54 protein-coding genes and 1 other annotated feature (2 of these 55 running past the window's edge) are annotated in these 57,671 nt (G+C 48.5%); of the genes, 39 read left to right on the forward strand and 15 right to left on the reverse strand.

The window, feature by feature from the left end:
- The 9 genes from KJS69_RS01560 to KJS69_RS01600 form a co-directional block, all read left to right on the forward strand.
- Positions 1-548: the 3' portion of a carbohydrate ABC transporter permease gene (locus tag KJS69_RS01560; protein ID WP_213581253.1), read on the forward strand. It extends 322 nt beyond the left edge of the window; 548 of the gene's 870 nt are visible here — the last part of the coding sequence; its start codon lies off the left edge, out of view; it ends in the stop codon at positions 546-548.
- Between the two features lie 94 nt (positions 549-642).
- A complete protein-coding gene (locus KJS69_RS01565; protein ID WP_249730297.1) occupies positions 643-2,241 on the forward strand; it encodes an extracellular solute-binding protein in 1,599 nt (532 codons plus the stop codon).
- 146 nt (positions 2,242-2,387) lie between these two features.
- Positions 2,388-3,164 carry a gluconate 2-dehydrogenase subunit 3 family protein gene (locus tag KJS69_RS01570; protein ID WP_249730298.1) on the forward strand — a complete coding sequence of 259 codons (777 nt, stop codon included), beginning with the start codon at positions 2,388-2,390 and terminating at the stop codon, positions 3,162-3,164.
- Positions 3,165-3,185: 21 nt separating this feature from the next.
- Positions 3,186-4,907, forward strand: coding sequence for a GMC family oxidoreductase (locus KJS69_RS01575; RefSeq protein WP_213581255.1), 1,722 nt, complete (start codon positions 3,186-3,188; stop codon positions 4,905-4,907).
- Between the two features lie 33 nt (positions 4,908-4,940).
- Positions 4,941-5,675: a twin-arginine translocase subunit TatC gene (tatC, locus tag KJS69_RS01580; RefSeq protein ID WP_213581256.1), complete on the forward strand. Its 735-nt coding sequence runs from the start codon at positions 4,941-4,943 to the stop codon at positions 5,673-5,675.
- Positions 5,676-5,689: 14 nt separating this feature from the next.
- Positions 5,690-5,890 carry a twin-arginine translocase TatA/TatE family subunit gene (tatA, locus tag KJS69_RS01585; protein WP_213581257.1) on the forward strand — a complete coding sequence of 67 codons (201 nt, stop codon included), beginning with the start codon at positions 5,690-5,692 and terminating at the stop codon, positions 5,888-5,890.
- A gap of 182 nt (positions 5,891-6,072) precedes the next feature.
- A complete protein-coding gene (locus KJS69_RS01590; protein ID WP_213581258.1) occupies positions 6,073-7,197 on the forward strand; it encodes a glycosyltransferase family 4 protein in 1,125 nt (374 codons plus the stop codon).
- A gap of 24 nt (positions 7,198-7,221) precedes the next feature.
- Positions 7,222-7,974, forward strand: coding sequence for a YheC/YheD family protein (locus KJS69_RS01595; protein WP_249730299.1), 753 nt, complete (start codon positions 7,222-7,224; stop codon positions 7,972-7,974).
- 98 nt (positions 7,975-8,072) lie between these two features.
- Positions 8,073-8,795, forward strand: a complete 723-nt coding sequence (locus KJS69_RS01600; RefSeq protein WP_213581259.1) for an MtnX-like HAD-IB family phosphatase — start codon at positions 8,073-8,075, stop codon at positions 8,793-8,795.
- 130 nt (positions 8,796-8,925) lie between these two features.
- On the opposite strand, the gene sspI is transcribed toward KJS69_RS01600, so the two are convergent.
- Positions 8,926-9,132 (reverse strand): small acid-soluble spore protein SspI, encoded by a 207-nt coding sequence (sspI, locus tag KJS69_RS01605; protein ID WP_213581260.1) that lies wholly within the window; start codon positions 9,130-9,132, stop codon positions 8,926-8,928.
- A 132-nt stretch (positions 9,133-9,264) separates the two neighbouring features.
- Between sspI and KJS69_RS01610 the strand changes: the two genes are divergently transcribed.
- From KJS69_RS01610 to KJS69_RS01640, 7 genes are all read left to right on the forward strand, one after another.
- Entirely contained in the window at positions 9,265-9,924 is a 660-nt protein-coding gene (locus KJS69_RS01610) for a potassium channel family protein (RefSeq protein WP_213581261.1), read from the forward strand.
- Positions 9,925-9,934: 10 nt separating this feature from the next.
- Positions 9,935-10,726 (forward strand): TrmH family RNA methyltransferase, encoded by a 792-nt coding sequence (locus tag KJS69_RS01615; RefSeq protein WP_213581262.1) that lies wholly within the window; start codon positions 9,935-9,937, stop codon positions 10,724-10,726.
- Between the two features lie 905 nt (positions 10,727-11,631).
- Positions 11,632-12,633 (forward strand): LacI family DNA-binding transcriptional regulator, encoded by a 1,002-nt coding sequence (locus KJS69_RS01620; protein ID WP_213581263.1) that lies wholly within the window; start codon positions 11,632-11,634, stop codon positions 12,631-12,633.
- 164 nt (positions 12,634-12,797) lie between these two features.
- Positions 12,798-14,420, forward strand: coding sequence for a type 2 periplasmic-binding domain-containing protein (locus tag KJS69_RS01625; protein ID WP_213581264.1), 1,623 nt, complete (start codon positions 12,798-12,800; stop codon positions 14,418-14,420).
- A 62-nt stretch (positions 14,421-14,482) separates the two neighbouring features.
- Positions 14,483-15,448, forward strand: coding sequence for an ABC transporter permease (locus KJS69_RS01630; RefSeq protein ID WP_213581265.1), 966 nt, complete (start codon positions 14,483-14,485; stop codon positions 15,446-15,448).
- 14 nt (positions 15,449-15,462) lie between these two features.
- Positions 15,463-16,356 carry a carbohydrate ABC transporter permease gene (locus KJS69_RS01635; protein ID WP_213581266.1) on the forward strand — a complete coding sequence of 298 codons (894 nt, stop codon included), beginning with the start codon at positions 15,463-15,465 and terminating at the stop codon, positions 16,354-16,356.
- A gap of 15 nt (positions 16,357-16,371) precedes the next feature.
- A complete protein-coding gene (locus tag KJS69_RS01640) occupies positions 16,372-19,416 on the forward strand; it encodes a heparinase II/III domain-containing protein (protein WP_213581267.1) in 3,045 nt (1,014 codons plus the stop codon).
- Between the two features lie 31 nt (positions 19,417-19,447).
- On the opposite strand, the gene KJS69_RS01645 is transcribed toward KJS69_RS01640, so the two are convergent.
- Entirely contained in the window at positions 19,448-20,776 is a 1,329-nt protein-coding gene (locus KJS69_RS01645) for an MFS transporter (protein WP_213581268.1), read from the reverse strand.
- Between the two features lie 82 nt (positions 20,777-20,858).
- Here KJS69_RS01645 and yunB point away from each other — a divergent pair, with 82 nt between their 5' ends.
- Complete coding sequence (gene yunB / locus KJS69_RS01650) at positions 20,859-21,638, forward strand: sporulation protein YunB (protein ID WP_213581269.1); 780 nt, start codon at positions 20,859-20,861, stop codon at positions 21,636-21,638.
- 79 nt (positions 21,639-21,717) lie between these two features.
- Here yunB and KJS69_RS01655 read toward each other — a convergent pair whose 3' ends face one another.
- Positions 21,718-22,758, reverse strand: coding sequence for a M23 family metallopeptidase (locus KJS69_RS01655; RefSeq protein ID WP_213581270.1), 1,041 nt, complete (start codon positions 22,756-22,758; stop codon positions 21,718-21,720).
- 304 nt (positions 22,759-23,062) lie between these two features.
- Between KJS69_RS01655 and larC2 the strand changes: the two genes are divergently transcribed.
- The 3 genes from larC2 (at position 23,063) to KJS69_RS01670 (ending at position 28,328) form a co-directional block, all read left to right on the forward strand.
- Entirely contained in the window at positions 23,063-23,539 is a 477-nt protein-coding gene (gene larC2 / locus KJS69_RS01660) for a nickel pincer cofactor biosynthesis protein LarC2 (protein ID WP_213581271.1), read from the forward strand.
- 279 nt (positions 23,540-23,818) lie between these two features.
- Entirely contained in the window at positions 23,819-27,067 is a 3,249-nt protein-coding gene (locus KJS69_RS01665; protein WP_213581272.1) for a GNAT family N-acetyltransferase, read from the forward strand.
- Positions 27,068-27,455: 388 nt separating this feature from the next.
- Positions 27,456-28,328, forward strand: a complete 873-nt coding sequence (locus KJS69_RS01670; RefSeq protein WP_213581273.1) for an amidohydrolase family protein — start codon at positions 27,456-27,458, stop codon at positions 28,326-28,328.
- Positions 28,329-29,066: 738 nt separating this feature from the next.
- Here KJS69_RS01670 and larC read toward each other — a convergent pair.
- Genes larC through larE form a run of 3 tightly spaced genes read right to left on the reverse strand, consistent with a single transcriptional unit; the run spans position 29,067 to position 31,858 of the window.
- Positions 29,067-30,236 (reverse strand): nickel pincer cofactor biosynthesis protein LarC, encoded by a 1,170-nt coding sequence (gene larC / locus KJS69_RS01675; protein WP_213581274.1) that lies wholly within the window; start codon positions 30,234-30,236, stop codon positions 29,067-29,069.
- A gap of 6 nt (positions 30,237-30,242) precedes the next feature.
- Complete coding sequence (gene larB, locus KJS69_RS01680; protein ID WP_213581275.1) at positions 30,243-31,013, reverse strand: nickel pincer cofactor biosynthesis protein LarB; 771 nt, start codon at positions 31,011-31,013, stop codon at positions 30,243-30,245.
- The gene (gene larE / locus KJS69_RS01685) at positions 31,010-31,858 is read right to left on the reverse strand and encodes an ATP-dependent sacrificial sulfur transferase LarE (RefSeq protein WP_213581276.1); all 849 of its coding nucleotides are present in this window, start codon (positions 31,856-31,858) and stop codon (positions 31,010-31,012) included. The genes larB and larE overlap by 4 nt, the downstream gene beginning before the upstream one ends.
- A 457-nt stretch (positions 31,859-32,315) precedes the next feature.
- On the opposite strand from larE, the gene ssuE reads away from it, so the two are divergent.
- The 4 genes from ssuE (at position 32,316) to KJS69_RS01700 (ending at position 34,430) form a co-directional block, all read left to right on the forward strand.
- The gene (gene ssuE, locus KJS69_RS01690; RefSeq protein WP_213581277.1) at positions 32,316-32,882 is read left to right on the forward strand and encodes an NADPH-dependent FMN reductase; all 567 of its coding nucleotides are present in this window, start codon (positions 32,316-32,318) and stop codon (positions 32,880-32,882) included.
- Between the two features lie 71 nt (positions 32,883-32,953).
- The gene (locus KJS69_RS29905) at positions 32,954-33,085 is read left to right on the forward strand and encodes a hypothetical protein (RefSeq protein WP_283777430.1); all 132 of its coding nucleotides are present in this window, start codon (positions 32,954-32,956) and stop codon (positions 33,083-33,085) included.
- A 42-nt stretch (positions 33,086-33,127) separates the two neighbouring features.
- Entirely contained in the window at positions 33,128-34,006 is an 879-nt protein-coding gene (lipA, locus tag KJS69_RS01695) for a lipoyl synthase (RefSeq protein ID WP_213581278.1), read from the forward strand.
- A 112-nt stretch (positions 34,007-34,118) separates the two neighbouring features.
- Positions 34,119-34,430, forward strand: a complete 312-nt coding sequence (locus KJS69_RS01700; protein WP_213581279.1) for a YutD family protein — start codon at positions 34,119-34,121, stop codon at positions 34,428-34,430.
- A 111-nt stretch (positions 34,431-34,541) separates the two neighbouring features.
- On the opposite strand, the gene KJS69_RS01705 is transcribed toward KJS69_RS01700, so the two are convergent.
- Positions 34,542-35,432 (reverse strand): LysR family transcriptional regulator, encoded by an 891-nt coding sequence (locus KJS69_RS01705; RefSeq protein WP_213581280.1) that lies wholly within the window; start codon positions 35,430-35,432, stop codon positions 34,542-34,544.
- A 211-nt stretch (positions 35,433-35,643) separates the two neighbouring features.
- On the opposite strand from KJS69_RS01705, the gene KJS69_RS01710 reads away from it, so the two are divergent.
- From KJS69_RS01710 to KJS69_RS01750, 9 genes are read left to right on the forward strand one after another with little or no spacing between them, the layout of a single operon-like run.
- Positions 35,644-37,014: an ABC transporter substrate-binding protein gene (locus KJS69_RS01710; RefSeq protein ID WP_213581281.1), complete on the forward strand. Its 1,371-nt coding sequence runs from the start codon at positions 35,644-35,646 to the stop codon at positions 37,012-37,014.
- Positions 37,011-37,898, forward strand: a complete 888-nt coding sequence (locus KJS69_RS01715; RefSeq protein ID WP_213581282.1) for a carbohydrate ABC transporter permease — start codon at positions 37,011-37,013, stop codon at positions 37,896-37,898. Before KJS69_RS01710 ends, KJS69_RS01715 begins: the two co-directional genes overlap by 4 nt.
- A gap of 1 nt (position 37,899) precedes the next feature.
- Entirely contained in the window at positions 37,900-38,715 is an 816-nt protein-coding gene (locus tag KJS69_RS01720; protein WP_213581283.1) for a carbohydrate ABC transporter permease, read from the forward strand.
- A 40-nt stretch (positions 38,716-38,755) separates the two neighbouring features.
- A complete protein-coding gene (locus tag KJS69_RS01725; RefSeq protein WP_213581284.1) occupies positions 38,756-39,757 on the forward strand; it encodes an alcohol dehydrogenase catalytic domain-containing protein in 1,002 nt (333 codons plus the stop codon).
- Complete coding sequence (locus KJS69_RS01730; RefSeq protein ID WP_213581285.1) at positions 39,757-40,776, forward strand: zinc-dependent alcohol dehydrogenase family protein; 1,020 nt, start codon at positions 39,757-39,759, stop codon at positions 40,774-40,776. Before KJS69_RS01725 ends, KJS69_RS01730 begins: the two co-directional genes overlap by 1 nt.
- A 41-nt stretch (positions 40,777-40,817) precedes the next feature.
- A complete protein-coding gene (locus tag KJS69_RS01735; protein WP_213581286.1) occupies positions 40,818-42,290 on the forward strand; it encodes an FGGY-family carbohydrate kinase in 1,473 nt (490 codons plus the stop codon).
- A gap of 17 nt (positions 42,291-42,307) precedes the next feature.
- On the forward strand, positions 42,308-43,144 hold the full coding sequence (locus KJS69_RS01740) for a class II fructose-bisphosphate aldolase (RefSeq protein WP_213581287.1): 837 nt from the start codon (positions 42,308-42,310) through the stop codon (positions 43,142-43,144).
- 14 nt (positions 43,145-43,158) lie between these two features.
- Positions 43,159-44,598, forward strand: a complete 1,440-nt coding sequence (locus tag KJS69_RS01745) for an NAD-dependent succinate-semialdehyde dehydrogenase (RefSeq protein ID WP_213581288.1) — start codon at positions 43,159-43,161, stop codon at positions 44,596-44,598.
- Positions 44,599-44,615: 17 nt separating this feature from the next.
- Positions 44,616-45,701 (forward strand): mandelate racemase/muconate lactonizing enzyme family protein, encoded by a 1,086-nt coding sequence (locus KJS69_RS01750; protein ID WP_213581289.1) that lies wholly within the window; start codon positions 44,616-44,618, stop codon positions 45,699-45,701.
- A 206-nt stretch (positions 45,702-45,907) separates the two neighbouring features.
- Here KJS69_RS01750 and KJS69_RS01755 read toward each other — a convergent pair whose 3' ends face one another.
- Complete coding sequence (locus KJS69_RS01755) at positions 45,908-46,720, reverse strand: NAD kinase (protein ID WP_213581290.1); 813 nt, start codon at positions 46,718-46,720, stop codon at positions 45,908-45,910.
- Positions 46,721-46,839: 119 nt separating this feature from the next.
- Positions 46,840-48,069, reverse strand: a complete 1,230-nt coding sequence (gene ylbJ, locus KJS69_RS01760) for a sporulation integral membrane protein YlbJ (protein WP_213581291.1) — start codon at positions 48,067-48,069, stop codon at positions 46,840-46,842.
- A gap of 288 nt (positions 48,070-48,357) precedes the next feature.
- On the opposite strand from ylbJ, the gene KJS69_RS01765 reads away from it, so the two are divergent.
- Positions 48,358-48,741, forward strand: a complete 384-nt coding sequence (locus tag KJS69_RS01765; protein WP_213581292.1) for a globin domain-containing protein — start codon at positions 48,358-48,360, stop codon at positions 48,739-48,741.
- 69 nt (positions 48,742-48,810) lie between these two features.
- On the opposite strand, the gene KJS69_RS01770 is transcribed toward KJS69_RS01765, so the two are convergent.
- The 3 genes from KJS69_RS01770 to KJS69_RS01780 form a co-directional block, all read right to left on the reverse strand.
- Positions 48,811-49,914 carry a diguanylate cyclase gene (locus KJS69_RS01770; protein ID WP_213581293.1) on the reverse strand — a complete coding sequence of 368 codons (1,104 nt, stop codon included), beginning with the start codon at positions 49,912-49,914 and terminating at the stop codon, positions 48,811-48,813.
- A gap of 110 nt (positions 49,915-50,024) precedes the next feature.
- Positions 50,025-50,273, reverse strand: a complete 249-nt coding sequence (locus KJS69_RS01775) for a hypothetical protein (RefSeq protein ID WP_213581294.1) — start codon at positions 50,271-50,273, stop codon at positions 50,025-50,027.
- A complete protein-coding gene (locus KJS69_RS01780; RefSeq protein ID WP_213581295.1) occupies positions 50,270-50,473 on the reverse strand; it encodes a YycC family protein in 204 nt (67 codons plus the stop codon). Before KJS69_RS01780 ends, KJS69_RS01775 begins: the two co-directional genes overlap by 4 nt.
- Positions 50,474-50,636: 163 nt before the next feature.
- Here KJS69_RS01780 and KJS69_RS01785 point away from each other — a divergent pair, with 163 nt between their 5' ends.
- The 3 genes from KJS69_RS01785 to KJS69_RS01795 all read left to right on the forward strand — a co-directional run bounded on the left by KJS69_RS01785 (position 50,637) and on the right by KJS69_RS01795 (position 53,418).
- Entirely contained in the window at positions 50,637-52,424 is a 1,788-nt protein-coding gene (locus tag KJS69_RS01785; RefSeq protein WP_374706597.1) for a M3 family oligoendopeptidase, read from the forward strand.
- Positions 52,425-52,473: 49 nt separating this feature from the next.
- Positions 52,474-52,863 (forward strand): VOC family protein, encoded by a 390-nt coding sequence (locus KJS69_RS01790; protein ID WP_213581297.1) that lies wholly within the window; start codon positions 52,474-52,476, stop codon positions 52,861-52,863.
- Between the two features lie 162 nt (positions 52,864-53,025).
- Positions 53,026-53,418 carry an O-methyltransferase gene (locus KJS69_RS01795; RefSeq protein WP_213581298.1) on the forward strand — a complete coding sequence of 131 codons (393 nt, stop codon included), beginning with the start codon at positions 53,026-53,028 and terminating at the stop codon, positions 53,416-53,418.
- A gap of 107 nt (positions 53,419-53,525) precedes the next feature.
- Here KJS69_RS01795 and KJS69_RS01800 read toward each other — a convergent pair whose 3' ends face one another.
- The gene (locus KJS69_RS01800; protein WP_213581299.1) at positions 53,526-53,753 is read right to left on the reverse strand and encodes an alpha/beta-type small acid-soluble spore protein; all 228 of its coding nucleotides are present in this window, start codon (positions 53,751-53,753) and stop codon (positions 53,526-53,528) included.
- Between the two features lie 169 nt (positions 53,754-53,922).
- Positions 53,923-54,876, reverse strand: coding sequence for an aldose 1-epimerase (locus tag KJS69_RS01805; protein WP_213581300.1), 954 nt, complete (start codon positions 54,874-54,876; stop codon positions 53,923-53,925).
- Positions 54,877-55,170: 294 nt separating this feature from the next.
- Positions 55,171-55,411: a binding site (T-box leader), on the forward strand.
- Between the two features lie 141 nt (positions 55,412-55,552).
- Here KJS69_RS01805 and trpS point away from each other — a divergent pair.
- Positions 55,553-56,539 carry a tryptophan--tRNA ligase gene (gene trpS, locus KJS69_RS01810; RefSeq protein WP_213581301.1) on the forward strand — a complete coding sequence of 329 codons (987 nt, stop codon included), beginning with the start codon at positions 55,553-55,555 and terminating at the stop codon, positions 56,537-56,539.
- Between the two features lie 74 nt (positions 56,540-56,613).
- Here the strand turns inward: trpS and KJS69_RS01815 are convergent, their stop codons facing one another.
- Positions 56,614-56,793 carry a DUF5325 family protein gene (locus KJS69_RS01815; RefSeq protein ID WP_213581302.1) on the reverse strand — a complete coding sequence of 60 codons (180 nt, stop codon included), beginning with the start codon at positions 56,791-56,793 and terminating at the stop codon, positions 56,614-56,616.
- A 331-nt stretch (positions 56,794-57,124) separates the two neighbouring features.
- Between KJS69_RS01815 and murQ the strand changes: the two genes are divergently transcribed.
- Positions 57,125-57,671: the 5' portion of an N-acetylmuramic acid 6-phosphate etherase gene (gene murQ / locus KJS69_RS01820; protein ID WP_213581303.1), read on the forward strand. The gene runs 374 nt beyond the window's last position; 547 of the gene's 921 nt are visible here — the first part of the coding sequence; the start codon lies at positions 57,125-57,127; its stop codon lies off the right edge, out of view.

The raw sequence follows: 57,671 nt of genomic DNA on the forward strand, positions 1-57,671 counted from the left end.
CGATTCTTTTTATGGTGCTGTTTACATTTCTGTTCGGAGCGGGCATTATTCCGACCTATCTCGTCGTTAAAGCGACCGGTTTGTTGGATTCCATCTGGGCACTCATTATACCGGTGCTGATCAGTCCGTGGAATCTGATTGTCATTCGCCAGTTTTTTCGCAACATTCCCGAGGAATTGCACGAAGCGGCCATTATGGACGGGGCCAATCCGTTCACGATATTCGGCACCATCATTCTGCCGCTTTCCAAGCCGGCCCTGGCCACCTTTGGCTTATTCTATGCGGTCAGCCACTGGAACTCCTATTTTACCGGATTGATCTACTTAAGCGATCCGGCCAAGTGGCCCATTCAAGTGCTGCTTCGCCAAATTGTCGTCGTCAATGATAATACGTCATTGATGGAGCAGCAGACACTGGTTCAGCCGCCTCCTGCGGAAACGATTCAGATGGCCGCTATTCTGTTGGCCACCGTTCCCATCCTGATCATTTATCCGTTTCTGCAGAGGCATTTTGCCAAGGGGGTGATGCTGGGCTCGGTGAAAGGCTGACAGCACACTCGTAGGTGTTGATGGAAATCAGTAACTTTATACGGTGGCGGGGTGTCTTGAGGAATCTGCAATTCTACACGGAGGTGGATGAAAGATGAGAACAACGAAATGGATGGCCGCAAGCTCTTTCATAATCGCTCTGGCTCTGACCGCTTCAGCTTGTTCAGGCGGTAATGCCGGAAGCGGGAAGGAAGCACCGAAACAGCCGGAGAGCGAGGGTAAAAAGACAGACGATAATAAAATGCAAGAAATCAGCTTTATGAACTTTGCTTATACGATCTTCCCGGCAGCGGAGGGCGCCGGAGTCGATGCCATCAAGGAGAAATTCAACGCTCATATCAAATCTCAGTTTATTCTGCAATCGGATTTCAATGCCAAGCTTTCGGTCGTCATGGCTTCGGGGGATATGCCGGACGTTGTGGCGATCAAGGATCTCGATTCGAACTATTATAAATGGGCCAGACAGGGAGCGTTCCTGCCGCTGGACGATTACATCGATCAATATGAATCGTTCCGGATGGTTCCCGATTCCGTGTGGGATCAGTTCCGGGTAGACGGCAAAATCTACAGCATTCCAATGTATGCTCCAACCTATGTTTTCAGCAACGTCATTCGTCAGGATTGGCTGGACAATCTCGGTTTGTCGATGCCGACAAACTACGAGGAATTACTGGAAGTGGCGATTGCCTTTACGAAGAATGACCCGGACGGCAATGGGAAGGATGATACGTACGGCTTTGCCCTGGGAGAGGATATATCACCCGAATATATGGCTGGCGCTTATTGGTCGGGCGGATGGTATCACAAGAATGAGAACGGCGACTATATTCCCGGGATTATCGGACCCGGACGCAAGGAAGTGATAGAAACCCTGGCCGCAGCCTACAAGGAAGGAGCGGTGACCAAAGACTTTGCCGTGTTGAATTGGGCTCAAGCCAATAAAGAGTTCTATTCAGGCAAGGCGGGGATTTTCATTGGCACCCCTACCGGGATGGTGGAGGAGTACTTCACGGGACTGCTGGAGGTGAATCCGGAGGCCAGGCTCGCCTCGATTCCACACTTTGAAGCGCCGGATGGCTCGCAAGGAAGATTATTGGGACAAGGATATTTTGGCTTGTCGACGCTTTCCTCCAAACTGAAGAACGACCCGGACAAGGTTAAGAAAATTTTGGAGATTATGGATTACGGCCGACAGTTCGTTCCGGTTGAGGAAAGAACGCCGGATAACGAAGTGTTTGATTGGCTGATGGGTCATGTTGGCAAGGGCTACGAAATGGCGGACGGCAAAGCGGTGCTCAAGCCCGGATCGGAAAGCATAACGCCGATTCAATATATGCTGCAGCGTCATGAATTCTGGAAGCCTTGGGCGCCGAACGACGAAGCGAACCAATATTCCATTGCTTCTTATAATGACCCGAGAATGCAGCAGTTTATTAAAGAAATTGAGGAAATGGAAGCAAAGTACAACAAAACTCCCTATGCCGATCCAAGTCGCGGAATTTTTTCGGAAACGGAATCGAGTAAGGGGGCCGATCTGAAGAAATACATTATTGGAGAACAGACGAAGATGATTTCCGGCCAACGTCCTCTGACCGATTGGAATAAAATGGTCGAAGAATGGATGGGGCGCGGTGGAGCGGACATTATTAAAGAAGTGAATGATGGAATTAAAGCAAGAGGTTCTTCCAAATAAGCAAACCCGCTATAACCTATGAATCCGGGGCTTTCCAAGCCTCGGATTTTTGCATGTACGGAATTTGGCATAAAAATGCTCGTTATGGTGAAACTACCATTACTTATTGAGATTAATTAACAGAACGATGGATGGAGGTGTCAGGGGTGGCAGATGACAAGCATCAGGGCGGTGCCCCGCGCGACGAGTCCAGACGCCAGTTTCTCAAATATTCGGGCGCGGCGCTTGGCGGAGTAGTGGCTGGCGGAGTTATCGGAGGGGTCATTGGGAGATCCATGACCGGAGGACCTGCGATTAAGCCGCCTGGACAGCGGGATCAGCCGGAAAAGCAGACGAAGGATTATAATCAGGCGCTTATGTTCCTGAATACGGAGCAATTTCTAATGACCCAGGCGGCGGCGGAACGCATTTATCCGAAGGACGAGCTCGGTCCAGGCGCTATTGAATTGGGTGTCGCGTATTATATCGATCACCAATTGGCCGGCCCGTGGGGGATGAACGCCAGAGATTATATGATGGGGCCCTTTTATAAAGCGGAGGCTACACAAGGGTATCAATCGGGCTTCAAGCGTAACGAAATTATTACCTTGGGGCTGCAGGCGCTTAAAGACTACTCTGAGGGGAAGCACGGCAAAGCTTTCACCGATTTGGATGAAGCTCAGCAGGATGAAGTGCTGACGGTGTTCGAAAAAGGAGAAGAGGTTCAGCTGCATGGAATTTCGAGTAAGCTTTTCTTTAATTTGCTGCGTTCTCTAACTATTGAGGGAGCGTATTCCGACCCGTTGTACGGAGGCAACAAAAATATGGACGGATGGAGAATGCGTAATTATCCCGGCAACCAGATGAGTTATTTAGATGTGATTGACAAAGAGGAATTTATTAAGATGGAGCCTGCCAGCCTCCACGATCATATGAGTCACTAACTAGATAAGGGGACATGCCAGTTGGCTACTACATTACCAAAAGTACCGATAGTCGTTGTAGGTTTAGGTTGGATGGGGGGCATCATTGCCGCGGAATTGACCAAAGCGGGGCATAAAGTGGTCGCTTTAGAACGGGGAAAGCCGCGCAAAACGGAAGACTACTTCATGGTGCATGACGAGCTTCGCTATGCCCAGCGATACGAATTGATGCAGGATCTGTCGAAGGAGACGGTCACATTCCGGAATACGGAAAAAGTAAAGGCGCTGCCCATGCGAAGTTACGGTTCGTTCCTGATGGGGGATGGCATCGGGGGAGCGGGGGTTCATTGGAACGGACAGAACTACCGTTTCCTGCCCTATGATTTTGAGATTTATTCCAAAACAGTGGAGCGTTACGGAAAAAACAAGATTCCCGAAGGAATGATCCTTCAGGATTGGGGCATTACGTACGACGAGCTTGAGCCGTATTTCGACAAGTATGAGAAAATGGCGGGAATCAGCGGCGAACCCGAGCAAAACCCGATGGTCGGCCAGCGCTCCAGTCCATTCGCCACTCCTCCAATGAAAAAAACTCCGGCGATGAAAATGTTCGAGGAAGCGGCCAAAGCTCTCGGGTATCACCCTTATGTCATTCCTTCGGCTAACTTGTCTGAAACTTATACCAATCCGGATGGCATTACCCGGGCGGCTTGCCAATATTGCGCTTTCTGTGAACGGTTTGGTTGCGAATATGGTGCTAAAGCGGACCCGATCGTTACCGTCATCCCGGTAGCCCAGAATACAGGGAATTTGGAGATTCGTACGTATTCTAACGTCACCCGCATCGTCCATGACGGCAAACGCGCAAGCGGTGTTGTCTATATTAACACTTTAACAGGCGAAGAGTACGAGCAGCCCGCGGATCTCGTCATCCTGGCCAGCTACGTATTCTCGAATGTCCGCTTGCTCCTGAACTCCAAGCTCGGAAAGCCGTATGATCCGGCAACTGGAACCGGGGTGATCGGGAGAAACTATGCTTATCAGATTACAGGAGGCAATGCATACGGCTTTTATGATGACAGGGAATTTAATCTGTACATGGGAGCGGGTGCATTGGGAACCAGCTTCGATGATTTCAATGGAGATAACTTTGATCACACGGATCTGAATTTTATTCACGGGGCGAATATCCGTTTTACGCAAACCGGCTTGAGGCCGATCTCCAGCAATCCGACCCCGAGCGGTACGCCGAAATGGGGCAAGGAATTTAAGAAGGCGTCCATCCATTACGCTAATCGAATGCTCGTCGTCAGCATTCAAGGGGCCAACATGCCTTGGAAACATCATTATATGGATTTGGACCCGACCTATAAGGATGTGTATGGTATTCCGCTGCTTCGATTGACTTATGATTTCGAGGACCAGGACCGGGAGCTTGTCAAATTTGTGTCGACCAAGACAGAAGCGGTCATGAAAGAAATGAAGCCGAGCAAGCTGGAAGTGTCCAAAGCAATCAGCAACTACGACATCGTCCCTTATCAGTCTACGCACAATACGGGAGGCGTCGTTATGGGGGCCGATCCAGGCACTTCCGCAGTCAATTCCTATCTGCAGATGTGGGATGCGGAGAACGTGTTCGTCGTCGGGGCCTCAGCTTTTCCGCACAACGGCGGATATAATCCAACGGGCACAATCGGTGCGCTCGCTTATCGGGCTGCGGAAGGCATCCTGAAATATTTGCAGCAAGGCGGATCTCTCGTATAGAGTCTCACCTTGATGAAGGGTTGGGGAATAAGCATGAGTTCGAATAACGATCTGGTCTTGCATTTAACAGAGCTTCGCAAAAGACTGATAGTCGTTGCCTCGGTTTTTATAATTGCGCTATGTGCGGGATTGTCCATAGCCCCCATGCTGTTACGATACATCCAATCGAGGCCGGATGCGGCGGGCATTGATTGGAATGTGTTCTCGTTAACGGACGGCTTGTTCATCTATATGAGATGCGCCTTTCTGGTTGCCGTCCTGCTTACCTTGCCTGTCCTGCTTTACCAACTATGGGCTTTTGTCAGACCGGGATTGACGGACGCGGAGGCGAAGGGGACTTTGGCTTATGTTCCAGCATCGTTCATGCTGTTCCTAATGGGGGCCAGCTTCGGTTATTACGTTGTTTTTCCGATGATGGTCCGGTTTATGCAAACGATGAATGCATCCATTGGAGCAATAGAAACATATGGAATCGACCGCTACTTCACCTTTATGTTCAATGTCGTGTTTCCGCTGGCTGTTTCTTTTGAAATGCCTGTTGTCGTCTTGTTTATGACGCGTCTCGGTCTATTGACACCGGCAAGGCTTAAAACCACCAGAAAATATGCTTATGTCGGATTGGCTATAGTCGGGGCGCTGATTTCTCCGCCGGATTTTGTCTCGCACCTGTCGGTCACGATTCCATTAATTGCGCTGTTTGAAATCAGCGCCTATCTGGCCGGGCATTATTATAAGAGGATGACTCCTTTATCGACCAATACACAATAATGGGAGGTAATGATATGTTTAACAATGTAGGGGTTTCAGGGCTGCTCATCATCCTGGCGATTGCGCTGATTGTCTTTGGACCGGCCAAGCTGCCGCAGCTCGGAAGAGCTTTTGGAGATACGCTGCGCGAATTCCGCAATTCTACTAAAGGGATAGTGGATGAGACCGAGGAGGCCAGCTTGCCTGAACCCGAGGAACGTAAAAAGCTGAATTAACGAGTCTATTTATAAGAGACAGAGCCGCTTTAGATCCGCATTATAGATCGGGCGGCTAGTTTCATTCCCTGAGATGTCAGATAACCATAACATTGCCTGAAGCCTCTACATATGATATTGGAGTGAAAATAGCAGTATCTTTGCTGGCTCGTTACTATGACCTTTAAGGATGTGCGTATCCCATGCACCTGCTCATTATCGCTCCAGAACAAATTCCGGTTCCCCCCATTAAAGGGGGCTCCGTAGAAATATCCATCTATCATATAGCCAAAGAATTGGCCGCGAGCCATCAAGTCACTATTATAAGCCGCACCCATTCCAGCTACCCTTCTCTAACCAGGGAAGGTAATTTAACGATCATCCGCGTTCCAGGGGGAACTCCGGGCCGCTATCTGACCAATGTTCTTGTACGATTGTCGGGACAGACCTTCGATTGGATCCAAGTAGACAACCGTCCACTGTTTGTACCCCGAGTGAAGCAGCGGTATCCCAATACTCCGGTTTCCCTGTTTCTTCATTCGCTTACCTTCATTTCTCCATCAAGGATTGCTCATGCGCGTGCCACCCGCTGTCTGTCCCAAGCTGATTTAATTGTAGCCAACAGCTTGTCCTTGCAGGGAGTGTTGAAGGAACGCTATCCCCAACTGAATACGAAAATAAAGAAAATCTGGCTGGGGGCGGATCTCCACCGATTTCGACCCCCTGTATTGCAAGAGAGAAAGAAATTAAGGAGTCGTTATAGGCTTAATGAATCCTTTGTCGTCGCTTTTGCAGGACGCCTGATACCGCGTAAAGGGCTGCCGTTATTAATTCGAGCCATTCGCCTGGCAAGGAAGGAGGTTCCTGCGATCCGGTTAGTTGTTGCCGGAAAGAGTCAGAATGCGAAATACGGGGCGAGAGTAAGGAAATATGCCCGTCAATGCCGCGTTCCAGCCATTTTTATGGGGCAATTATCCCACCGGAATATGAACAAGCTTTATTGGATGGCCGATTGCTTTGTCTGCCCGTCCCAGAAGCATGAAGCCTTTGGATTGGTCAATGTGGAAGCTATGGCTACCGGTTTGCCCTGCATTGCCTCGAATGTCGGAGGGATCGGAGAAATTGTCCGGGACCGGCACAATGGACTGCTAATCGATAATTACAGAAACTACAGATCCTTTGCCCGTTCGATCGTCCAGCTCGCCCGTAACCGGGAATGGGGACAACGGTTAGGCAAACAAGCGAGAGAGGATGTCATTCAGCGGTTTGATTGGAAAACAACCGCTGCCAATTTGGTTAAATTGTATGACCATCATAAAATAAATTGATAAATCAAAGGTGGAGGAAGCACGGTGAGGCTGACAGCAAATAAGTGGCTTAAAACCAGCATTCTGATGCAGAATGACAAAATTCGCCCAGCCATTCCGGAGACGCTGTGGATGACCAAGAGCAGTCTGCAGGAAATGCTGAACAAGTACAATATGGTTTATGTCAAACCGAATTTCGGAACATTCGGCATTGGTGTCATGAAGGTCGAGAAAGAAGAGAACGGGGAGCAGACCTGGTACCATTATCAAAAAGGAACTCAAAAAAGAAAATTTCCTTCTTATTCGGAGATGTATGCTGATTTAAGCAGGCATACTCATAAAAAGCGTTACCTGGTACAGAAAGGAATCCGTCTGTTAAAATGCGACCAGAGGCCTTTCGATATTCGGGTGATGGTTCAGATGAATCCCTCCAGAAAATGGGAGGCCACCGGAATTATCGGCAGGGTGGCCCATCCCCGCAAAGCGGTAACGAATTATCATAACGGGGGCACCTTGAGGACGGTGGATCAACTTCTCGGTAATTATATGAATCCGTCTGAACGTAATAAATATATGGGCAAGCTTGCCAAATTAGGCGTCGATGCGGCCGAGCAGCTGCATGGCAAATTCCGCGGCTTAAAGCAGATTGGTGTAGATATCGCGATTGGAAAAGAACTCCATCCGTGGATATTGGAAGTGAATTTCCGGCCGGATCCTTATATTTTTAGAAAACTGGGCAATCCGAAAGCCTACAATAAAATTTTGAGATATGCCAGGGCTTACAAAAAGGTTAAGTAGATAGCACGTTAATGGAGCATTTGACGGACATCGCGCCTGTTGTTAAGATAGGGACAACTTAACGTTGTTCAAAATAGATGAAGCAGGTGGAGAATAGGATGTCTCAATTAACGGTGGTCACAGATTTTGACGGCACATTAATGGAGCAGGATGTCGGAGATTTACTGATGAAAACGGCTGGAGTCGTGAATGAAGCGGCAGCTAAAGAGGCGTACCGGAGTTTTGAAGCGGGTGAGATTGGTTCCATGGAAGTGGCGAGAACCAGCTATTCTTTTTTGGCCAACCGCAAATCGGTTGTAGACGAAGTGATTCGGCAGGTCAGCCCGCGAGAGGGCGCTGTCGAATTTCTTGAGTTTTGCCATAGAAATGGCGTGCCCGTTACCGTATTAAGCGATGGAATGGAGTATTATATTAAACAAATTATCCATCAAATGAATTTAAAAGTAGACCAGGTTATCTCCAACCCGATTTATTATACAGAGGAGGGGGGATACCGTCTCGGTTTTCAAAACCCGAATGAAGCTTGTCAATGGTGCGGCTGCTGTAAAGCGGAAGTTGTGAGGAATATCAAGCGGCAAGGGAGCCGGGTGCTATACATTGGAGACGGGACGAGTGATTACTATGGTTCGGGATTTGCCGACTGGATTTTTGCAAGAGCCAGGCTCGCCCGTTATTTGGATGAGGCCGAGGAGGTCTATTTTCCGTTTACTACCTTCCATGATGTGCTGAATGTTCTGGAACCGAACCTGGATCAGTTCCGATCTGGAGAGGCTCTAGGGAAAAGGAAGGTTCCCAATACGTTTTGCCGTTTTAATGATTAAAAGAGTGGGGTTATTTTACAACAGGCCGAGGTAGAAACACCACCGGCCTTTATTTTTTTGGGACGAGCCTGGAATTTGATAATCAATTTATGCTGTTTAGCAGGGCTATAGTGAATCTTTCCCGAACGTTCTAATGGGGGAGATGATCTTTAAGCGTTTGGACAAGCGTAGAGTGGATGGCATCATCCGTATTTTCCCATATAATTTCGAACAGCACTCCCAGTCCGGGAAGAGCCTGATCGGTCCCTCCGACGGAATCCTGGATGACTTCGGTCAGTTCTTCGGTCGATTTGCCCTGCACACGTTGCACGATTGCCTGTCGTAAGTTAATATTCATTCTGAGAAAACCCTCCGTTGTCGTGTAGAGTTTTGTCCACCTATTTCCTTAATATGTGTCTAAACCTCCTCTTTTATGTATGATCTTGCGAGGTGTGATATAATCTAGTCAGAATTTAAAGGGGCGGTATAGATGAAAAAACAGTTTGCTGTTATTGGAATGGGCCGCTTCGGATCGAGCGTGGCCAAATCTTTGTGCACGTTCGGATACGACGTGCTGGTGGTCGATTCCAACGGACAGAGAGTTCAGGATTTAAGCACTTGCGTCACGCAAGCGGTCCAAGCCGATTCGACGGATGAAGAAGCGTTAAAGGCGCTGGGTATTCATCACTTCGATATTGTAGTTGTCGCCATTGGGCAGGATATTCAATCGAGTATTTTGACGACGCTGATTCTTAAAGACCTTGGAGTGAAGACGATTATTGTCAAAGCTCAGAATGATTTGCATGGAAACGTCTTGAAGAAGATCGGCGCGGACAAAGTGATTTTTCCGGAAAGAGATATGGGCAACCGGCTGGCGCATCATTTAATATCGCCGAATATACTAGATTTCATAGAATTATCTGATGATTATAGTATTGTAGAAATTCAGGCAACTCCCCAGATGGTTGGAAAAAGCTTGCTCGATCTCGATATCCGGGCCAAATATCATTGTAATGTAATGGCGATCAAAACCGGAAACCGAATGAATATTGCCCCGCATGCGGAAGATAGAATTAAAGCAACGGATGTGCTCGTAGTCGTCGGTAAGAACGAAGATTTGGCGAAATTTGAAAAAACTTTCGCAAAATGATGGAGGCTATATGACCAACGAAATAACATCGGCTAACAATTCCCGGGTTAAACAGTGGGCCCAACTGTTAAGCAAAAAGGGAAGAGACGAACAGAACAAATATGTGATTGAAGGGACTCATCTGGTGCAAGAGGCGCTCCATTCGGACGAGCCTGTCGAGACCATTCTGTATTCGCTGGATCGGGAGCTTCCTACGGAGCTGCAGGAGTGGCATGGCGCTGGAAGTACCGAATGGATAGCGGTTACGGAGGCAGTGCTGTCCAAGGTGACCGACACTCGAACTCCACAAGGAATCGCCGCCATTGTCAGCAAGAAGGAATTAGGGGCAGAGCCGCTGTTATCGCAGCCGGATGGCTTAGTCGTGGTCGTCGACGGGATTCAGGACCCGGGCAATCTCGGGACCATTATCCGGGTGGCCGATGCGGCGGGGGCGACGGGAGTCGTGCTCGGACGAGGAACGGTCGATTTATATAACCCGAAGACGGTTAGAGCGACTATGGGCTCGCTTTTTCACCTTCCCGTCGTTCATGCCGAGCTGGTGCCGTTTCTCCGCGCGGCCGGAGAGCAGGGCATCCAATTGCTCAATACGTCCCTGGATGCCCAGGAAAGCTGTTACGAAACCGACTTCAAGCAAGCGACGTGGATCATCGTTGGTAATGAGGGAGCCGGTGTTTCGGACGAAGTGAGCCGCTTGGCGAACCGCAACGTCCTTATTCCGATGAGGGGTCGGGCAGAATCGTTAAATGTCGCTATGGCGACCACGGTGCTGCTGTACGAAGCGCTCCGTCAACGGTCTTGTTAATTTACATAAGGTTCGTGCCTCTCGCTTGTAACCGTGGTAACATATACTTATGAAGGGACAGGCATTGATTTTTTTGGCGCGAGCGATGCCCTTGTAACGGATAAAGAGATCTATGTCTTAATAACGGCAACAATACTTTATCCAAACTTCAATGGTATCCGCGAAAAGTAGAAACGGTTATTTCCTTGATTAACGTTCATTACGACAGTATCCGATCGTATGAGGGGAAATTTTAATTAACCGATGGGGCCAGCATCTATGAATTAACTACCGAGGGTCAGCTGAGTCTTTACATCCATGGCGATGATTTAATCTATAACGATGGCAATCCAATTAACAAAATCAGTCAACTGGACTTCGACAATAAAGGCAACATCATAGTTTACGATGAGGACAGCAAAGCTATCCGTAAAATCAATTTGCAGGAATAATACATATTATGCCTAAACTTGCACATTAGATAGAATCGAAGATTCTTCTCCTCATGTAACAAGACTGGAAAAAGGATCGGGGGTCTCCCGGTCTGAAACCAGTCTTTTTTCTGGTCAATAAGAGTGCATAGAGAGCTCGGTGTTCCATTAGATCTATTATTATATACTTGACGGCAACAAACATAACGCACGAAAACTTACGTTGACAACAAAATAACGTATATTATTATGAGTGGGAAATGCAGAGGGGATTTTTGACACTCAGTGGAATGGGCTGCAATGTAAAAATGAAGCTTGGAAAGGGGCTGCTAAACATGTCACCCTTATTATGAGGAGTGACGCAGGAGCAGCGACGATTCATTCGGGTCGTCTCTGTTTGGTTGACAGCTTTCTTCTTAGGAAGCTTTTAGGTATAATAAATTCGTACCATAACGTACGTTATTGGACGATTCAATAAAGAAAGAGGGTTGCAAGATGACTGTCACCAAAAAAGACATTGCCGATCATCTGGGAATTTCCAGAACCGCGGTATCTCTAGTGCTTAACAATACGCCTAACAGTACTGTATCCGAAGATACCCGTCATATTATTTTAAAAGCGGCAAAGGAGCTAGGCTATCGGGATAACGAAATTTATCCCAAGATTTGTTATATTCTCTATAATAGAGAGCCGGATGATCCACTATATATCCATGATCTGCGTATGATCGAGAATGTGGCCAGTCAGAACGATTATCGATTGATTTTTATGAATGTGCGTTCAACGATTAATGATTTTGCGACTCTGTCCAAATATTTAAGCAATAAAGAAGTATCAGGGGTCGTTATTTCAGGAGACATCGACGACGATATTCTCGATATTCTGGAGGAATCAGGAGTTCCTTATGTCGTTTATAGCGGACTGGATAAAGAAAATGTGAATGTTATCGTGACAGACGTGGTCAATATTGCTTATGAAGCAACCAAGTATTTAACTGACCTGGGGCACCAGCGAATCGCTCTGTTCAGCGGCACTTTGGATACACTGGTTCATCAGGACACGCTGAAAGGATATATCAAAGCGTTGGAGGAAGCGGGTCTTCCTTATGACAAATCATTGGTGCAAGTAAGTAAAGAAGAGGATGGGCATGAGTTGGCCAACAGGATGGCCGTGCTGGAAATCGATTATACGGCGGCTTTCTGCGTCAACTCGGTCATTCAGTTTGGAGCGCTCCAGAAGCTGAAGGATCTTGGATTGCAGGTGCCTAAAGATATTAGTCTCGTCGGCTGGGGATATTCGGAATTATTAAAGATGAGCGTTCCTCCCCTGACCTCCTTTTACACTGACTCTTCCGAGAAGGAAATCGTGGTGGACAGATTAATTGAAATCATTACGGAGGGGGATAAAGACCCCCGAACTATATATTTAAAAAGTATTAAGCTTTATGAAGGGGGAACGGTTTCCAGCTTCGGACAGCGTTCCAATCGGCTTCGCTAATAGATTAATTCCCCCTTGCCGGGCACCGGCAAATTCTTTTATAACGCCAGTTATTTTTTGTTGACGCTTACAGAAACGGGTGTTAATATGATATGGAAGTAAGTTACTATTGATGCTCGTTATCCTTAGGGAGAGACGGGAATAAAAAGGGGGAATTGGATTCAATGAAAGGAAAATGGAGCAAGGCAGCATCGATCGCGTTAGCAAGCATAATAGCGGCTAGTCTGGCGGCTTGCGGAAAGACGGAGCAACCCGGCAATGCAAGTCCAAATACAAACCCAGATTCTAGTCCAAGTAATAATGCTAGTCCTGATCCGACTGAAAGCGCTGACAAAACGATTTCATTAAATTGGTTGACTTATCAATATGGTCCTGTGGATGAGGATGCGCCCATTAAAAAGTTCGTAGAAGATAAATTTAACGTCAAATTGAATATATGGTATATGGATGTTACTCAGAAAGAGCAGCTTCTTGGCACCAAGCTGGCTTCGGGCGAGATCCCCGATTTTATGACGGTTTATAGCGGTGCCGATTTGCAAAAGTTTTACGATCAGGGAATTATTACCTCCTATACCGATGAAGAACTGAACCAATATATGCCGAACTACAAAAAGCTGGTCGATTCCTATGACCCGAAAATATGGGATTACGTCAAATATAACGGTCAATACATAGGAATTCCAAGCATCAACAGCGATGGAGTCTTCAGTCTGGCCACCGCCTGGAGACAGGATTGGCTGGAGAAAGTGGGGATTACCAAAACTCCGGAGACGCTTGAGGAATACAAAGAAGCTTTGATGAAATTCCGTCAGGAAGATCCGAATGGATCGGGCAAGAAGGATACGTACGGAATGTCTAAATCCGGAATGACCAATGTATACGGAGCCTACGGAGTCTATCCGGAATTCTGGACTATTCGGGACGGTCAAATCGTATGGAGCGGAATTCTGCCGGAAACGAAGCAAGCTCTCGAAACATTAAGCGAGTGGAAAAAAGAAGATCTTATTAACCCTGAATGGGTCATTGGCGAGAATACGGGCGGCTACTGGGCCATCTCTCACGATTTCGTTAACGGCAAAATCGGAGTGTCCTCCCACGGCTCCTATTATCACTGGTCGCCAGCCGATCCGGAATCTAACTTCCTGGGAGGCGACAATACTAAGATGCTGGATGAGGTGACCAAGGGAGAAGGCAAAATCGCATATGGTAAGCCCCCAGTAGGGCCTGATGGTAAATTCGGCAACATTACGCCCGGATTAGTAGGCTCCACTTATATGGCATTCGGTAAGGATGCAGCGGATCCTGATAAAAAACATCGGATCATGCAAATGTGGGATACGATTTATGGAGATTTTGACACCTTCGTCAAAGTCAAATACGGAGACAAGGGGACACACTATGATAACGGTCCTGACGGACATACGATCGTTATGAGAGAAGGCTTCAAAACTAACGAGGAGCAGGCAAAAATCGGCGGTCACATCACATTTTCTCCGTTCGCTCAGCCGGAATTTTCCAAGCAGCTGCAGGATCCCAAGCGGGTCGGGGCTAATGATCAATATTTTAAATTCGAAGGAGCGGGATACGAGAATGCAGTGAAGTCTCCTCTCCCCTCGGAGAGCAAGTATCAGAAAAACTTAATCAAGCTGCAGCAGGATACGTTTACAGCGATCATTAATGGAGAGAAACCGCTTGATGCTTTCGACAAGTTTGTGGAAGAGTGGAAGAAATCGGGTGGAGAGCAATTAACGAAGGAAGCCAATGAATGGTATCAATCTTTGAAATAAATAGCTTATCCAAGCGGCCAATCTAACTATCTGCTGGCCGCTTTTCCTTTAGGAGGGATTAGATGAACGCAAATACGCCTGTCAACCCGGGAACATCGCTTCCAACGAGACACCACCATCCGCTAAAAGCTTGGGCTAAATCCTACTGGAAACATAAGAATTTATTGCTTATGCTTCTGCCTTGCTTGCTCTTCTTTTTTATTTTTAAATACTTGCCGATGTACGGCATTATTCTCGCTTTTAAAGACTACCGTTTCATCGATGGAATATTCGGAAGCCCGTGGAACGGATTACAGAATTTTGCCGATTTATTTTCCGGAAGGGACTTTCCGACGGCTTTTCGCAACACCATTATTATAAGCAGCTACAAGCTTATCTTTGGTTTCCCGGCGCCGATTATACTGGCTATATTACTGAATGAGCTCAGGCTTCTATTCTTTAAAAAAATTGTCCAGACGTTGAGTTACCTGCCGCATTTTCTATCCTGGGTTGTTCTGGCCGGGATATTTATGGAGATCTTCTCGCCTACTCGCGGCATTGTAAACTATATTATTACTTCGTTAGGTGGAACGGAAATATTTTTCTTTGGAGATAAGGAATGGTTTCGAACCCTGCTCGTCAGCACCGAAATTTGGAAAGGTGTAGGGTGGGGCTCCATCATCTATTTGGCTGCGCTGTCCGGAATTGATCCTTCCCTGTATGAAGCTGCTATCGTGGATGGGGCTAACCGTTGGCGTCAGATGCTTCATATTACGTTGCCTTCTCTCGTTCCGGTTATTACGATCATGTTCATCTTTGCCGTTGGCGGGATTATTAACGATGATTTCGACCAGGTGTTCAACTTCTATAACCCGGCGGTTTATGAAGTAGGGGATGTGCTGAGCACCTATACCTATCGGATCGGGATTACCGAGATGCAGTATGGCCTTGCGACGGCTTCCGGATTGTTCATTAATGTCATTGCCTTCGTGCTGATCCTCCTGACGAACACGATTGTCAAACGGTTCAGCGATTATGGAATCTGGTAAGGAGTGAGGAAGCTATGTCGATGACTATTGGTAAAAAAACCGCCGGCGAGAAAATGTTTGACTCTTTCAACGTTATTTTGTTGTCCTTGTTCGGGTTCACGGCCGTGTATCCTTTTATTGATGTGCTGGTCGTTTCGTTCAGTACTCCTGCCGCTGCCAATGTCTATGGCCTAAAGCTGTGGCCTAAAGAATTTTCGGTCGAAGCGTACAAGGCTGTTTTTGATAATCGCATGATTTGGGTAGGGTATTACAACACCATCTTCAGGACGGTGCTGGGAACCTTTTTGAATGTCATTTTTACGGTGCTGTGCGCTTATCCCTTGGCCAAAAAGTATTTGCCCAACCGCAACCTGTTCACTTTGTTCATTGTGTTCACAATGTTCTTCAGCGGCGGTCTGATTCCGAACTATTTGCTCGTCAAAGAGCTGGGCCTGCTGGACAACCGGATGGTGCTCATCTTGCCCGGGCTGATAGCCGCTTTTTCCATGATTATTGTCAGGAACTATTTTATGTCGCTGCCGGAGGAGATTGAGGAATCGGCGAAAATAGACGGGGCAAATGATTTCCGGATTTTATTCTCTATCGTGCTGCCCGTTTCCAAGCCTATTATCGCAACGATTGCTCTCTGGTATGCGGTGGCTCATTGGAACGCGTGGTTCGACTCCCTGCTGTATATTTCCACTCCGGACAAAACGGTTCTAGGCAACGTATTGCGAAAAATCGTAATCGAAGGCTCATCCCAGTTCCAGCAATTCGAATCGTATGATCCGAACCGGGAAAACGCGGTGACACCCGATATTATTAAAGCCGCCACCATTATGGTCGCGACCATTCCGATCATATGCGTGTATCCGTTCGTGCAGAAATATTTTGTCAAAGGAATTATGATCGGGTCTCTCAAAGGCTAGAAAGGATCGTGAGTGATGACAACCATCCAACCCAAACGGGGATTTTATTTTACCAGACATGATATAGAGCAGGCTAAGTCCAATATTCAGGCATACCCATGGGCACGCCAAGCTTATGACTCGATGAAGCGCAGATGCGACGATTTTGTGCAGTTGAAGGATGAGCAAATTTACGATGTCATTCTGGGAATGAAGGAGCAGACCTTCGCCTATGGCATCTCCGGCTGTCCGGATTGCGGAAAGCCGTTTCCGATGAATGTGGAGGAGCAGCGTTCGATGTTCTCGGATGTAAGGGAACTGCCGCACAAATCAATCACATGCCCCCACTGTCGGATGAGCTTCCCTAACGAGCAATACCCCGATGAGGGGCAAGGCTTGGAGCTTCACGGCAAAGGATACTATTTGATCGGCATGTGGAATTTTTTTGTCGCTGGGGATTGGTTCGGAGGGGTGCGAGATCACGAAGGAATGGTCACCCGGCTGACCTATCTTTATATGCTGACGGGCAACGAGCAGTACGCGCATAAAGCGCTGGTGCTGTTGGACGCCTTCTCCGCCATACTGCCCGGCACTATTGGGCCACGGGACTTTACTCCTTACGGGAGCCACTTTGAAATAGGGCGAATTCATCTGCTGACCAGTATTGTGCACCGGGTGAAGGTATGTGTCGCTCACGATTATGACTGGTTGTACGGCTGTCCGGAGCTGGACGGCCCTTCGCTTGCCCGGCAAAGACTGGGCATGTCCGGGACGATGCGGGATAATATTGAAGCTATGCTGAATGATTATATGCTGTCCGAGCCGGGAGGACCGATTTACGATTTAACGAATGGAAATTTGACTAATCTGCAGAACCATGAATCGGATGGAGTGCGGGCGATGCTTGCCGTAGGACTGGTTCTCGATAACGACGATTACTGTCAGTGGGGGATTCAGGCGGTAGAGGCTTACTTCTATAATGCTATCGGGCGGGATGGAATGTATTATGAAGGATCTTATGGCTACAGCCTGTTTACGGGATCGATATTTTTGGACATTGCCCTGCTGGCGATGAGAGCCTCCGATCCAGCGCAATTGGCTGCTTTCCATCCCTTTGCCTGCTCTCGTTTTTTTCAGTTTGCCGTAAGGAATCATACAGAGGTGCTGTGTCAGGGGCATCTTCCCTGCTTTGGAGATTGGGGGCGGGATACGGTCAATCTGAGACAGCCCGACAGGAGATTGCTGCCCGAAACCTATCGTGCAGCGCTGTATTTCTACCGCTTTACGCCGGATGCCGAGATGAAAGCCGAGGCGGGAAGGAAGCTGGCCGAGCTGTATGGATCGATAACGGAGGAACTGGGCGCGCGGGGAATAGATTTATTCTTCCAGCATCCCGGCCCGTCTCACCCAGAGGCTGCTTTCATACTGCCGCAAGGGAATACCATTAAGGGCCAGTTTGGACTGGGCATCGTTAGAGATAGCAATGATAACACTCTGTTGATGAGGATTGGACAGAACAATACTCATGCTCATGATGATGCTCTTGCCGTCCAATATTACTCTCATGGTAAAGAGATATCAGCCGATATCGGTTATGGAATTTACGGCACCAACAGTCATTTGGGCTGGGGAGCCAAGACGATTGCCCACAATACGGTCGTAATCAACAAAGATGCGGAGCTGGAGCAGGGCCAATTATATAAGCCCTTCGAAGGAGGAGAATTTGCTGTCGTCTACGAGGATACTGGCATCAGTGTCATGGAAGCGCAAGCTCCGGAATTGTACGGGATCGAAGCCTATCAAAGAATGGCCGGCTCGGTTTCGATCGACGAACAGTCCTCCTATAGTATTGATTTCTTTTGGGTGAATGGAGCAGAGACCGCGGATTATGCTTTTCATGCCTTTCACGAATCGAGCGATTTGCAACTGCAGGGCGCTCGTCCGGAAGCAAAGCATTGGACGCTGGCCGGTGTGGATGCGGAGACGGAGCTGTATTATGACAAGCCGGGTCTGAGCTTTGGAGAGAGAATAACGACCGGTGAGACCTTCACTCAACTTCTGGGGGATGAGAAGCTGCAGGGCTGGACGCCTCAGCCTAACAATGGCTATGGCTACATCTATGCTGTCGAGGAATATAAACCTGTTCAAGAAGCGGTCGAGGCTCATTGGAAATCCGAGCAGGGATATGAGCTTGTCTGGTACGGGTTATGTACAGACGAGGATCGGGTGTTTACGGGGAAATGCCCTAATCTGGAGGGCTCCGTTGCTCATCCTGTCCTGGTGCTTCGCAGTGAAAGGGAAGGAAAACTATTCGCATCCGCTTATCAGGTCATCCGTGCCGGGGCAGACGAAATCCGGATCATCGGGATCCAAGGTCTGCGTGCCGAAGGAGAGCAGGTCACCGCAGTTAAGGTAGTATTATCGAATGGGTATTCCGATTATTGGATTTACAGTCCTGTGGAGCAAAAGATTCGCGTGGAGACTTCATTGGGCGAATGGAAAATGGAAGGGAGAAGCGCGTGGGTCCGGTTAGATGATCGGGGGCAAATAGCAGCGCATTCGTTAATCGACGGTTATCATTCAGAACTCGGAGGGCATGTAAAAGCCCGCAGCCGAATTCCTTGGATCACGGTGGAAGAGGTGGATGTGCGCGAGGATTGCTTATGGATTACGTGGACCCTCTTGGAGGAGGTTCCCCCTCGATATGTCCATATCCGTTCCAGCAACGGCAAGTCAGCGTTATATCCTGTGCTGGCGATGGAGCAGGAAGGGGAACGGGTAAAGATTCGCCTGCAGAATTCATTAATTTTGTCCCGGGGAATAGTCCGGTTCTGCGATGGGAATGAACTCCATACCTCTTACCCGCTGCCATTAGGATTTAACCCATCATATGCTTCGCTGTCTCCTTTTGCAGGCAAAACCATCGTCGGTCAAGCCGGCGGCAGAGCGGTTATCAAGCGGGTTATCGAGCTGAAAAAAATGGAAATCGATCTGCTCTCGCCCTTTCAGCCCGATGAAAAATTCGACATTGTCGATGTAGCCGCGGGAGATCGTCTGCGCTGGACAGCTTTGGACAGCTAGGCGCCACCTTGGCCGCCCCTGCCCCCTTTCCTTATGCATCGCTGTCCTTTACTACATTACTAGCCATTCTCTTATTTCTTAACAGCAAGGAGAGCGTGAGCAGCACCAAGCCTCCCGCAGCGATAACTAAAGCGGTATCGGGATCGGACGTCAGGGCCCCCACGGCGGAAGAACCGGCCACTACGCCAAGCGAGAAGAAGGCGTAGAACAAACCGAAAGCCTTGCCCCGGTCTTCCTTGGGGACATGCCGAACCAAAAGCGCGCTGGCAGAAGGAAAAATAAGCGCGTATCCAATACCGTATATGCCCATTACTACATATAGGGCGCTAAGGTTAGTCAGGCTGGATAAGCCCAGTAACGATACCATGACGATAGCCAGTCCAATCAGCAGCAAGCGGAAAGGCGGCAGCCGGTCGAACATCCGGTTGGAGGGCAGAACGAACACCAGAATGGCAATCAAGCCAAAGGTGCTGAGCAGCATTCCTGCCGTCTGGGCGGGCATGAGCAGTTCATCGGTCTTAAGCGGCAGGGCAAAGGTGAGCACCCCCATCGCAAAAAGAAGGGCGAACGCTCCGGTGTAGGCCGTGACTGCATAGGGATTGCGGAGCAGCCGGGTCCATTCCGGAATCGCTTCCGACCAGGTTAACCGCTCCCGACTTCTGGAGGAGTCGCGCTTGGGCTGTCTAGGCAGAGCCGCCCAGGCAACGAGCGAGAACAGCGCGAGTAGAATGGACGTAACGATAAAGACCGAATCGACTCCCCACTTCGCCTTGAAAATGCCGCCCATAGCCGGGCCGATAATTGCAGCCATTCCAACCGAAGCTCCCGACAGTGCCATGGCGCGTCCTTGCCGGTTCATGGACGCTCTGGAAGCTGCGATGGTAAACGCGCATGGCGTCAGCAGCCCTCCGGTCAAGCCATGGACAAACCGGACCGCTATCAGCTGCTCGGGGGTATGGACGGTCAAATATAACAAAAGCACAGCCGCAGTAATGACCATGCCGGTAACCAGCACGACTTTTGCGCCGAACCGATCGATCCAATGCCCGGCGAATACATTACCGGCCATATTGGATAGGGAATACATTCCGATAGTGAGGCCGATTCCGAGCGATCCGGCTCCTAGGCTTTTGGCATAAGGTCCAATAATCGGCAGCTGCACGAATGTATCCAGGAAAGAGACAAGAATGATTAAGTAGATTAAAGCTCTCATAGTTCCTCCACGAAAAAAAAGGGAGTGACGGATTCCATTGGAGAGAATCGCCGTCACCCCTTTGTTGTCTTCCTCCTTCATTATAGCAGGTTTAACGCTATTACGGACATTTTCCGGTGTCAAAATCATTAAGTTCCACAGGGGCATGCTGAACCCTTCCTTCTTTTTTGAAAATGAATGGCATAGGCTAGAGGAGAGAGAGCATGCCTGCTTACAAGGGGGGAAGGGGATGCGAAGGCGTAGATGGAAAAGTCGGAATCCGCGCAAAACTCATCTAAAAAGAACATTCCTTATCACGATGATTTTGATCTTGTTATTCTCTATGCAAACCTTCATTTACATTGACAAGAATCTGAAGCCGCCGCTCATCCATCTGGCCTCGGTACGGATGAAGCAGATCGCCACCCAGTCTATCAATTCCGCCATTACGGACCGCATTACGCAAGGGAACGATCTGAATAAATTGATCGAATGGAAGTACGATAACAATGGCAAGGTGAGCGGATTTATGCTTAATTATGCCGAACATATGAAGATCACGGCCGATGCGATTAATAAAGTGCAATCCGTATTGCTTGATCTGGAAAGTGTTCCCGAACATATTCCGCTTGGAATGGCGATGAATAGTGCTATTATCGCTTCCTTCGGTCCGAACGTACCGATTCGTATGGTTCCACAGGGGAGTGTGCAGGTGGAATTAAGCCGCCGGTCGGAAAATGTAGGGATCAATATGGTGTTAGTGGAAGTCTATATCCGGGTTTTGGCGGATGTAGCGGTCATTATTCCTTTTGATTCGGAGCATGAAATTGTAGAGACGGAAATTCCGATTTCTTATGTTTTAGTAGTAGGAGATACTCCGATGTACTATGTAGACAGCAAGGGAAATCCGCTGGGAGGATCCGCCCCGCTTCCGCCGAGCGTCACGATCCCTGCTCCGCCTCAGCAGGTCCAGCCGGGAATGGGCACCGAGTCGACACCGGTTACGCCTGAATCGGCCGATAAACTATAAACGGCCAATGAGGCCGGTCATAGTTTATCGATGACAAAGGGAGGTTAGGGTACACCATTCCTTGTCCAGGAAGGAGCGTTTAGGAGGAAGCCGGGTTCTTTTTGCGGTAGCGTTCTTCCCGCTCCCATTTCCGCAAATGCGGGTAAGGGTCGAAGGACCATTCAGTAAGGCCGTTATCCCTATATACCCCGTAATGAAGGTGTGGAGGAAATTTGCCGGATGTTCCGGGCCTGCCGTATCCCGAGCTGCCGACCCAACCGATGACTTCACCTGGTTGGATGATGTCGCCTTCCTTCCATTTCTTATTAAAGCCGGATAAATGGGCGTAATAATGGTATACATTGTTCAAATCGCGGATGCCCATTCTCCAGCCTCCGTAACGGTTCCATCCTTTGACTTCAATGACTCCGTAGCAGGTGCTTCGGACAGGGACTCCATAACCTGCAAAAATATCGGTTCCTTCATGGATTCGGTAACCGCCCCAGCCTCTGCTGGCTCCCCATGTTCCCCGGTAGGAATAGGTTGAGGTGAGAGGCAGCGGAAAAGCCTTTTGATGCAGATCAAGCCGGTCCAAGGCGGCATAGATGTCCGCAAATTGCTTGATTCTCTGAACACTTCGCGTGTTATGATAATATTCCCATAACCCGATTCCGAAATCTTCCGGCCCGATTCCGTATTTCAGTAAAAACTGGGCCATCGAATAAAGAACGTCCACATCATTGAAGCGATTCGCCAGTCCATCCCCATCGCCGTCCATTCCTTTCCCGTTAAAAAAAACGATAGATTGAGGGTTGGCATCCTCTGGATTGGGATTCATAATGCCTGCCCATTCCCGGTCCGAATAATGGATATCGATCAGGCCGTATTGATTTAGCGGTATTTTTCTGACCAATTTCATTGTTCTTTCATATTGATCAACTGCAGCGAGGTAATACCAAGGAATTCCGGTTAAAGCGCTCATCTGATCGAGAAGATTCTTTCTCTCTATGAAGACTTCTTTCAAGGATCTGGCATCTGATGGGGACTTGACCGGTGCGGCATATGCAGGGGACCCCAGAAGAAGAGCTGCACAAGTAAAGACTAACAAGCCTCTAAATAAACCATGCCTTAAATCCGCCATCCTTTAATCCTCCTGTTCGAATAATGATTCAGAGTAATAATGCAGAAACACCCGTTGTTATCAAGGAAGCAAAGAAAGTACATAATTCTAATGTTTCAAGGGTTAAAATTTTTCCAAAGCAAGACAGGTCGAAAAACGGGGTAGAATAATCACCAAATAAAGTAAGAGTTGTCTCATAGGATGTAACCAGCGGCTATGTTTTATCCGTCCTCGCCAGCGAAGGCAACATTTACATAGTCTGCCCGCAGAGGCTATAATTTGGGAAAACCGGTCAGGAATCGGTAACAAACAAGGGGAGACAAGGATGAAATTCGATCATGCACAAGAGCATCGGGATGATGGAATGGTGCTCATTCAAACGAATCTGGACGACATGAATCCGGAGCATAGTCCCTATATTACGGACAGGCTGTTGGAGGAAGGAGCTAACGATGTTTATTGGATTCCGATCATCATGAAAAAAGGGCGCCCCGGGCTCATGCTGAATGTTCTGGCCGATCAGGAGCGGCTTGCCGCTATGGAAGCCGTTATTTTTGAAGAGACGACGACATTGGGTCTTCGTTATATGCCGGTCTCATGCCATCGGCTCGGAAGAAGCTTCGATCAGGTAAGGACTCCGTGGGGGCCGATTACGGTTAAAGCAGGATACAGGGAAGGGAAGCTCGTCCATTTTGCTCCCGAGCATGGAGAATGCGCCGAGGCCGCGCGAGCACATGGTGTTCCGATCAAGCAGGTTTACGAACACGTCCGAGCGCTCTATCTACATAAAGCTGAAGGCTAGACGGAATGGTTGAAATGTCCCAGTCTTAACCCGCCTATTCCAGGTCGTAAAAGTCGGAAGGGCCGCGTCAAAAACCATTTACAGTTGAACTTTCCCTTTCTCTGGCAAGGTCCGTCCAGTATAATGGTAATTATTTGTAAAATTACTGTCAGCGCGGCAATGAGGATATGGATCTGTCCCGATTGGCTATTCTGGGAATTACATTCGGGGAGAAAGCAGATTAGAGTTCGTCCTATAAGAGATCTCATTGCCGCTTGTAGACAAAATGAGGTGACCCCCATGAACGAAGAAATTCGGATAGTGGAATACGAACCGCGCTATGCTCAAGCCGTTGCTGAAATGTGGAACGCCAGCATGGAAGGCTGGGGTGGAGGCACGGCCAACCGGACGGAGGAAGGAATTCTGCAGGAACACGCGAATTCGACTCTGTTAAGCGCCTTTCTTGCTCTGGACGGGGAGAAGGTGGTTGGCTATTGCAGCTTTGCTCATTACCGGAATGATGAAGGGGCTCTATACGTTCCCCTCTTGAATGTTAGACCGGATTATCACGGGAAAAAAATTGGACGCGATTTAATCCGGCAAGCGGTGCAGAGAACTATCGAGATGGAATGGCCCAGACTGGACCTGTTCACTTGGCCTGGCAATACCAAAGCGGTTCCGATGTATAAAAAGTGCGGATTTTTCTGGGAGAGAAAGGAAAGCTCCACCCACCTGATGAATTTTATTCCGACGGTTATGCAGACGGAGCTCCTGCAGCCGTATTTTGAAACTATTGATTGGTACAAAGATTCGACAAGGGAAATCGCTATCGAGCCGGATGGAAGAAGGGAGAACGGCTTTGATTTTTTTGAATACAAGTGGCAGAAGGACAATCTCTCTCTTCGTGTAGAATTTGAAAAAACCGGCCGCGGTATTCGCTTAATTGAAACGAATGATTTTTTGCTGTATGCAGAAGTGGAAGGGCATAAGCTCGTTTTTGGAAAAAGCTATCGGGTCCGTTATGTTATTCGCAATAAATCAAAAGTCCCGTTACAGGTAGAACTCGAAGGGATCGATGATAAAAACATTCGGTTTGCGCTAAACAGTAAGAGAGTGGTACAAGCGGAGGACGAAGCTGTCATAGAAGGGCATTGCGAAGTCGGAGCCATTCATGAAGAGCAGGATAATTGGAAAACGCATCCGTGTGTATCCGCTCGCTGCCTGATTAACGGCCGAAGTGTGCTTCTGCGTACCGGCATTGTTCCGCAATATCCGGCCACTGTAACGTTGGCGCTTCCAAATGAAGAAAGCTTTCTGCAGATTGCGGAGGAAGGATATGTGACCATAGAGAATCATGATCAGCGGCCTATGGTGTTTGAATTTGAGCTGCCCAGGACGGAATGGCTTCAATTCGAGCCGCAGTCGTTGAGTGTGGCACTTCCCCCCTTAGGTAAAAAAACAGTCAGCCTGAACTATAGGCTAGCAGACTTTGGACTGCTCAGTGAACCGCTGAGCATCAGGGCCTTTCCGGAGGGCGGTGCAGAAGAGGCGGTTTATTTTACAAGAGCTATGGAATGGATCTTCAAGGGACAGACAGGAAGATTCGGGGGAGAAACCGAGAAGCACGCGGTGCTGGTTAACGGGCCCTATACGCTGTATTTCAATAAATCGGATAATGAAATGTGGGTTCACCGGTATGGCGATGAATCGCGCTGCCGCTGGATGTCCCCTAAGCTGGGCCGGCCCTATTCGCCCGAATTTGTTAAGAAGAAAGCTTCCCGGATAACGATTAGCCAAGAGGAACAGGCGATGGTGCTCACTGCACATTGTGATTCGGAGGAATTTCCAGCCATCCGGTTAAGTGTGACGGCCAAGCTGTTTCCGAATGGCCTCATGGAAAGGTTCCATGAGATTCAAAATCTGGGGGACCGGGCATCCGAGAAGGATATGTTTATTGGTGAAGGGTTTTATTTTTCACTAATGCAAGCCATTATTCCTTATGCAGGGCAAATGATTGACTTGAGAGATCCTGAGGATGCTTCAGGCCATCACTTGGACGACTGGAACGTTAAGGATATTTCTGAAAATTGGCTGTTTAGCTATGGAGACGGCTACGCTCAGGGAATAGCCTGGCATCCTTCTCTTTCCTTGACAAAGAGTGAGTGGCATTTAATGCTGGAGCATCCGGTAGGCCCGCTGGGAGCAGGGGAGAAAGTAACGACGCCCTCCACCTTTATGACTTACGGAAGCTTCGGAGACTGGTTCGATTTTCGCTCGTTTGCTTTAAAACGCAGAGAGACGGTCCGCCCGTTATTGACCGCTCCCTTCGAAATGAGCGTCCAGGAAGGCAATCCGTTTATTAAAGCCGGGGCGGATTATACCGTTAATGTGCGGGAACGAAGGACGGTTCCGCTAGAAGGGCGTTTCACGCTTGCTTCGGAGTCTGGCGGTATTCCCGAGCTTCGGGAGTTCCATCAGGAGGAACAGATGAAGTCGATCGAGTTCCAGCTCACAGCTCCGCCAGAAGGAGAGGGAGTGGAGAAGATCTGCTTGGAAATGGAGTCGCGAAAGGAAACAACCTCGCTCGAGCGCGCCGTATTTATTTTATCGGATGGGGCGGATAGTGCAGAGGAGCTTCCTTTATCCGCGGTGGCAGATCCGTCTGCGGGTGCTTTGATGACGAGAGAGGAAGGAGAAGCGTCGAGTTCGTCCACAGGAGCCTTCCGGCGAGAATCGACACGGGGGGAGGAGCTGTCTATCCGCCTAGCAGAGGAGGATACTTACCGGTATACTAATGGTAGGATGACGATTCAGGCTTCGCCTAGCTTCGGCAATACCATCCATTCGCTGCATTGCGGCGGAAGAGAATGGCTGGAAACCTCTTACCCTGAACCCGGGCCTAAATCGTGGTGGAATCCTTGGTTGGGTGGAATCGGTACGCAGCTTCAAGGAATCTCTCCGTTAAGCCTGCAAGAAGAGAGGAAGGAATTCTCTTTTGAAACGATAACGGATAACTTCGGAAATCGATGGAGGGGGATCCGAATTCGGACCTGGGTAGATAAGCTGGAGGAGAAGCGCGGACTCGTAATGGACCAGTATAGTCTGCTCCTTCCTGGCAGTCCCGTTCTCTGTGTTGTTAATCGGATAAAGAACGATACGGGGCGAAGCTTCTATGATTTCAAATGTAAGGTGGAAGGGTTCATCTCTACGGACGCCGACTTGGAGGCTCAATGGATTCGCGGAAGGCAGGACAGAATCTATAAGCGAGGCTCAGGAGGAGTGGACATCCGTTCCGACGGGCTGCTGCAATTTGGCAGCCGGCAGCATGGAGACCGGATGCTAGTGATTACGGATGAGGCGACAAAAAACACCTATGCCTATTCAAATAATCAGATTATGGGTGTATTTGCAGAAGAACGGATCCAGCTTCCGGATGGAGCGACCGTCTATACGAAGCCTGTATTCTTTATGTTTACGGATAAAGAATGGAAAGCCGAATCCTTCACCGACCTTAGACAAATAAAGTTCGGCAGTACAGGAGACAAGTAAAATAGGAGAGAGGGAGCAAGGAGAAGTAGAGGCAGACCTGCGGAAGATAGAACATAGGCGGGAAAAGGAGATAAATGAGAAGGTAGAAAAGCAGAAAAGCAGAAAAACAGAAAGACAAGAAGGACAAGAAGAGCAACAAGCAAGAGCTAGAAGGATAAGAGCTACAAGCAAGAGCTAGAAGGATAAGAGCTACAAGCAAGAGCCAGAAGGATAAGAGCTACAAGCAAGCCAGAAGGATAAGAGCTAGTAGAGCAAAAAAAGTAAACAGAGCAATAGGACTAAAATAGGGCAGGAAGAGCCGGAAAAGGCGAGAAGGGCGAGATGAGCAAGAAAAGCAAGAAGAGAGCAGGAAGGGTAAGAAGGAGCGGAACAAGGAAGGGGAGCGATTGTGAAAATTATTGACGCGCACATACATTTATCCAATATTGAAAGTTTCCGCCATACGGCTCGGGAGTTGGCTTTTGTCGACTATTCGGCTGCAGGACTCCAGCAGGAATTCGAGCGTTCGGGTGTCGTGATGGGGATTGGCATGGGAGTTACCGAACAAGAGCCCGGCAGGTTTCCGGATCGGGGAGCGGGCAATCCGATGACACTCGATTTGGAAGCCGAGGTCCCCTCTTTTCTGATGGAATGTGTCGGGATCAATCCCGTGCGCCTTGCTTCCTCCGAAGGACAGGATGAGCTTGACCGGATTGAGGCTCGTTTGCGCCAAGATTTTGTCGCGGGCATCAAGCTCTACGCCGGCTACTATCATTATTATGTTTATGATGCTATATACGGCCCTGTCTATGAGTTAGCCAAACAATACCGCTTGCCGGTCGTCATTCATTCTGGAGATACCTATTCGTCGGAAGGGCTGCTTAAATATTCCCATCCTCTGACGATTGACGAACTGGCGGTCCAGCATCGGGACATTCACTTTATGATTTGCCATCTGGGTGATCCATGGGTAATGGATGCGGCAGAGGTGGTTCATAAAAATGCTAACGTCTATGCCGATTTATCGGGGCTGGTCGTCGGGGATTCCGCACAATTCGATCGGTTTATGAAGGAGCCGCTGTTCATGGATCATTTCCGCAGGGCACTCATTTATGCCGACCATTACGATAAAATGTTATTTGGCACGGATTGGCCGCTGGCACCAATAGACGTTTACATCGATTTCGTTGAACGGCTTATTCCGGAAGCCTATCATGAGCAGGTCTTTTACAGTAATGCCCTTCAGGTGTTTCCGAGAATAAAGCAACGCCTGGGACTCTAACATTTTCTCGGCATAAAAGGCTATACCGATTGCATATCGAGAGCTTCCGCTGAGGAAGAATATCTATAATATAAAAGGGAGTTCCGAACCTCTGAAGTAGATTAATTGAAAAATGCCCTATATTATAGCTGTAAGAAGAGTATTCATCCGTTAATCGTTGTGCGAGGATGAAAGGCAGGGAGCGCTTCCCTGCCTTTTTCGATGATTAATAAGTCTGGGGGTTGGGCGATTCATGTTTCTAGTGCATCCAGTATTTTTAAATCTTATGAAGACTGCAAAAGTACAGTCGAATGGCAACTTTTAACCTCATTTCGACGAATCTAATGCAAAAATACAGTCGATTTGGCCATCAGGGCCTGAAATTCGAATAACCGAAGAATTTTACTGTAATTTTGCACTTGATGGCTAAAAAAGAGCCGATTCTCGTCAAAAGTAATGTATTTTTGCAGTAGCCTCTCCTGGTGATAGTCTTGCAATTGTCCATCCCCGAAGAACCCCGGCGGATTGTTAATCCGAGCTGTTCCGCTTTGGAAATGAAGTGCAAAAGTACCTCTTAAATCGCTCATTGCTCCCATTAGGAGAAATAAGGTGCAAAAGTACCTTTTAATTTTCCGAAAACTCCGTTATCTGCAAAAAGAGCATGGATAAGGAGCATAATTGCACTCTAAAGGCATTAAATGAAAAAAAGGGTTAATTAGAGTGCATTATTGCACTTTAAATCCCACATTTGCTTAAAGGTCAAGACTGCTTCCCCTCGGAATGGTTCTCATCCACATCGCAATGGTCATGACTATGCTGATGCCCGTGCTCGTGTTGATGCGAATGGTCATGACTGTGCTGATGCCCGTGCTCGTGCTCGTGTTGATGCGAATGGTCATGACTGTGCTGGTGCCCGTGCTCGTGGTGATGCGAATGGTCATGACTGTGCCCGTGCTCGTGCTCGTGTTGATGCGAATGGTCATGACTGTGCTGATGCCCGTGCTCGTGCTCGTGTTGATGCGAATGGTCATGACTATGCTGGTGCCCGTGCTCGTGTTGATGCGAATGGTCATGACTGTGCTGATGCCCGTGCTCGTGTTGATGCGAATGGTCATGACTGTGCTGATGCCCGTGCTCGTGGTGATGGTCGTGGTGGTGACCCGGTACAAGCTCAGCCGCGAATGATGCGATGAATTGCGGTTTGGCTTCTCCAATGACAACCCTAAGCACATTCGGCTGGTTCGGAAGGTCGCGTGTCCCTGCCCCGTAACCAATCTCTTCTATGATCATTGGAGGCAATCCGGACGAAAAATGGTCTACGATTCCCGATACAATTCCAGCACCGGTTGGGGTAGTCATTTCCATAGAAAATGGACAATCGGCAATCGGCAGTCCCTTCATCATTTCCAAAGTGGCCGGAGCGGGGACCGGATACAGTCCATGATCGCATCTAATCTTCCCATGACCTAGAGGAATTGGGGAAGAGATAATCCGTTCGATTTGCAAGGAATCGAAGGCCAGAGCGACTCCAATTACATCAACGATGGAATCGATGGCACCGACCTCATGAAAGTGAACTCTATCCAACGGCAGATTATGAATTTTTCCTTCGGCTATTCCTATTTTCTCGAAAATAGCGAGGCTGAGGGCCTTCGTCCGCTCACTGAACCCTGCCTGTTCAATCATCCGGACAATGTCTGAGTAATGCCTGTGATGCTGTGGCATGGCGTCCGGATCGAGAATTACGTTCATTTTGAGAGACGAGATCCCGCATTTCACTACTCTTTTCCATTCTAGCGTGAAAGGTTCCATGGTAAGTCTGGATAGTTCCTTCTCAACATACTCCCGATCCGCACCCGCATCCACTAGTGCAGCCAGGGTCATATCCCCGCTTATCCCGGAAAAACAATCCAAATAAGCGATTTTCATCGAGCCTCACAACCTTTTTGCCATATTTTGATTAATCAAGCCCGCATAGTAGCCTGCACCAAAGCCGTTATCAATATTGACGACGCTGATTCCCGGGGCGCAGGAGTTAAGCATGGCGAGCAGGGCGGCCAAGCCCTGGAAGCTCGCCCCATAGCCGATGCTCGTCGGGACGGCAATGACCGGCTTGGACACGAGCCCGCCTACGACGCTCGTCAGCGCGCCTTCCATGCCGGCCGCGACAACGATCGCGTTCGCCTCGCGGATGAGCGGCAGACGGTGGAACAGCCGGTGTATTCCGGCAACGCCGACATCATACACCCGTTCCACATGGCTGCCCATGCATTCGGCGGTCAGCGCGGCCTCCTCGGCGACAGGCATGTCCGATGTGCCGGCGGCGACGACGGCAATATAACCGTCGTGAACCTTCAGCATCGGATGACGGAACCACGTTATCGCCCTGGATGTCGGATGGTAGGCCGCGCCATCAACCTCCTGCAGAATAGCATTGGCCTTCGCCTGATCGATTCGGGTAGCGAGAATGCGATCCGATTGCTCCCTCATCCTTTTCATAATTCCAGTGATCTGCTCAGCCGTCTTGCCTTCGCCAAAAATAACTTCCGGAAAGCCGACCCTGCGCTCCCGGTCCGTATCGATCTGCGCAAAACCAAGCTCGGCAACGGTTTGACTCCGCCATTGTTCATTCAATTGGGCCTTGGCTGCGTCCACATCCAATTCGCCAGATTGAACCTGCTTGAGAATATCGTCCAATAATGTCATACGGAGGCTTCTCTCACTTTCTGTTTGGCGGACTCGCTAAGCACCTCGTTCAAGCTTCCAGTTCGGTAACCTTGAAGATCGAGAGTTACGAAAGTAAATCCGATGGAGGTCAGCTTGCTGTAAATCTCCTCCCGGTGCTCCAGCACTTTAGGGAGTTCCTCCGGCATAACTTCGATTCTGGCGATTTTGTCGTGATGGCGGACGCGAACCTGATAGAAGCCCAGCTTGTTCAAAAAATACTCGGCTTCATCCAATTGATCGATTTTATATTTTTCAATTTTAGTTCCATAAGGAATCCGGGAGGACAAGCAGGCAAAAGCAGGTTTGTTCCATGTAGTCAACCCCAAATCCTTGGACAATAGCCGGATTTCGTCCTTGGTCAGTCCGGCTTCCTGCAGAGGGCTTCGTACTCCTTGTTCATTCTTCGCTTGCAATCCAGGGCGGTAATCCCCCAGATCGTCGACGTTGGAGCCATCGAGCAAGTAAGGGTAGCCTAATTGTCTGGCCAAATTTTGCAGATGAATATATAGGCCGGTTTTGCAATGGTAGCAGCGGTCCGGATTATTTTGTACAAAAGAAGCGTTCTCCAGCTCCTTAACTTCAGTTTGGTATAGCTCAACACCCATCTCTTCCGCCAATTGCAAGGCGGCGTCGAATTCGCGGGTCGGGAAGGTTTCAGAGGCGGCCGTGACGGCTAGTACATTGTCCCCTAATTCCTGCCGGGCTCTTTTTAGTACGAAGGTGCTGTCGACTCCCCCCGAAAAAGCTACCATGACCCGGCCCATGCTGCGCAGGATTTCGCCAAACTTCAGGTCTTTCTCATACGTTGTCAGCGGTCTATCCATGATTTTCCTCCTCCGATATTCGCTAATCCTATATTACCATACTTATTCGCGAAAACGCATCAGAAGACAGCAGAAGCTAAGGCTTGCAAATCCTTTGCGGAACCAGTCGATCACCCGTTCAAATTCTTAAAGTGGGAAGGGGCGATTGTTGCAAGAGGAGCCGAGTGGTACAATCGGATTATGGAGGGTAGCCGGGAACGAAGGCTTGACTCAGAGGCTCTAGGTTAATCTGGAACGCAAATGAGACTAATTTGAATATATTGACAGAAAATGCGGCAGGTGTTACGGTTCTACTAATGCCATTATTACATTTAAATCGATGGGAATATAGTAGTTTAATCTGCACAATGTATTTCTGATTGTGTGGGCTGGTTAAGAGGCTGGACTATTATTCCTGACGGGGATAAACTTTTGTTAAAAATTGTTCAAATCCAATATATAGATAGGAGTATGTCAGATGAGTAAAGTAGTTATTGTGTCCGGAAGTCCGTCCAAAACGTCCAGATTGACTTCCGTTATTCAATATGCGAAGGAAGCTTTGACGGCTAAAGGAATGCAGATCGAATGGCTTTCGGTCTCCGACCTTCCAGCTGAGGATTTGATTCAAGCAAGGTTTGACAGTCCTGAGATCGTCCGAGCGAATGCATTGGTAGAAAGCGCTGATGCGATCATCATAGCGAGTCCGGTCTATAAAGCCTCTTATACCGGCGTGCTAAAAACTTATTTGGATCTGCTGCCGCAAAAAGCGTTGGCCGACAAGCTGATTCTGCCTATCTTCATTGGCGGTTCCATTGCCCATTTACTGTCGATCGACTATTCCTTAAAGCCTGTTCTGTCCGCATTAGCGGCCAGGTATATATTAGGCGGGGTTTATATAGTCGATTATGAGGTGACAAGAAATGAGCAGGGCTCTGTCGATTTCGTTCCCGAAGTTCAAAAGCGTCTGGATGCATCGCTCCAGCAGTTTTATGAAGAAACGGCATGGTATTCACAAAGAGGTCAATGCTCAACCGTTACGGGATAAGGTGGGAGTGCGATAGGTACCCGACTTATCGCTCAGACCAGGCAGGATTTTGCCTTGGAGGACTCCCTATTTTGAACAAGTTGATCCAGCATCCCTTGCTGCCTGACGGCGACAAGGGCTGTTTTTTTCACGTTGTGGCAAAGCCGGTAAGCGATTATGGAATGTTGGACAGGTCATGGTATAATACATATAATTTTGAATAACCACTGACATACTTTGGATGCCAGGAGAAAGTGGGGAGAACGATGTCAACGGAACGGCAAAGAAAGCCGGAATGGCTGAAAACAAAACTGACAACGGATGAGAATTTTAAAGAAATCAAGAAGATGATGCGCTCCAAAACTTTACATACGGTATGTGAAGAGGCTAAATGTCCCAATATTCACGAATGTTGGGCCAATCGGACGGCCACCTTCATGATCTTAGGGGATATTTGCACGCGGGCCTGCCGGTTCTGCGCCGTTAATTCCGGTCTGCCGACAGAGCTGGACATGCTGGAGCCTGGACGGGTAGCCGATGCCGCGGAACAGATGGGCTTGCAGCATTGTGTCGTTACTTCCGTGGCAAGAGACGATCTGCTTGACGGCGGCGCTCTGATTTTTGCGGAGACAATTCGAGCGGTCCGCAAGCGCCTCCCGTTATGCGGAGTCGAGGTATTGATTCCAGATTTCATGGGCAACGATTTGGCGCTGCGCAAAGTGCTCGAGGCCAAACCGGATATTCTTAACCATAACATTGAGACGGTGGAGAGGCTTTCTGATAAAGTACGCTCCAAAGCCAAATACAGCCGAACGCTCGCTTTGCTGAAACGCTCCAAGGAGCTTGCTCCGTCCATTCCCACGAAATCGAGTATTATGATCGGTGTGGGGGAAACCTGGGAGGAAATATTGCAAACGATGGATGACCTTCGTGCGGTAGGAGTTCAAATATTGACGATTGGGCAGTACCTGCAGCCGACGAAGAAGCATCTTACCGTCAAGCATTACTATACTCCGGAACAGTTTGCCGAGCTTAAGAAGGAAGGGATGGCCAGAGGCTTCAGTCATGTGGAGTCCGGTCCCCTGGTAAGAAGCTCTTATCACGCTCACGAACAGGTGCGATCGGCAGCAGCCTCTTCCCAATAAAGCGGGACGTCCGTCAGGAGGATGTGCCTGTAATGCCTGGACCGTCCGAGCAAGTCCACAGGACGGAAGGAGATGCGTAAAGGAGACGGAAGAAGAAGGAGGAAGCAGGCAAATGATTACAGTCGGGGGAAACATTTACGAACTGGTCAAAGACAACAAGAACGGCTGGAATTACGAAGCGTTCAGGGATCGATACAGCGAAGTGCTTGAAAGATACGACTATATTGTCGGCGATTGGGGCTACAGTCAGCTAAGATTGAGAGGCTTCTTCAAAGAAACGCATCCCAAAGCGAACAAAGACAGCTCCATTGTCGGGTTGGAAGATTACTTGAACGAATATTGCAATTTTGGCTGCGCTTATTTTATTCTTGAAAAAGGTCCAAAGATACCGCGGAACACAGCGCCAGCCCCTGATGTTTCTTAAATAGGACTTGCGGAATGACGATCAGAACTATAGAAGCCCGGCGCTTAAGCCGGGCTTTTGCTGCTGCTTGTACCAGTATGATTGGCAGCAGACCATCCGTTAGCTGCCATCTTAAATCGTCATCCAATCGTGACTGAGCAGAAAATTGTGAAATTGCTGGATCATATCTGTCGTTACACCGGATCGTTTGTGCATCAGTACAATATGGCGAGGCACCCGAAAAACCGCACAGTTCGCTACGGCAAGCAGTCCGCAATCCAATTCAAGTCGAATCGCTGAGTAGGGAAGCATCGACACACCTATACCTCGAATTACCGCTGCTTTAACAGCCTCCAGATGATCAAATTGCAAATTCACTTTCACATGATGACCGGACAAAATATTTTCCATAATGGTCTGAATAAAAAAACCAGAATTATAGAAAATGAAGGGAAGCGTTAATATTTCTTCGAATGAGACCATTTGACCGGACGCCCAAGGATGTTTGCCGGGCAGGACAAGGACGAGCTCGTCCTGAATGATCCGGGAGACGTGGATTTCGTCCCGCAAAATAACGGTTTCATAAGTAATAGCAAGGTCAATCTGATTTTTGATAAGTTTTTCTATTAATTCGACATTATCATCGTCCAAGAAAGTATGAAAACTGGAATAAGGATTTTTTTCGAGAAAACTTGCAATAAAATTAGGAAGGAAATAAGTACCAATCACTTTGGAAGTTCCCACAAAAAGCTTCTCCTGATGCCGGCCTACCCGTGTTAAAGCTGTCTCCGCTTCTTCCACAATCATAAAAATTCTTCGTCCATATTCCAGCAAGGTTTCCCCATGGTTGGTCAGACGAAACAGGCGGCCCCTGCGTTCTATCAGCTTTTTCCCAAGATAAAACTCCAATTTTTGAACATGCTGTGAGATGGCCGGTTGGCTTATATTGATTTTCGCAGCGGCTTCTGCGAAGCTTTTCGCTTCCGCAACGACACAAAACACATAGAGATGATGAAGATTCATGAACAGCGCTCCTTGGGATTAGATAAGTTTTACTTATAACAAAATTGATAAAATGTATTTTACAATATGGTAGCGCTATCAGATAATTATCGCAAGGCTTTTTTGGTGATCTTCGTCACCTTGGGAAACGCTTCCGTCATCGAGATGGTAAAACCGTTTCTTCTGGCCCTGTACTACTGTAATCATTCATACCAGAGGGGGAGACTTATCTATGTCAAAAAGTTGGAAGTCCGCATTAGCCGTTTTACTATCTGTACTTATGCTTCTGACTACTGCATGTGGTTCCGGGAAAACAAATGAGGGTCAGAGTTCGAGCCCGACACCATCGGAGAACAGTTCCGCACCGGCAGGCTTCGATTGGAAACAATTTGCCGGACAGAACATTTCGCTGCTGGCCAACAAACAGCCATGGATTACTACATTGGAACCTCATATTAAAGAATTTGAGGAACTGACCGGAATCAAAGTCAATGTCATGGTTTTTCCGGAAGATCAGGTTCGCCAGAAAGCTTTGATTTCCTTGCAGGCCAAAAGTGATGAGTTCGATGTATTTATGTCGCTCAAATCAAGAGAAGGATTGCAGTATAATAATGCCGGTTTTTATGAAAAGCTGGACAGCTACGTTGCCAATGAACAAATCACCTCGCCTGATTTTGATATCGATGACTTTTTCGACGGCCCGTTAAATGGAGAGAGATTCGACGGCGAGCTAGTGGGTTTGCCGATCAACGTCGAAGGCCCGGTACTTTATTACAATAAAAAGTTATTTGAACAATATGGTGCGGAAGTGCCGCAAAAGCTGGAGGATATTGAAACAGCAGCCCAAAAAATTGTGGAAGGCTCCAAAGGAGATATCCGAGGCGTGACCTTGAGAGGCGCACCTGGAGCTATGGCGTTTACATTCGGAAACTTTATTTATAACAACGGAAAAGAATGGTTTGATGACGGCAAGCCCAACTTCCAGGATCCGGTTCGTTTGCAAGCGATTCAGCAATATGCGGATTTAGCCAGCAAATACGGTCCTCCGGGAGTTATTCAATACACGTTCTATCAATCATCGGCATTATTTGCCCAAGGCAAGGTTGCCATGGAGATCGAATCCACCAACGAGCTTAGTTCCATTATCGATCCCAAAACATCGCGCGTCATCGACGATGTCAGCGTCATCCCTGTTCCGCCAGGTCCGGGAGGCAGCAAATTGACTCAATTGCAATGGGGATTGTCCATTAATGCGTTCTCGAAGCATAAAGAAGCTGCGTGGTTGTTCATGCAGTGGGCTACCTCCAAAGAAATGCAGCTTGAATTGGCGCTTAATGGCATCGCAAGCCCGCGTTCTTCCATTTGGGATACGGAACAATTTAAATCATCGATGGATACGCCGTTAAAGCAGGAGTGGATGGAAGCGCTGAAGTTTATTATGGATAACGCTAATCCGGATGTTGGCCCGCCTGTAGAAGACCAGGCACAAGTTCGGCAAATCATTGGTGAGATGGTAGGTAAAGTCATGTTAGGCGACAAAACGGCCGAGGAAGCAGCGAAAGAAGCTGACACCAAAATAATGGAGGTTCTTGACCGAAAATGAGTTCTCCAAACTCTCGCAAAACGATGGATCGGTTGGCACCTTGGGTTATGGTGCTGCCATCCGTAGTGTTCACCATATTATTAATTGGTTTTCCCTTAATTTATGTTGTGTATCTCATGTTCACGCAGTGGACCCCAGGATCTCCTTTCTGGGGCCTCCCCTTCGTTGGGTTGGATAACATTAAAGCAACGTTTACGGATGCATTGTTCTGGAAGTCGACATGGATTACGCTGCAAATATCCGGGATATCGCTGTTTTTTCAAATCATTCTGGGTACTTATCTGGGGATATTGCTCAGCAAAGCGGTGCGCGGCATCAAGCCGCTGCGGACCATTTTCTTCTATCCGGCAATTATTCCATCCGTCGCAGCCGGGATGGTCTGGGTTCTGTTGTTTGAACCGTCACTAGGATTTGTGAACTACTTTCTGGAGCTGTTCGGATTGCCGCCTGGAACATGGCTGAATGGTACGGGTTCTGTCATCTGGGCGCTATCGATCGTTGATATTTGGCAGTGGACGCCGTTTATAGCGTTGATTATTCTCGGGGGCATTCAGGCATTGCCTGAGGAGCCTTATGAAGCGGCCAATATTGATGGAGCAACCAAGACGCAGTCATTATTTTATATTACGCTTCCTATGCTGAAGCAGACGATTCTAGTCGCTTTGCTGCTGAGATCCGTCGATATGCTGCGAATTTTCGATACGATTTACGTCATGACCCAGGGCGGGCCCATTAATGCGTCAACATCGCTTAATATCTATGGTTATCAGCAAGGTTTCTTATATGCGAATATGGGCCAGGCAAGCACGATGATGGTATTCCTGTTGTTTATTGTTATGGCTGTCAGCTATCTGTTGACCTTGTGGCGAAAGAGGTACGTATAAAATGAAGACTTCTACGTTTAAATCGAATTTGATCGTTTATGTACAGTTAGCCATTTTTTTTGTGATCTTTCTTTTTCCGATTGTATGGATGTTGATGTCCGCATTTAAAGATAACGTCGACATTACTTCCTATCCGCCGAAGTTTCTATTTAGGCCGACCGGCGAGCATTTCAATGATTTGTTTACGGCTTATCCCTTCGGCAAATATATTATGAACAGCATGATCATTACGTTCGGTTCGACGATTCTGGGGCTAGTTCTGGGCGTGCCGGCAGCCTACGCAGCCGCACGCTACAATATGCAGTGGACGGCCTTTTTAACCTTAATCGCACGCATGGCTCCGGGGATTCTGTTCCTGATCCCATGGTATGTCATCGCTTCGCAGTTGAAATTAACCGACAACTATTTAACTCTCATCGTTACGCACACCGTGATTACGATGCCGCTCATTGTCTGGTTGATGATGTCCTATTTCCAAGGACTCCCGCGGGAAGTGGAAGAGTCCGCCATGATTGACGGCTGCGGACCGTACCGTGTCCTGTGGCAAATCAATCTGCCGCTTGCTCTTCCCGGAATCTCGGTTGCGACGGCACTTGCCTTTATTTTCTCATGGAACTATTTCTTGTTTTCGCTGGTCCTTTCCGGTTCGAAGACGACACCGCTGACCGTAGCGGCCTTTAACTTTATCGGTGTCGGTGCGGTCGATTGGGGAGGATTAATGGCAGCTGCGACCGTCATCACAGTGCCAGTTTTGGTTATTGTATCGTTCGTACAGCGTTGGTTGGTCAGCGGATTGACCGGCGGCGCGGTGAAATAAATAGGTGAAATCAATTTTGGATAAAAGGGAGTGGCTACACATGAAGGCAGCTAAATTCGTTGGTAATGATCACATTCAAATTGTAGAAATGGAAGTCCCTTCCTTAACGAGCGAGGATGATGTCGTCGTCCGGGTTACTTGCTGCGGGCTGTGCGGTTCGGACAAAAGACTGTTTCACAATGGGGCGAACCATATCCCCGGACATGAGATTGCTGGTGTCATCCATCAAGCAGGGGCGAACGCGAAGCTGGCGCTTGGTACCCGAGTCATTATTTATATTCCGATTTATTGCGGAACATGCAAATACTGCCTGGCAGGAGAAACGAATCGTTGTCAGCAAGTTAACGGTCTGGTTGGATGGCAGCGCAATGGCGGATATGCCGAATATGTTGTCGTCCCCGCCAGGAATGTCATTCCTATTCCAGATGACTTGACAGACATGGATGGTGTGCTGCTGCTCGATACGATCGGAACCGCCGCGCATGCGATTCGTCTTGCGATGCGGCGCAATCCTGACGCAACCGCTGGTGAGAAAGTGCTGGTGATGGGCTGTGGTCCGCTGGGATTAGGGACAATCCTGACATTTAAGGCATTAGGATTTACAGCAATCTATGCAGCGGATCCCTCGGAAGAACGTCTCGCCCTCGCTCAGGAGTTTGGAGCCTTCCCCTTTACGGCAAGCGGCGAACCGGAAGCGGGTGAGTTCGCAATCGTCATTGAAGCCAGCGGCAGCGCCATGGGACGGAAGATTGGCTTGTATGCCGTTGAACCTGGCGGGGCGCTTGTCATATTAGGCGAGAGCAATGATCCGTTCGTGATTGAGCCGACACCTGCTTTGCGACGCAAAGACTTTTATATGATTCGTTCCTTCTATTTTGACTTGAATGAAATGGCGGACAACATTGAGCTATACCGGAACAATCAGCAGTCCTTCCAAAGACTGGTCAGCAAAGTCGTTTCTTTTGAGCAACTGGAGGAAACCTTCGTGGAATTTTGCCAAGGAAAAACGATTAAGCCCTTTGTTCGAATGGAGAATAAATAATGGGATATTTGGCCGCTCAATACGAAGGAAATCACAAACTGGAATTAGTAGAGAAAGAGCTGCCTCCGCTAAAAGATCACGATGTGCTCATTAAAGTTGCAGCCGCAACGATCTGCGGCACCGATTTTCATATTATTGAAGGCAAGTTTCCGGCAGAGCCGCCGGTTGTAATCGGTCATGAATTTGCCGGATATGTTGAAGCAGTCGGATCGGCAGTAGAGTCGGTCCAGCCTGGAGATCTGGTGACGATCGAACCGCATTTGTTCTGCGGATTATGTAAATATTGCCGGATTGGCAAAGAGCATCTGTGCTTAAAGAAGAAAGGCTATGGCGTTCGGCTGGATGGCGGATTCGCCGAATATTGCGTCATCCCCGAGAAAACGGTATACAAGGTGCCGCCGGGCATATCGCCGGAGGTTGCGGCTTTGACGGAAAATGTCGGCTGCTGTATACACGGCATTGAACGGGCCAATATTCGGCAGGGGGATCATGTGGCCATATTGGGCGGCGGCTTCGTAGGCATCCTGATGGCCGAGCTGTCTCGCATGAGCGGCGCCAGCCGGGTCTTCATTGTAGAACCGAATGATTATAGGCGGAAGGTGGCAGCGGATCGGGGGTTCGAGACACTGAACTCGTTGTCCGTCGATGTTGTTCAGGCCATACAGGAGGCTACTGCTGGTCTAGGAGTCGATGTCGCGATTGAAGCGGCGGGTCGCATTGATACAGCCAAACAAACGCTGCAGCTCGTCGGCCGGGGCGGTACGATTCTGTTTTTCGGTGTTGTTCCTCCTGAATGGTCCATGGAGATAGCGCCGAATGATATTTTTGCGAGGGAACTGACTTTGCTGGGCTCTTCAATCAACCCATACAGTCATCATAAATCCATTGAAAAGTTGGCCGGGTTAAACCTGGAGCCATTAATCACGCATCATTTCGCGTTAACCAATATAGCGGATGCTTTGGATGCAGCGCGTACGGGAAATTGTTTCAAAGTTGCCTTGCATCCGAATGATAAATAAACTCACATTGAACAAAATTGCATGACTGTGGAGAGGATAGCATGAGAAAAAAAGACTCACTGTACATTGGACTGGACATCGGATCTACACATATTAAAGCTGCCGCTTACAATAGGCTGGGGGAACTTAAGGCGATCGCCCGAACTTCCACACCGGCGCATGTTACTAAAGACGGAGGGATCTATCATCTGGCCAGTGAATTGTGGGAAAACACGGTGAAATCGATCCGTTCGTGCATGGAACAGGTTCAAGGACATAAAATCAAGGCGGTCGGAATCGCCAGCGTTGCCGAGGCCGGAGTGATGCTGGATGAAAGCGGCGAACCGCTTGGCCCGATTTCGGCATGGTATGATCAACGTCCAAATCAATTTTTGAGTATGGTCAAAAAAAGAGTGCCAGCTCTGCAGTTTTATCGTAAAACCGGACTATATCCTCAAGCTAAATATTCTTTGATGAAGTTTTTATGGATGAAAGAATATATGCCGGAACAATGGAAGCAAGGTCATGCCTGGCTGCATATCGCTGAATATATTGCTTATTGTTTAACTGGTGTGAAGCGGACCGAGATATCGCTCGCCAGCCGCACGATGCTGTTTAATATCAGCCGGCGTGAATGGGATGATGACCTGATCGCAGAATTTGGCATTAAGAAGGAATGGCTGCAGACGACGGTTCAAGCTGGACAAGTGGTCGGTTCCGTTAAAAAGCAGGTAAGCGAATATACGAGTATATCGGAAGGTACGCCGGTAACGATTGCGGGTCACGATCATATTGTCGGCGCCTTTGGCATCGGAGGCACATTGGACGGCGATGTGACGAATTCTTGCGGTACGGCCGAAACGTTAGTGCTTACGATGCAGAATCGGGATATGGAACAATTCACGGAAATTCCGAATTTTACGATCGGCTGCCATGTCGTGCCCAACCGCTATTATGCCTTGCAGCCCGTAGGTACAACGGGAGGCATTATCGAATGGCTGCTGTCGATCACCGGTTGGAACTATGAGCAGTTATTGACGGTTTTATCCAAAGAAAACGGCGTGAATAAAAGTCTGGGGTTTTATCCCGCGCCTCTCGGGGACAGCGAATCCGAGAAGCATGTCCAGATAGCCTGGTTTGGAGGGGCTCTGACTAATACCCATCCCGGACAAATGGCGTCGTCCATCATTCAGGGCTTAAGCAGTTTATTCCGGTATCGGTTGGAATTTCTCCAAAGCCAGAATATGCCGATCGAGCGGCTTATGGTGATTGGCGGAGCGACCAAAAATCCGTATTGGATGCAGATGAAAGCCGATATTTTAAATCGTCCGCTGAATATCGTACGAGATTCGGAGGGCGTGGCACGAGGTGCGGCGATTCTTGCTGCGAAGTCTAACGATGAACTGGATGAGATTCCTGTGCCAGCTTCATTAACCGTCCTGCCTAACGCTGACCATGCCGGGAAACTGGAAGAGTTTTATACTGATTGTTATGTGAAAAATGTGGAAATTACGAAGAAATTAGTAACTTATTAATTAGGAGATGATCATTTATGCCACTTGTATCCGGGTTAAGTCTGCTTGAAGATGCACATAAGAATGGTTATGCGTTGGGCGCTTTCAGCGTGGATCATATAGATAGTATTGTTGCGGTTGTTAAAATGGCGGAAGAGTTGGAATCTCCTGTTATGATTCAAACCGGACTAGGTACGCTCAGACATACGCCGATGGAAATATTGGCAGCGGTCGCCAAAGAGGCGGCAGCTCAGGCAAAAGTTCCGGTTGCTCTTCATTTGGATCACGGGAACGGCTATGAACAGGCTATTCGCGCGATTCGCTGTGGGTATACGTCGCTCATGTATGACGGATCCATGTATGACATCGAACAAAATATTTCTGTAACGAAGAAAATTAAAGAAGCGGCTGATGCGATCGGACTGCCGTTGGAAGCGGAACTTGGCAAAGTCGGAACACGTGGAAAAGACGAGATCCGTCAGTTGACCGATCCGGATGATGCCGTTTATTTTGTTCGCGAGACGAATGTCAATACGTTGGCAGTCGCTTTAGGCAACATCCATGCGGCTTATGGCGAGCAAATCCATATCGATCTGGATCATCTGCAGCTCATTCATGATCGGGTTGGCATCCCGATCGTGCTTCATGGAGGGACGGGGGTTCCGCATGAAGATATCAAGACTGCGATTTCCCGGGGCGTCAGCAAAGTAAACATTGCTACGGAATGGAGAAGGGCAACGATGGACTACATGCGCGGGCACCTTGCGGAACCTGAGAATAATGACCTCTTTGCCATGATCGGAGGCGTACGGGGGACGATTGCCCGCATTGTCAAAGAAAAGATTCTGCTGTTCGGAAGCGCTGGACAGGCATAAGGGAGGTCTTGTAGATGAAAGGGTATATGTATTACGATGGCCAGTGGAAGGAAAGTTTGGATGGCGAAACTTTCGAAATCACCAATCCGGCAACGGGAGAAGGGGTAGGCACGGTCTTCTTCGGAGGCAGAGCCGATACCGCACTCGCTATCGATTCTGCTGCCGCCGCATTTAAGACATGGTCGAAGGCCGCGGCAATGGATCGCTCTTCCCCGCTTTACAATGCGTATAAGCTGCTTGTGGAACGAGCGGATCACATCGCTGGCATATTAACGTTAGAGCAAGGCAAGCCGCTGGCTGAAGCACGGGGGGAAGTGCTGCAGGCCGCTGAATTTTTGCGCTGGTACAGCGAAGAAGCGAAACGGGTCTATGGCGAGATTATCCCGGCCTCAGCTGTCCATAAGCGTGCTCAGGTCATCCGTCAGCCCGTCGGAGTCGTGGCCGCGATTACGCCATGGAACTTTCCGGCTTCGATGATTACGCGCAAGATTGCCCCGGCACTGGCGGCAGGGTGTACGGTCGTCATTAAACCGGCTGAGGCTACACCGCTGACGGCTGCCGCTTTGTTTGAAGTTTTCCATGATGCCGGATTCCCTGCTGGTGTTGTTAATCTAGTGATGGGTCCGGGTCCGGTGATTGGCGAAGAATTTCTTATGAATCGTAAAGTAAGGAAAATTGCTTTCACCGGTTCCACTCGGGTCGGCAAACATTTGATTTCCGGTTCTGCTGAGCAGGTAAAGAAAGTTTCGATGGAACTAGGCGGACATGCGCCGTTTATCGTGTTTGAAGATGCCGATCTGGATCTGGCGGTAGAATCTTGTCTGATCAGCAAATATCGTAATGCTGGACAGACCTGCATTTGTACAAACCGCATTTATGTTCAGGACACCATTAAAGACATTTTCTCCGAGAAACTGGCTGCTCGCGTTCAGTCGTTGAGAGTGGGCAGCGGCTTGGAAGCCGGCGTCGAGATGGGTCCGCTCATTAATGAAGCCGCTTATTTAAAAGTACAGGAGCATGTGGACGATGCTTTGGCGAAAGGCGGTAAATTATTAACGGGTGGAAAGCGGAAGCGGATTGAAGGAATGAATGGCTATTTCTATGAGCCTACGTTAATTGGCGATGCCCATGAAGATATGCTGATCTGCGACGAGGAGACATTCGGTCCCGTTGCGCCTGTTCTATCCTTTGCTACCGAAGAAGAGGTCATCGAGAAGGCGAATGATAGCCTATATGGATTGGCCGCCTATGTGTTTACTCGTGATTTAAGCCGGTCTTATCGGGTTTCAGAAGCGTTGGAGTACGGGATCGTGGGTGTTAACGATGCACTGCCGGGCGCTCCGCAAGCGCCGTTCGGAGGGTGGAAAGAAAGCGGAATGGGCCGGGAAGGCGGACATTATGGTCTGGATCCGTTCCTGGAAATCAAATATATTTCCATTGGTCTTGATTCCTAGATAGAGGGGGACTCATAATGAAAGTAACTTCTTTCAAGCATAGGATTGTATCTGTTCCAGTACACTTTCCCGTCGTCTCCTGTGTCAGAAATTCAGATCGAATCGTATTTGTCCTGCTGGATATTACAACAGATGAAGGCGTGACAGGCATCTCGTACGTACAGGCCTTTCACATGAATGGCGCCCACGCAATTTGCTCTTGCTTGAATCATCTGGAATCTGTCGTTGTGGGGAAAGATCCGAGAAGCATAGAGCTGATCTGGCAGCAGATGCTGGAAGCGATCAAGCTGCTGGGGCGACAAGGCTTGCCGATGTTTGCTCTATCCCTCGTCGATATCGCGCTGTGGGATATAGCAGGCAAGTGGGCACGTCTTCCAGTATGCCGTCTGCTGGGAGGAGAACCGGGAATATTCCCGGCTTATCAGAGCGACGGGCTCTGGCTTGTCTCGCCTGCTGAAGCGGCCCGCCAGGCCGAGATATTCGCTGCGTCCGGATTCCGTTCGCTCAAAATGCGGCTCGGCCGAACCGATCGTCAGGAGGATATAAGAGCTGTCCAGGAAGTGCGGCAAGCCGTCGGAAAAGACGTGGGGCTGATCGTTGATGTCAATCAGGGCTGGTCAGCGGATACTGTAGAGTCTGTAGAGAAGCAGCTGAAGGAATACAATTTGCTATGGATCGAGGAACCGGTGGATGCGGATAACGCAGAAGGGCATGCGAAGCTATCGGGATCCTTGTCCATTCCGGTAGCTACCGGAGAAAATTTATATGGCGTCCAGCCGTTTCACCGGTATTTGCAAATGAACGCAGCTTCTGTGTATACGCCAGATTTACAGCGTACCGGCGGCATCTCCGGTTGGAGACGAATCAACGTATTGCTGGAGCAATTCGGCAAGCCGTCCAGTATTCATTTATTCCCTGAGTATGCTGTTCATCTCTTTCCTGTCATTCGACATTCCCTTTCATTGGAATGGATGAGTTGGGCCAGCCATTTATTCCAGGAACCGCTTGAGTGTGTTAATGGTCAAGTGCGGACACCGGAACGGCCCGGTTTTGGATTCGAATGGAACGAAGAGGTTATTAATGGGGATTTACTCTCATGCTAGTGGTCATGATCCAATTTATTTCCGTGCTGATTTTATCCGTTGCGGGAAGGTTCATCACTCATTACTATGGGGCTGTTGAAGACGATCAGCGGGGTACGTGAAGCTCCCCCGTTGGTCGTTATCGTTCCCCAAACGCGAAGTTATTGAAGAATTTGAAAAACGCCATATGTGGCGTTTTTTCTGTATGTGCCACGCATGGCGATTAGCTAATGAAATTCTGTCCCGATAAACGCCTTTTGCACCCGGTTCCAGAAAGGAAAGGGACGAAAGCGGGCAAATTTGATCTTTTTATCAGGTGCGACCTTGCAGCGGATCGATATGACATCGTTTCTCTGCGAGTACAGATGGTCGATCGACAGCTGCACTTTTTTCTTAGTGCGAGGATAAATATCGCAGTGATGATGCTTGGGCAGAATCATCGAAGATCCCAGCGTCCGGTAGACGCGATTGTTAATCGAGGCGATTTCGGCTATCTGAATCGCATCGAGAGAGGGATGAATGAGTCCTCCGTTCACCGCTTTGTTGTAAGCCGTGCTCCCCGACGGAGTGGAGATGCATATTCCGTCTCCTCTAAACATTTCGAACATATCATCGTTAATGTTCAGCTGGGCTACCATCGTTTCTTCAATTCCCCGCAAAGTAAATTCATTAAGCGCAAGGTAGGTTTCTATTCCATCCAGCGTCGTAAATTGAATTTCGACCAGAGGATACTCTGCTATTCTAACGTGACTTTCCTCTACAGGCGTGTTCATCAGTTTAGCTAATTGTCCGATCTCGTTCGGGGTCCAGTCGGCATAAAATCCGAGTCGTCCCGTATGAATCCCTACGAACCATAGATGATCTAATCGATGTTGATAGCGGTGAAAAGCATGAAGCATCGTTCCATCTCCGCCGATGGATAACACGATGTCGGGCTCTTCTTCATTTAACTCCATGCCGTAGGATCGGGCAAGCTGATGAAATTGCTCGGTTAAACCCAATGAAATCTCGTCACCGCGGTCCACTACGAAATATTTCAAGAGAGATCCTCCCCAAACGTTGTACTTCCTACACTATACCGAATCCCGATTAAGAACACAACAACGTGTGGACAAATAGGGGGGCGAATAGAGACGCGCGAATGGGGGATACATATAAGCTACACCTTGGTAGAATGTCTCGTTCTTCTCCAACGGTAGAAGATTAGGGAAAGCACACTAAGAAGAGCAAGCAGCACGGTTAGAACGGCAAGAGTTAACGGAACCGGCCAAGTCCAATGGAGGAATTGGGGGGAAACATTCTCTTTAAGAACCGGCAGGAAGGCAGGAGCCGCCTCAGGCTGAAGCCAGTTCCATAGCAAGGCCGTGAGACCTGCGGCCAGAAGTCCATGAACAAGCCGGGCCATCAGGAATGGGGAGTAACGCAAGTTGGTCGTGTGCAGAAGACTGACGATTTGTCCATGAACCGACAGACCTCCCCAGGAAAGAACGAAAGCAGCCAGCATAGCTTTATACAATAACGGGATGTGTCCCCCTGCTTCCCCGGCAGCTTTAGCCCCGAGAGTGACCTCGAAGAACCCATTGACGACCGAATCCGCCAGAACCGCTGGAATGGACAGCCATTGAAACAATGCTTGAATGGAGGCATAAAAGAAATCCAGAGCATGGCTTTGCCGCAGCACCTCCATGACAGCGGAGAATAATACGACCAAGCCTCCGATAACAAAAATCATTTGAATGGAGGAGCGGATGGCTTGCTGCAGCATGGTGCCAAAGGGGCGGGCATCTTTAAGCCTGGCTCGATGCATTTCCCTAAGAGCCCGGGCCAGAAGCCGTCCGGAATGGTTTACTTCCGGAGAGGGGCTTGGCTGCCGTGGGCCATGAAATCTCATGAATAAGCCGAGCAGGACGGCTCCGCCGTAATGGGCTGCTGCCAACAGGATGGCTAGCTTGGCATCGTGAAAAAAACCGACGGACACCGCTCCGATCAGAAAAACCGGATCGGACGTCGTGGTGAAGGCGACTAATCGTTCCCCTTCCTCCCGGTTGACCATTTTTTGCTCCCACAGCTGGGCTGTTAAACGGGCTCCGACGGGATAACCCGAAGCAAAGCCCATCGCCATGACGAAGCCGCCAATCCCTGGAACCCGGAATAACGGGCGCATCATCGGGTCCAGCAGCGTGCCAAAAAAATGGACGAGCCCAAAGCCCAGCATCATTTCCGAAATAAGAAAAAAAGGAAACAAGGCAGGGAACAAAATGTCCCACCAAATAGTAACTCCGCGAATAGCCGCCTCCAAAGTAGGGGCAGGGTAGGCTAGAAGGAGGAACGCGATGGCCAGGGTAAAAACAGGCATAACAAAGAACCGTTTGGAGCGAATGACGGACATGATCGCCCTCCTCTCTTAAGATGGCTAATGGAATAAGTACAAATAACCGATAACGGATGAAGAGGCTTGTTTACTAAACTATATGAAAAAAATTTTTATCCATGCCTGAGAGATTACTGAACCGTGAAAGCGTTTATGATACAATGAAGCTACAAACAAATGTGAGGGGTGAACGAACATGACGAGTCTATTGACCGCTCTGATTGTATGTGCATTTGTTTTTGTTATAAAAGAAACATTAATTAATTCCACGGAAGATGATGTGGATTATTGATAAGGAGACGGACTATGTCAACATCGCCATCGAGCACGATCTATGAAGCGATCGGAGGGGAGGAGGTTATACGCCGGATCGTTGAGGCGTTTTACCCCAAAGTTCAGGCTCATCCGCTTCTGTCTCCCATTTTCCCGGAAGACATCCTGCCGGTCATGGAGAAGCAGTTTATGTTTTTGACTCAATTTTTTGGAGGTCCGTCCTTATATACGGAAGCTTACGGACATCCCATGATGCGCGCCCGACATCTTCCTTTTCCGATCACACCGGAAAGAGCGGAGGCCTGGCTAGGTTGTATGAGGCAGGCACTGGAGGAAAACGTGGAGGATGAGGCACTCCGGCAGTTGATGATGCAGAGGCTCAGCGGACCGGCTTATCATTTTGTTAACCAACCCTGATTCGGTTTGTTTATATAAGCTTTCCTGTAGTAAAAAAAGGGCCCGCGCGGGCCCTTTTTCTCATACTTGTCACTTGGCGCGATGCAAATTTACAGATCCCAATTTATGATGGAAAGTGTAACGATTCTTCCCCGTGTTTTTGGATTCGTACAGTGCCTCATCCGCTTCGGCGATCAGCTGTCTTAAAGACTCGTTCAAATGGGTGCAGACAGAAAGACCTATGGAGATGGAAATTTTAAAGCCGTTGGGCAGTTCAGGAAGGTCGAGTGATAAATGAGTAATATCATCGCATAATTGTCTGGACAGCTCGCATAAATAGCGGAGATCATCGGTCGGAGATAAAATAATGAATTCTTCCCCTCCGTACCGGGCGATGTAATCCCGTTCTCCGATTCGCTGCATTAACCTTTGCCCGACTTCACGAAGCAGCCGATCTCCTTCCAGATGTCCCCAACGGTCGTTGAAATGCTTGAAATTATCGATATCGACCATCAAGATGGCAATCCGTTCCCGTTGAATGGTTCTTTCGGCGATTTCCATAAAGCTGCGTAAATTAGGCAGACGGGTCAGGCTGTCCTGGTTGGCCTTTAATTGCAGAGACCTCTGCATTAACCAGGCTCGATTCTCTTCATTGTTGATCAAAATAAGAATGGTCAGAAAAATATAAGAGATTACGAACATCCAGATCGCTGAATGAAGCGAGGTGATCCATGGATGCCCCATGAACCAGCCTCCGATCAAATGAATAGTTAACATGACCAGCGCCATCTGCCAACTGCGGTGCAAAGAAATAATCGAATATCCGCTATGCTCCAGTCTGCTGTGAAAAAAAGAACTGATGATGGACGGAATAATAATGTCCTGAACCGTGGCCATCGCCCCGGAGAAGCCTCCTTCGACTATATAGGAATAAGTTAGCGGGAGAATGGCAGACAGCATAGAAACCGGGTATCCGTAGTAAAGTCCCGCCATAATAAGCGGCAGAGAGCGCAAGTCGAAGACAACTCCTCCATACGGCAGCGGTTGAAGAATGAGGAGAACCGACGCCGCTCCGGCCAGAAGCGGAACAGCTACCCGCTCAAACGAACCTAACCTGGAGTGCAATTTGAGCATAAGGTAGCTAAAGGTTAACAGAGTACATGCATTTGTCAGTAGGAAGAGAAAGCCGCTCACGTAAAACCACTCGTTTACTAATTATTCATCCTGTTCGGAAACGGGACCTCAGAATTATACATTCCACTTAGAAATGAAAAATCCTGCCAATTAATAGTATGAAAGTCCCATTATTTTGTAATAGGAGGTTTTCGCAGCGGCTGATCGGCCAGCAAATAATCGGAATCTGCGTCCAAAACGGTCACTTTATTGTAGCAGCAAGGAAAGACGAGAAGCTTTTTTGCGCCAGAACGAATGGCGGCGAAATCTTTGGGGCGCAGTGGAATAAGCACATTACGGGATTGGCAGAAGGGACACTCGAACACGTAAGTATCCTCTTTTATCGTTTCGTAGGGCCATGTGTTTTGAAAAGGAATCATTGCTGGTTCTCTCCAAGATTATTGTTCCCAGATGATTCTTTCTGCTTCGTGTCAGCCTCGTCAGCGGTCTCCGCCTTGGCTAATTCGGCCAGCTTCTGCATAAGGATATGTTGGGGCATATGCATCAAATGCTCCAATGGAACATTTAGCTTGGCAGCTAGTTTCTGCGCCGTTTCGGCGGATATTTGCAGTGGTTTCATAAGCTCACCTGATTTCTGAATTATTTAATCTTGGTATTCATTATATTCCCACGTCCCTTTTATAAGCAAACGGAAATTGTCAAGCGACGGTTACCTAAATGCCGTTATTTATGCTTTAATGAAAGGGATACTGGATTCAATTGGAAGAAAGGAGTAGATGAGTGTGAATCAGCTTAATCCAACATGGGATTTGGATGTATTTTTTACGGGAGGAAGCGATTCCCAGCAATTTGCAGCTTACTTGACGCAGATTCGGGAGGATCTGGTTAGCTTGGGCTCCCAGCTTGACCAGTCCAGTGTTCCACAAACGGCTTCCGAGGGGCTGAGACTCGTACCTCTGGTGAACTTGATGCAATCCATCTTGATGAAGCTTAGTGAAAGCGCGGCCTTTACTTCCTGCCTGACAGCTCAGAATCAACAGGATAAGAAAGCCGTTAGGCTGGCGGGGACTGTAGCCTCGATCCGGGCGGAGGTCATGTCTGCCTGGACCCGGCTCGACCATCTATGGATTCAAATCTCCGATGAAGTGTGGAATGCCATGATGGAGCAGGACGAATGGAAGGGGATTTCTTTTTACATTAACGAAAGAAGAACACAGGCGATGGAGAAGCTGCCTCCCGAGCAGGAGGCTCTGACTCATGATCTGGCCGTAGACGGTTATCACGGATGGAGCCGTCTGTATGATACGATAGTCAGCCGGGTCCACATTCCGTATGAGGAGAACGGACAGAGTGTCTCCTTGTCGGCCGGCCAGGCATTCAACAAGCTGCATCAGTCAGACAGAGAAGCCCGTGCCCGACTGTTCGGCGACTGGGAGGCAGCCTGGGGCGATCAAGCTGATTTTTGCGCGGATGCGCTTAATCATCTGGCAGGCTTCCGCCTGCAGCTGTATAAGCACAGAGGCTGGCAATCGGTCCATCAGGAGCCGCTGGCCATCAACCGAATGTCGCAGCGCACGCTGGATGTGATGTGGGACACTATTGAGCGGAATAAAGCCATATTCGTTCAATACCTGCAGCGGAAAGCCCGGCTGCTCGGTCGTCAGAAGCTGGATTGGCACGACGTGGATGCTCCTGTAGGCAGCATCAACAAAACATACAGCTATGATGAAGGAGCTGCTATCATTGTCGATCAATTCCGCCGTTTCAGTCCCCAAATGGCCGATTTCGCCGTTCATGCTCTGGAGAATCGTTGGATCGAAGCGGAGGATCGGCCAGGCAAAAGACCGGGAGGCTTCTGTACTTCCTTCCCGGCCAGCGGACAAACGCGAATCTTCATGACCTACGCAGGAACGGCGGATAACGTCTCTACTCTAGCTCATGAGCTGGGGCACGCATATCATCAGCATGTTATGAGAGACCTGCCCATTCTGGCTCAGAGGTATGCGATGAATGTGGCCGAGACGGCTTCTACCTTCGCCGAAATGGTCGTGAGCGACGCTGCTCTTAAGCAGGCGGTCGATCCTGCGGAGAAACAGGCTCTCCTGGAGGATAAAATTCAACGCTCCATCGCATTTTTTATGAATATCCATGCGAGATTTATGTTTGAGACGGAATTCTATGTCGAGCGCCAACAGGGGATGGTCAGCGTGGAAAGGCTGAACGAGCTGATGGTAACGGCTCAACAGCGGGCTTATGGCAATTCACTTGGTATGTACCATCCTCATTTTTGGGCATCGAAGCTGCATTTTTATATTACGGGCGTCCCCTTCTATAACTTTCCGTATACGTTCGGATATCTTTTCAGTGCAGGAATCTACGCAGCCGCTCTGGGGGAAGGAAAGAGCTTCGAGGAACGCTATATTGCTCTGTTGAGAGATACGGGAAGGATGCAAGTGGAAGACCTGGCTTGGAAGCATTTGGGTGTTCGCTTGGAGGAACCGGATTTCTGGCAGCAGGCGATAGACTTATGCGTTGCTGACGTTCAACAATATTTGGCCATGACGGAATGAATAGGGCTCTAGGGGAGCTTGAAGCGTATACGGTTAAGGGGGAAGGAACATGTTGAATCCAACGGAACTCCACCATGTCAGTCTTGTGGTAACCGATTTGGAGAAATCATCCGCATTTTATCGGGAGGTGCTGGGTCTTAAGGATCTGGAACGTCCTCCTTTTCCATTTGCGGGGGCGTGGTTTGCCGTGGGCGGGAGCGGGCAGCAGCTTCATCTCATTGTTAACGAAGCTTACACTCCTGCACATGTCAGCATTAATACAAGAAATGCTCATTTGGCGATTCGTGTTCCCTGCTACACGGAGGCTCTGGCCAAGCTTGATCAACTCAAGATAGAATATGTAGCCAAGCCAAACAGCATAGCGGGCTTTCCGCAGGTCTATATTCTCGATCCGGACCATAATTTGATTGAAATTAATGCAGCACGATTGGAAGGTTAAGGGACGACAAGGAGAATAAGTCGGAAAATTAAGAATAATAGAAGAAAATATTGTAATAAAATAGAAAATTTTGTTGAATTAAGTAAATAGTCGCAGTATAATGAGTCATAAGACCCATTTATTTATCTATTTTATCCAATATTTTTGAAAGGAGGAGCTCGGTTGATTTTTGAATACATGCCGTTAAGTAAGCAAATAGAGCTAGTGTTTCGTGAAATCCGGGAGGAACTCCTTCCCTTGTCTTCTGGAGTAGTATTCGTTCAAATTAGAAATAACACCATCGGCAAGTTCGGAATTAAACATTTTCCGATAGAGAGCAAATCTGGAATGCTTCAACCCACAGGAAAAGGATTGTCGGAAGCTCATTTGAAGATGTTCAAAGACATGGCCGTGGAATCGTTGCGGCATAAGAAGCGTTGGACTCATGGAGAAATATTATTTGAATTTGCACTAATTCAGGGAACTCTTCGAGCGAGTGTTCAATTCGAGTCAAATTATAATATGGCCAATCTGATTATGAAAAGGGATTCAAGAAATATTAAAGAGTTAAACTGACTATACAATCGCAAAGAATGGCATAGAGAAAAGGGACTGCTCCCAGGTCTGGTAAACCTGTTGGGCAGCCCCTTTTTTGTAATTTGCGTAATGATTCAAAAGTGGTCTTATCGGCTGAATTGACCAGCTAGTTGCTGCTCAGCGATTTGAACCAGACGGCGGGTAATGTGCCCCCCGATTGCTCCTGCATCACGAGTAGCCATGTAACCCATGTAGCCGTCTTGTGGAATTTGGATACCCAATTCTTGAGCCACTTCATATTTAAGTTGGTCAAGAGCTGCGTTAGCTTGAGGTACAACTAGTTGATTGCTGGAACGACTTTGTCCTTGTGCCATGTGTATCACCTCCAGTAATAGGTAGTATGAACGAAATCTTGAATTCTACTCTAAAGAAAAACTGGAAATTTGGACCAGTCTGAAGGGCAGCTGCAATTTCTTTTTAAGCATATAAAAACCGGCCCCAGTGCGGGCCGGCAGCTTGTTGAGAAGCCTCATTAGAGGATAACTATTTGCGATTGATTTCCAGCAAGACTTCTAAGTTCAGGCTTTCTCCTGGAGCAATCGTCCGGAAGCCGGTTGTCTCCGGGTCCATATCGAGGTTGGGAGCATTGGTAACCCAAGTATAAGGCTCCAGACAGATAAAGTTATGAGCGGTTCCCATCGTGTAAATAACCCATTGCTTGTATTCTCCAGAAGGAACGTAACGGATTTCGTAGCCATCCCGTGCTAGAACCGCCAAAGGCTGATGATCTCCGATTTGGAACACGTTGTCCAGATCTACGCCTTCCAGTGACATGCCTTCATTCAAGCCTTCCATTTCCCCTAAAGGAAGAATCGTGCCAGTAGGCATTAAATCCCCACCCAGCTCCCATGTGCCAGACACCGGAAGCTGCAGTTTCCATCTATCTGGTTCATTATCCAGAAGGAACCAAGTGTGCAGTCCGTATCCAAAAGGAGCCGGAATCTCGCTGCTGTTACGCGCCGTTACTTTTTGCAGAAGTGTCGATCCTCTCAGTTCGTAGGTCATTTCCACTGTGAGCTCGTGAGGATATTGCTTCATCAGCTCTGGATATTTAGACGTGGAGAAGACTGAAGTAATAGAGAGGGTTTCTCCGTCCTCGTTGTGACCGGTCACTTCCCATGGCCGCCCTACGACAAATCCGTGAATATGATTTCCGGTATTGTTCTTCTCGTTTTTGTCCAGTTGGTATTCTTGGTTACCCACCTTAAAGTAGCCGCCGCGAATTCGGTTAGGTGGAATAAGCACCGGTGTTCCGTAGTGCACTGGTTTTTGCAGCAATGTTTCCAAACTATCCGGTGCTCTCAGAACGTCGCGCCCCGCTTTTTTATCATAAATTCGGATCACGTTATTTCCGACAGAAGGACAGAGAGAAAGGGATAGCTCCTCGTTCTCCAGTATGTACAAATCGGTTCCATGCCATTGTTCTTGCTTGATCATTGACCATCGGACTCCTTTGCTATAAAAATGATTAAATCTGCAGTGAATTGAAATGTCTCCCAGACTATTGTCCACCTGAATTGCTATGTTTTACATCAAGAGGATATGCTTCGCATTGTCCAATAATATTGTAGCAGAGGAAGCCAGGACTGCCAATGACTGAACTTGGACTACAGCGGAAGCACGCAACGAGATGGAGATTGGCTGCCAGCCTCATTTTACTTGAGCGGTTATTTGACAAACTAACTTCTCTATGTATAATTAAGAACCATAATCTTTTTAGCTTGAATACAAGTGAACGCTATGACAGGAAAGAGTAACTCGGCAAGTCCCTCAAGAGAGCTGGTGGAAGGTGCGAACCAGTGGGAATGGCCGAACGAATGGGTCCTGGAGCGTGAAGCTGAACGAGACAGCCGGCAACGGCCATCGTCTTCAATAGGCGGAACGGAACTCCCCGTTACAGGAGATTCAGAGGCTTGCTCGGCGATGGTCGGCAAGCGAATTAGGGTGGTACCACGGTCTTTTCGTCCCTGCGGATGAGGAGGCTTTTTTTATTGGCAATAAGCTCTAGCGTCGGCCGACACAGATTATCAGCCAGCCATAAGAGTGGAGAAGGGAAAGCTAGTTCCTAGGAGAGTTTTGCAGAGGTTATCAAATAAATAGGGAGGTAAGGATAGTGAAGCGAGTCTTATCGGGAATTCAGCCTAGCGGTCAATTGACCTTGGGAAACTATATCGGAGCGATGAAAAATTTTGTCGAGCTCCAGCATAGCCATCAGTGTTATTTCATGGTGGTCGATCACCATGCCATAACCGTGCCGCAAAAGCCGGAGGCATTGAAGGAACAGACGGAATCAGTGGCTGCGTTGTTTATAGCAGCGGGGATTGATCCGAACAAAGCAAGTGTATTTCTGCAGTCTCATGTACCGGCCCATACGGAGCTGGGATGGCTGATAACGACGATAGCTTATATGGGTGAACTGGAGCGGATGACCCAGTTTAAGGATAAATCGGCGGGGAAAGAATCAGTTGGGGCAGGTCTGTTCGTCTATCCTGCGCTTATGGCGGCGGATATTCTGCTGTATAATGCCGATCTGGTGCCGGTTGGGGACGATCAGAAGCAGCATTTGGAGTTGACCCGTGATGTGGCGCATCGGTTCAATCAGCGGTATGGCGAGACGTTCCGCGTTCCTGAACCGTATATTCCACAGGTAGGTGCAAGGATTATGTCGTTGGACGACGCCTCCAAAAAGATGAGCAAGAGCAATCCGAACCCGGGCAGCTTCATCGCTCTCTTGGACCCTCCAGATGTTATCCGCAAAAAAATAAGCCGGGCCGTGACCGACTCCGGACGTGAAGTGAAGTTTGATCCGGAGAACAAGCCCGAGGTGAGCAATTTGATGGGTATTTATTCCCATTGCTCCGATTTGTCCCTCCAAGAGATTGAAGCTAAATACGAAGGACAAGGCTATGGCAGCTTCAAAAAAGATTTGGCTGAGCAGGTTGTGGCGACGCTTGAGCCGATCCAGCAAAGATATAATGAAATCCGGAGCTCAGGGGCCATCTATGATATCCTGAAAAAAGGAGCTCGGGAGGCATCGGTCATCGCGAATGCCACGCTTAACGAGGCCAAACAAAAAATGGGCTTTATTTTGCCCCAATAATTGCGGGTTCCCCCCCGTTAGAGAACGATTCGATGCGCCGCGCCGTTATGGAAGATAAAGATAACAAAATACGATTACCTTTGCCCGCGTCTGCGGGCTTTTGCTTTAAGTACGAAGCCCAGTCCAATGAACGATATCGAAATAATCGATAGCAATAAAACTAGCCAAGGTCGGTGCAGGCTAATGGAGATGCTGATGCCGACCAGAAGCAGGACACTGACTAATGCAAAAAATAAGGCAGGCAGCCGTTGCATGCAAAACATTCCTCCTATATCAAATCCCTTCTACATCATAATATAACTTCCTCTTGGACAAAAGCCCCATTTTCCGTTCCGAAATAAAGTTTCATGATTTTCAAAAAGTAATTGTAATTTTGTTTTGTTTATGTATAATATATCCATGGAATAATTTTTGAAACCGCTTAATTTTTGCGAAATCTCTAGATCCCCTAGTAAATCCATCCAGAGTCCTTCGCCAATACATTTTGTTAACTCTGTTGTTTGGAAGGGTTTTTCTTTTATTATCAAATTCCTTTTATTTGCTATTTATCCAAATAATAAAATTTGTGTCAAGAGAGGTGAAGGAATGAGGTTAGACCTGTCTGCATTAACGACCGAACAGTTTAATGAACGCACAGAAAAGATCGATCGACTAACCACTCTAGAGATGATTACTATCATGAACGATGAAGATCGGACGGTAGGCGATGCGGTTCGTCTTATCCTGCCACAAATCGCCGCAGCCGTCGAGGCGATTTACTTATCCTTGAAGACAGGGGGGAGACTATTTTATTCAGGCGCTGGCACGAGCGGAAGGATCGGCATTCTCGACGCTTCGGAATGTCCTCCTACCTTCTGTACACCTCCCGGCATGGTACAGGCCATCATTGCCGGTGGCGAGCGCGCCATGGTTCAGACCGTGGAGGGAGCAGAGGACAATGAAGAGGAGGGAGCACGGGATTTGGCAGCAAGAAATTTGACTTCCTCCGATGTCGTTGTCGGAATTGCAGCCAGCGGCAGAACACCGTATGCGATGGGAGCTTTAAAGTATGCGGGACAAGTCGGTGCCACTACGATAGCTGTATCTTGTAACGCCAATGCGGCAATCAGCCAATTTGCGACGCACAAAATTG

The sequence above is a fragment of the Paenibacillus sp. J2TS4 genome, from assembly GCF_018403245.1.
Lineage (GTDB): Bacteria > Bacillota > Bacilli > Paenibacillales > NBRC-103111 > Paenibacillus_L.

Bases quoted from the DNA above. Each gene is read 5' to 3' on its own strand.
- ylbJ (WP_213581291.1), bottom strand. From the start codon at position 48,069: ATGTCCGTCATTCGCTCCAAACGGTTCTTTGTTATGCCTGTTTTTACC.
- KJS69_RS01805 (WP_213581300.1), bottom strand. From the start codon at position 54,876: ATGATCAAGCAAGAACAATGGCATGGAACCGATTTGTACATACTGGAG.
- KJS69_RS01745 (WP_213581288.1), top strand. From the start codon at position 43,159: ATGAAAGGGTATATGTATTACGATGGCCAGTGGAAGGAAAGTTTGGAT.
- larC2 (WP_213581271.1), top strand. From the start codon at position 23,063: ATGAAATTCGATCATGCACAAGAGCATCGGGATGATGGAATGGTGCTC.
- tatC (WP_213581256.1), top strand. From the start codon at position 4,941: ATGAGTTCGAATAACGATCTGGTCTTGCATTTAACAGAGCTTCGCAAA.
- KJS69_RS01735 (WP_213581286.1), top strand. From the start codon at position 40,818: ATGAGAAAAAAAGACTCACTGTACATTGGACTGGACATCGGATCTACA.
- KJS69_RS01730 (WP_213581285.1), top strand. From the start codon at position 39,757: ATGGGATATTTGGCCGCTCAATACGAAGGAAATCACAAACTGGAATTA.
- lipA (WP_213581278.1), top strand. From the start codon at position 33,128: ATGTCAACGGAACGGCAAAGAAAGCCGGAATGGCTGAAAACAAAACTG.
- KJS69_RS01765 (WP_213581292.1), top strand. From the start codon at position 48,358: ATGTCAACATCGCCATCGAGCACGATCTATGAAGCGATCGGAGGGGAG.
- KJS69_RS01700 (WP_213581279.1), top strand. From the start codon at position 34,119: ATGATTACAGTCGGGGGAAACATTTACGAACTGGTCAAAGACAACAAG.
- sspI (WP_213581260.1), bottom strand. From the start codon at position 9,132: ATGAATATTAACTTACGACAGGCAATCGTGCAACGTGTGCAGGGCAAA.
- KJS69_RS01705 (WP_213581280.1), bottom strand. From the start codon at position 35,432: ATGAATCTTCATCATCTCTATGTGTTTTGTGTCGTTGCGGAAGCGAAA.
- KJS69_RS01710 (WP_213581281.1), top strand. From the start codon at position 35,644: ATGTCAAAAAGTTGGAAGTCCGCATTAGCCGTTTTACTATCTGTACTT.
- KJS69_RS01715 (WP_213581282.1), top strand. From the start codon at position 37,011: ATGAGTTCTCCAAACTCTCGCAAAACGATGGATCGGTTGGCACCTTGG.
- KJS69_RS01565 (WP_249730297.1), top strand. From the start codon at position 643: ATGAGAACAACGAAATGGATGGCCGCAAGCTCTTTCATAATCGCTCTG.
- larC (WP_213581274.1), bottom strand. From the start codon at position 30,236: ATGAAAATCGCTTATTTGGATTGTTTTTCCGGGATAAGCGGGGATATG.
- tatA (WP_213581257.1), top strand. From the start codon at position 5,690: ATGTTTAACAATGTAGGGGTTTCAGGGCTGCTCATCATCCTGGCGATT.
- KJS69_RS01630 (WP_213581265.1), top strand. From the start codon at position 14,483: ATGAACGCAAATACGCCTGTCAACCCGGGAACATCGCTTCCAACGAGA.
- KJS69_RS01750 (WP_213581289.1), top strand. From the start codon at position 44,616: ATGAAAGTAACTTCTTTCAAGCATAGGATTGTATCTGTTCCAGTACAC.
- ssuE (WP_213581277.1), top strand. From the start codon at position 32,316: ATGAGTAAAGTAGTTATTGTGTCCGGAAGTCCGTCCAAAACGTCCAGA.
- KJS69_RS01645 (WP_213581268.1), bottom strand. From the start codon at position 20,776: ATGCCCCTGTGGAACTTAATGATTTTGACACCGGAAAATGTCCGTAAT.
- KJS69_RS01655 (WP_213581270.1), bottom strand. From the start codon at position 22,758: ATGGCGGATTTAAGGCATGGTTTATTTAGAGGCTTGTTAGTCTTTACT.
- larE (WP_213581276.1), bottom strand. From the start codon at position 31,858: ATGGATAGACCGCTGACAACGTATGAGAAAGACCTGAAGTTTGGCGAA.
- KJS69_RS01780 (WP_213581295.1), bottom strand. From the start codon at position 50,473: ATGAAACCACTGCAAATATCCGCCGAAACGGCGCAGAAACTAGCTGCC.
- KJS69_RS01800 (WP_213581299.1), bottom strand. From the start codon at position 53,753: ATGGCACAAGGACAAAGTCGTTCCAGCAATCAACTAGTTGTACCTCAA.
- KJS69_RS01815 (WP_213581302.1), bottom strand. From the start codon at position 56,793: ATGCAACGGCTGCCTGCCTTATTTTTTGCATTAGTCAGTGTCCTGCTT.
- larB (WP_213581275.1), bottom strand. From the start codon at position 31,013: ATGACATTATTGGACGATATTCTCAAGCAGGTTCAATCTGGCGAATTG.
- KJS69_RS01620 (WP_213581263.1), top strand. From the start codon at position 11,632: ATGACTGTCACCAAAAAAGACATTGCCGATCATCTGGGAATTTCCAGA.
- KJS69_RS01640 (WP_213581267.1), top strand. From the start codon at position 16,372: ATGACAACCATCCAACCCAAACGGGGATTTTATTTTACCAGACATGAT.
- KJS69_RS01775 (WP_213581294.1), bottom strand. From the start codon at position 50,273: ATGATTCCTTTTCAAAACACATGGCCCTACGAAACGATAAAAGAGGAT.
- KJS69_RS01600 (WP_213581259.1), top strand. From the start codon at position 8,073: ATGTCTCAATTAACGGTGGTCACAGATTTTGACGGCACATTAATGGAG.
- KJS69_RS01725 (WP_213581284.1), top strand. From the start codon at position 38,756: ATGAAGGCAGCTAAATTCGTTGGTAATGATCACATTCAAATTGTAGAA.
- KJS69_RS01615 (WP_213581262.1), top strand. From the start codon at position 9,935: ATGACCAACGAAATAACATCGGCTAACAATTCCCGGGTTAAACAGTGG.
- KJS69_RS01740 (WP_213581287.1), top strand. From the start codon at position 42,308: ATGCCACTTGTATCCGGGTTAAGTCTGCTTGAAGATGCACATAAGAAT.
- KJS69_RS01625 (WP_213581264.1), top strand. From the start codon at position 12,798: ATGAAAGGAAAATGGAGCAAGGCAGCATCGATCGCGTTAGCAAGCATA.
- KJS69_RS01720 (WP_213581283.1), top strand. From the start codon at position 37,900: ATGAAGACTTCTACGTTTAAATCGAATTTGATCGTTTATGTACAGTTA.
- KJS69_RS01790 (WP_213581297.1), top strand. From the start codon at position 52,474: ATGTTGAATCCAACGGAACTCCACCATGTCAGTCTTGTGGTAACCGAT.
- KJS69_RS01665 (WP_213581272.1), top strand. From the start codon at position 23,819: ATGAACGAAGAAATTCGGATAGTGGAATACGAACCGCGCTATGCTCAA.
- yunB (WP_213581269.1), top strand. From the start codon at position 20,859: ATGCGAAGGCGTAGATGGAAAAGTCGGAATCCGCGCAAAACTCATCTA.
- KJS69_RS01635 (WP_213581266.1), top strand. From the start codon at position 15,463: ATGTCGATGACTATTGGTAAAAAAACCGCCGGCGAGAAAATGTTTGAC.
- KJS69_RS01610 (WP_213581261.1), top strand. From the start codon at position 9,265: ATGAAAAAACAGTTTGCTGTTATTGGAATGGGCCGCTTCGGATCGAGC.
- KJS69_RS01590 (WP_213581258.1), top strand. From the start codon at position 6,073: ATGCACCTGCTCATTATCGCTCCAGAACAAATTCCGGTTCCCCCCATT.